At 58.8% G+C, this 57,063-nt stretch carries 51 protein-coding genes (2 of these 51 cut by a window edge); 22 read left to right on the top strand and 29 right to left on the bottom strand.

Translation table 11 applies throughout. The annotated features are described in order from the left end of the window. The 5 genes from AB5Y82_RS13345 to cra form a co-directional block, all read right to left on the bottom strand. On the bottom strand, nt 1-530 hold the 5' portion of the coding sequence (locus tag AB5Y82_RS13345) for a hypothetical protein (RefSeq protein ID WP_111900919.1). It extends 121 nt beyond the left edge of the window; the window shows 530 of its 651 coding nt (coding positions 1-530); the start codon lies at nt 528-530; its stop codon lies off the left edge, out of view. 116 nt (nt 531-646) lie between these two features. Next, a complete protein-coding gene (locus tag AB5Y82_RS13340; protein ID WP_111900918.1) occupies nt 647-1,033 on the bottom strand; it encodes an MAPEG family protein in 387 nt (128 codons plus the stop codon). 223 nt (nt 1,034-1,256) lie between these two features. After that, nucleotides 1,257-1,814 (bottom strand): hypothetical protein, encoded by a 558-nt coding sequence (locus AB5Y82_RS13335; protein ID WP_111900917.1) that lies wholly within the window; start codon nt 1,812-1,814, stop codon nt 1,257-1,259. Nucleotides 1,815-2,065: 251 nt separating this feature from the next. Beyond that, on the bottom strand, nt 2,066-3,259 hold the full coding sequence (locus AB5Y82_RS13330) for an aromatic amino acid transport family protein (protein WP_368174078.1): 1,194 nt from the start codon (nt 3,257-3,259) through the stop codon (nt 2,066-2,068). Nucleotides 3,260-3,897: 638 nt separating this feature from the next. Next, nucleotides 3,898-4,884: a catabolite repressor/activator gene (cra, locus tag AB5Y82_RS13325; RefSeq protein ID WP_162632583.1), complete on the bottom strand. Its 987-nt coding sequence runs from the start codon at nt 4,882-4,884 to the stop codon at nt 3,898-3,900. 307 nt (nt 4,885-5,191) lie between these two features. Here cra and fruB point away from each other — a divergent pair, with 307 nt between their 5' ends. The 3 genes from fruB to fruA are packed head-to-tail and all read left to right on the top strand — an operon-like array spanning nt 5,192 to nt 9,029. Next, the gene (gene fruB / locus AB5Y82_RS13320; RefSeq protein ID WP_368174077.1) at nt 5,192-6,307 is read left to right on the top strand and encodes a fused PTS fructose transporter subunit IIA/HPr protein; all 1,116 of its coding nucleotides are present in this window, start codon (nt 5,192-5,194) and stop codon (nt 6,305-6,307) included. Further along, nucleotides 6,307-7,296 carry a 1-phosphofructokinase gene (pfkB, locus tag AB5Y82_RS13315; RefSeq protein ID WP_111900914.1) on the top strand — a complete coding sequence of 330 codons (990 nt, stop codon included), beginning with the start codon at nt 6,307-6,309 and terminating at the stop codon, nt 7,294-7,296. The genes fruB and pfkB overlap by 1 nt, the downstream gene beginning before the upstream one ends. Next, nucleotides 7,293-9,029, top strand: coding sequence for a PTS fructose transporter subunit IIBC (fruA, locus tag AB5Y82_RS13310; RefSeq protein WP_368174076.1), 1,737 nt, complete (start codon nt 7,293-7,295; stop codon nt 9,027-9,029). The genes pfkB and fruA overlap by 4 nt, the downstream gene beginning before the upstream one ends. 108 nt (nt 9,030-9,137) lie before the next feature. Here fruA and AB5Y82_RS13305 read toward each other — a convergent pair whose 3' ends face one another. Further along, a complete protein-coding gene (locus AB5Y82_RS13305; protein WP_042053709.1) occupies nt 9,138-9,389 on the bottom strand; it encodes a DUF1289 domain-containing protein in 252 nt (83 codons plus the stop codon). A gap of 150 nt (nt 9,390-9,539) precedes the next feature. On the opposite strand from AB5Y82_RS13305, the gene mltA reads away from it, so the two are divergent. After that, nucleotides 9,540-10,691, top strand: a complete 1,152-nt coding sequence (gene mltA / locus AB5Y82_RS13300; RefSeq protein ID WP_019445143.1) for a murein transglycosylase A — start codon at nt 9,540-9,542, stop codon at nt 10,689-10,691. A gap of 128 nt (nt 10,692-10,819) precedes the next feature. Here the strand turns inward: mltA and yfaE are convergent, their stop codons facing one another. From yfaE to ubiG, 5 genes are all read right to left on the bottom strand, one after another. Then, the gene (yfaE, locus tag AB5Y82_RS13295) at nt 10,820-11,143 is read right to left on the bottom strand and encodes a class I ribonucleotide reductase maintenance protein YfaE (RefSeq protein ID WP_368174075.1); all 324 of its coding nucleotides are present in this window, start codon (nt 11,141-11,143) and stop codon (nt 10,820-10,822) included. Then, nucleotides 11,140-12,273: a class Ia ribonucleoside-diphosphate reductase subunit beta gene (gene nrdB, locus AB5Y82_RS13290; protein WP_005336708.1), complete on the bottom strand. Its 1,134-nt coding sequence runs from the start codon at nt 12,271-12,273 to the stop codon at nt 11,140-11,142. Before nrdB ends, yfaE begins: the two co-directional genes overlap by 4 nt. Before the next feature lie 80 nt (nt 12,274-12,353). Further along, nucleotides 12,354-14,621: a class 1a ribonucleoside-diphosphate reductase subunit alpha gene (nrdA, locus tag AB5Y82_RS13285; protein WP_019838757.1), complete on the bottom strand. Its 2,268-nt coding sequence runs from the start codon at nt 14,619-14,621 to the stop codon at nt 12,354-12,356. A 623-nt stretch (nt 14,622-15,244) separates the two neighbouring features. Beyond that, entirely contained in the window at nt 15,245-15,940 is a 696-nt protein-coding gene (locus tag AB5Y82_RS13280; protein WP_368174074.1) for an HAD family hydrolase, read from the bottom strand. Next, nucleotides 15,940-16,656 (bottom strand): bifunctional 2-polyprenyl-6-hydroxyphenol methylase/3-demethylubiquinol 3-O-methyltransferase UbiG, encoded by a 717-nt coding sequence (gene ubiG / locus AB5Y82_RS13275; protein WP_128816429.1) that lies wholly within the window; start codon nt 16,654-16,656, stop codon nt 15,940-15,942. Before ubiG ends, AB5Y82_RS13280 begins: the two co-directional genes overlap by 1 nt. Before the next feature lie 198 nt (nt 16,657-16,854). Between ubiG and gyrA the strand changes: the two genes are divergently transcribed. Then, the gene (gene gyrA, locus AB5Y82_RS13270; RefSeq protein WP_368174073.1) at nt 16,855-19,602 is read left to right on the top strand and encodes a DNA topoisomerase (ATP-hydrolyzing) subunit A; all 2,748 of its coding nucleotides are present in this window, start codon (nt 16,855-16,857) and stop codon (nt 19,600-19,602) included. Between the two features lie 118 nt (nt 19,603-19,720). Here the strand turns inward: gyrA and AB5Y82_RS13265 are convergent, their stop codons facing one another. Next, the gene (locus AB5Y82_RS13265) at nt 19,721-21,118 is read right to left on the bottom strand and encodes an alpha-amylase family protein (protein ID WP_368174072.1); all 1,398 of its coding nucleotides are present in this window, start codon (nt 21,116-21,118) and stop codon (nt 19,721-19,723) included. 262 nt (nt 21,119-21,380) lie between these two features. On the opposite strand from AB5Y82_RS13265, the gene AB5Y82_RS13260 reads away from it, so the two are divergent. After that, complete coding sequence (locus AB5Y82_RS13260; RefSeq protein WP_019445149.1) at nt 21,381-21,536, top strand: hypothetical protein; 156 nt, start codon at nt 21,381-21,383, stop codon at nt 21,534-21,536. Between the two features lie 158 nt (nt 21,537-21,694). Here AB5Y82_RS13260 and AB5Y82_RS13255 read toward each other — a convergent pair whose 3' ends face one another. After that, nucleotides 21,695-22,750, bottom strand: coding sequence for a PA0069 family radical SAM protein (locus tag AB5Y82_RS13255; RefSeq protein ID WP_236353157.1), 1,056 nt, complete (start codon nt 22,748-22,750; stop codon nt 21,695-21,697). A 173-nt stretch (nt 22,751-22,923) separates the two neighbouring features. Here AB5Y82_RS13255 and AB5Y82_RS13250 point away from each other — a divergent pair, with 173 nt between their 5' ends. The 14 genes from AB5Y82_RS13250 (at nt 22,924) to AB5Y82_RS13185 (ending at nt 39,875) form a co-directional block, all read left to right on the top strand. After that, nucleotides 22,924-23,511: a tetratricopeptide repeat protein gene (locus AB5Y82_RS13250; protein WP_368174071.1), complete on the top strand. Its 588-nt coding sequence runs from the start codon at nt 22,924-22,926 to the stop codon at nt 23,509-23,511. Between the two features lie 232 nt (nt 23,512-23,743). Continuing rightward, the gene (gene thrS / locus AB5Y82_RS13245) at nt 23,744-25,672 is read left to right on the top strand and encodes a threonine--tRNA ligase (protein ID WP_064336042.1); all 1,929 of its coding nucleotides are present in this window, start codon (nt 23,744-23,746) and stop codon (nt 25,670-25,672) included. A gap of 21 nt (nt 25,673-25,693) precedes the next feature. Further along, the gene (infC, locus tag AB5Y82_RS13240) at nt 25,694-26,224 is read left to right on the top strand and encodes a translation initiation factor IF-3 (RefSeq protein ID WP_196783562.1); all 531 of its coding nucleotides are present in this window, start codon (nt 25,694-25,696) and stop codon (nt 26,222-26,224) included. Between the two features lie 86 nt (nt 26,225-26,310). After that, nucleotides 26,311-26,508, top strand: coding sequence for a 50S ribosomal protein L35 (gene rpmI, locus AB5Y82_RS13235; protein WP_005336688.1), 198 nt, complete (start codon nt 26,311-26,313; stop codon nt 26,506-26,508). Nucleotides 26,509-26,523: 15 nt separating this feature from the next. Continuing rightward, the gene (gene rplT, locus AB5Y82_RS13230; RefSeq protein ID WP_005336687.1) at nt 26,524-26,880 is read left to right on the top strand and encodes a 50S ribosomal protein L20; all 357 of its coding nucleotides are present in this window, start codon (nt 26,524-26,526) and stop codon (nt 26,878-26,880) included. 379 nt (nt 26,881-27,259) lie between these two features. After that, nucleotides 27,260-28,243, top strand: a complete 984-nt coding sequence (gene pheS / locus AB5Y82_RS13225; protein WP_005336686.1) for a phenylalanine--tRNA ligase subunit alpha — start codon at nt 27,260-27,262, stop codon at nt 28,241-28,243. 12 nt (nt 28,244-28,255) lie between these two features. After that, entirely contained in the window at nt 28,256-30,643 is a 2,388-nt protein-coding gene (gene pheT / locus AB5Y82_RS13220) for a phenylalanine--tRNA ligase subunit beta (protein WP_274161701.1), read from the top strand. Nucleotides 30,644-30,646: 3 nt separating this feature from the next. Next, a complete protein-coding gene (ihfA, locus tag AB5Y82_RS13215) occupies nt 30,647-30,943 on the top strand; it encodes an integration host factor subunit alpha (protein WP_005300715.1) in 297 nt (98 codons plus the stop codon). Between the two features lie 15 nt (nt 30,944-30,958). Further along, the gene (locus AB5Y82_RS13210) at nt 30,959-34,948 is read left to right on the top strand and encodes a transporter substrate-binding domain-containing protein (protein ID WP_368174070.1); all 3,990 of its coding nucleotides are present in this window, start codon (nt 30,959-30,961) and stop codon (nt 34,946-34,948) included. Further along, entirely contained in the window at nt 34,935-36,179 is a 1,245-nt protein-coding gene (locus AB5Y82_RS13205) for a response regulator (protein WP_111900905.1), read from the top strand. The genes AB5Y82_RS13210 and AB5Y82_RS13205 overlap by 14 nt, the downstream gene beginning before the upstream one ends. A gap of 3 nt (nt 36,180-36,182) precedes the next feature. Next, the gene (locus AB5Y82_RS13200; RefSeq protein WP_064336045.1) at nt 36,183-36,824 is read left to right on the top strand and encodes a GNAT family N-acetyltransferase; all 642 of its coding nucleotides are present in this window, start codon (nt 36,183-36,185) and stop codon (nt 36,822-36,824) included. Nucleotides 36,825-36,884: 60 nt separating this feature from the next. Next, nucleotides 36,885-37,658: a Sir2 family NAD+-dependent deacetylase gene (gene cobB / locus AB5Y82_RS13195; RefSeq protein ID WP_005351956.1), complete on the top strand. Its 774-nt coding sequence runs from the start codon at nt 36,885-36,887 to the stop codon at nt 37,656-37,658. A gap of 91 nt (nt 37,659-37,749) precedes the next feature. Then, nucleotides 37,750-38,226, top strand: coding sequence for a hypothetical protein (locus AB5Y82_RS13190; protein WP_111900945.1), 477 nt, complete (start codon nt 37,750-37,752; stop codon nt 38,224-38,226). Beyond that, on the top strand, nt 38,226-39,875 hold the full coding sequence (locus AB5Y82_RS13185; RefSeq protein WP_162632576.1) for a diguanylate cyclase: 1,650 nt from the start codon (nt 38,226-38,228) through the stop codon (nt 39,873-39,875). The genes AB5Y82_RS13190 and AB5Y82_RS13185 overlap by 1 nt, the downstream gene beginning before the upstream one ends. Before the next feature lie 86 nt (nt 39,876-39,961). Here AB5Y82_RS13185 and AB5Y82_RS13180 read toward each other — a convergent pair whose 3' ends face one another. The 13 genes from AB5Y82_RS13180 to potA all read right to left on the bottom strand — a co-directional run bounded on the left by AB5Y82_RS13180 (nt 39,962) and on the right by potA (nt 52,675). Then, complete coding sequence (locus AB5Y82_RS13180; protein ID WP_111900903.1) at nt 39,962-40,966, bottom strand: substrate-binding domain-containing protein; 1,005 nt, start codon at nt 40,964-40,966, stop codon at nt 39,962-39,964. Then, complete coding sequence (rbsK, locus tag AB5Y82_RS13175) at nt 40,966-41,898, bottom strand: ribokinase (RefSeq protein ID WP_368174069.1); 933 nt, start codon at nt 41,896-41,898, stop codon at nt 40,966-40,968. Before rbsK ends, AB5Y82_RS13180 begins: the two co-directional genes overlap by 1 nt. Before the next feature lie 108 nt (nt 41,899-42,006). Continuing rightward, complete coding sequence (gene rbsB / locus AB5Y82_RS13170) at nt 42,007-42,882, bottom strand: ribose ABC transporter substrate-binding protein RbsB (RefSeq protein WP_005360585.1); 876 nt, start codon at nt 42,880-42,882, stop codon at nt 42,007-42,009. Nucleotides 42,883-42,917: 35 nt separating this feature from the next. Next, nucleotides 42,918-43,886 (bottom strand): ribose ABC transporter permease, encoded by a 969-nt coding sequence (gene rbsC / locus AB5Y82_RS13165; protein ID WP_338454740.1) that lies wholly within the window; start codon nt 43,884-43,886, stop codon nt 42,918-42,920. Next, nucleotides 43,883-45,412, bottom strand: coding sequence for a ribose ABC transporter ATP-binding protein RbsA (gene rbsA / locus AB5Y82_RS13160; RefSeq protein ID WP_075114653.1), 1,530 nt, complete (start codon nt 45,410-45,412; stop codon nt 43,883-43,885). Before rbsA ends, rbsC begins: the two co-directional genes overlap by 4 nt. Before the next feature lie 36 nt (nt 45,413-45,448). Next, nucleotides 45,449-45,868 (bottom strand): D-ribose pyranase, encoded by a 420-nt coding sequence (gene rbsD / locus AB5Y82_RS13155; protein WP_368174068.1) that lies wholly within the window; start codon nt 45,866-45,868, stop codon nt 45,449-45,451. A 233-nt stretch (nt 45,869-46,101) separates the two neighbouring features. Further along, nucleotides 46,102-46,719 carry a glutathione S-transferase family protein gene (locus tag AB5Y82_RS13150; protein ID WP_368174067.1) on the bottom strand — a complete coding sequence of 206 codons (618 nt, stop codon included), beginning with the start codon at nt 46,717-46,719 and terminating at the stop codon, nt 46,102-46,104. A gap of 257 nt (nt 46,720-46,976) precedes the next feature. Next, nucleotides 46,977-47,636, bottom strand: coding sequence for a DUF4145 domain-containing protein (locus AB5Y82_RS13145; protein ID WP_201912883.1), 660 nt, complete (start codon nt 47,634-47,636; stop codon nt 46,977-46,979). Between the two features lie 66 nt (nt 47,637-47,702). Next, nucleotides 47,703-48,065 (bottom strand): hypothetical protein, encoded by a 363-nt coding sequence (locus AB5Y82_RS13140; RefSeq protein WP_236341550.1) that lies wholly within the window; start codon nt 48,063-48,065, stop codon nt 47,703-47,705. Between the two features lie 716 nt (nt 48,066-48,781). Next, complete coding sequence (locus AB5Y82_RS13135) at nt 48,782-49,849, bottom strand: extracellular solute-binding protein (RefSeq protein ID WP_368174066.1); 1,068 nt, start codon at nt 49,847-49,849, stop codon at nt 48,782-48,784. 81 nt (nt 49,850-49,930) lie between these two features. Then, on the bottom strand, nt 49,931-50,701 hold the full coding sequence (potC, locus tag AB5Y82_RS13130) for a spermidine/putrescine ABC transporter permease PotC (protein ID WP_204477058.1): 771 nt from the start codon (nt 50,699-50,701) through the stop codon (nt 49,931-49,933). Further along, the gene (potB, locus tag AB5Y82_RS13125) at nt 50,698-51,585 is read right to left on the bottom strand and encodes a spermidine/putrescine ABC transporter permease PotB (protein ID WP_019446371.1); all 888 of its coding nucleotides are present in this window, start codon (nt 51,583-51,585) and stop codon (nt 50,698-50,700) included. The genes potC and potB overlap by 4 nt, the downstream gene beginning before the upstream one ends. Then, the gene (gene potA / locus AB5Y82_RS13120; protein WP_005351940.1) at nt 51,572-52,675 is read right to left on the bottom strand and encodes a spermidine/putrescine ABC transporter ATP-binding protein PotA; all 1,104 of its coding nucleotides are present in this window, start codon (nt 52,673-52,675) and stop codon (nt 51,572-51,574) included. The genes potB and potA overlap by 14 nt, the downstream gene beginning before the upstream one ends. A gap of 201 nt (nt 52,676-52,876) precedes the next feature. On the opposite strand from potA, the gene AB5Y82_RS13115 reads away from it, so the two are divergent. Beyond that, the gene (locus tag AB5Y82_RS13115; protein WP_005351939.1) at nt 52,877-53,614 is read left to right on the top strand and encodes a hypothetical protein; all 738 of its coding nucleotides are present in this window, start codon (nt 52,877-52,879) and stop codon (nt 53,612-53,614) included. A gap of 16 nt (nt 53,615-53,630) precedes the next feature. Then, a complete protein-coding gene (locus tag AB5Y82_RS13110) occupies nt 53,631-54,317 on the top strand; it encodes a DUF2987 domain-containing protein (protein ID WP_368174065.1) in 687 nt (228 codons plus the stop codon). A gap of 103 nt (nt 54,318-54,420) precedes the next feature. Here the strand turns inward: AB5Y82_RS13110 and ttcA are convergent, their stop codons facing one another. The 3 genes from ttcA to AB5Y82_RS13095 form a co-directional block, all read right to left on the bottom strand. Next, nucleotides 54,421-55,329, bottom strand: coding sequence for a tRNA 2-thiocytidine(32) synthetase TtcA (gene ttcA, locus AB5Y82_RS13105; protein ID WP_005336634.1), 909 nt, complete (start codon nt 55,327-55,329; stop codon nt 54,421-54,423). A 74-nt stretch (nt 55,330-55,403) separates the two neighbouring features. Beyond that, nucleotides 55,404-56,351 carry a universal stress protein UspE gene (uspE, locus tag AB5Y82_RS13100; RefSeq protein ID WP_005345417.1) on the bottom strand — a complete coding sequence of 316 codons (948 nt, stop codon included), beginning with the start codon at nt 56,349-56,351 and terminating at the stop codon, nt 55,404-55,406. A gap of 151 nt (nt 56,352-56,502) precedes the next feature. Continuing rightward, on the bottom strand, nt 56,503-57,063 hold the 3' portion of the coding sequence (locus AB5Y82_RS13095) for an FNR family transcription factor (protein WP_005351934.1). It continues 195 nt past the right edge of the window; 561 of the gene's 756 nt are visible here — the last part of the coding sequence; the start codon falls outside the window, past its right edge; it ends in the stop codon at nt 56,503-56,505.

Here is a 57,063-nt window from a genome sequence, read left to right as displayed (position 1 = left end):
ACCTGCTCTTTGGTGATCTTCTGCCAGGGGGACGCCAGTGAAGGTTGAGAGGCGGGGCGCATCTTGATGAGCCAGTCCACTTTGCCTCGATGCAGTTGGGCAAGCCCCTGCTTCTCATCGTTCAACCAGATGACCTGATAGTTGCCGAGGAAGCGCTCGCACCACTGGATGCCACGCAGGCAGCCAATCACGGTACCCTCGGCAGGGGGCCAGCTCGGGTTATCCCGTGCCTGACCATAAATCGCCGCCTCCGAGATGGGGGCACCGATCTGCAGCAAGTGGGGATAGGTCTGATCAAAGCCCTTGATCCGGGCCATATCGCCATCGACGGCATGGTCTGCCTCAATCAACTTTTCGCAGCGGGCATAGGTGCAGGGGATCAACTGAAAGTCGATGCCGGCCCGGCCAAACCAGTCATGAATAAAAGGGCGCAATATCGCAGTGTGTTCGACCGCTGCCGCCAGCTTTAGCGGGGTTGCGTGGGCAACGGGAGTCAGCCCGACAAGCAGTAACCAGCCAATCCACTTCATATCGCACTCCTGAATCGGGCTTGTTTAAGCAGAACTGTTGCGACTATCTGTGCAGTGAAGAATAGCCGATTGGGATGGCTGCCAGACCGCTTCGCCAGCTATTCGTGACGGCCGGGTCAGGGGGGCAGCGCCGTGATCAGGATATGGGCAGCGCTCACCAGGATCACTGTGAAGGTCAGCCCCATTCCCGCCACCCGATAACGGAAGTTCTCCGGCGTGCGGCTCATGCCAAAGGCGTGGCAGAGGCGACCAAGCAGCAAGGCACTCCCCAGCAAATGAACCAGCCAGGGGGCATGGCTGCCGGTTTCAACGAAATAGACCAGCAGCAGGGCGAGGGGGACATACTCGGCAAAGTTGGCGTGTACCCGCATGGCCCGCAGCATGGCGGGATCATCGCCATGGCCGAGTGCCACCTTGCGGCTATGGCGGGTGCGAATGGTACGAATGCTCAGCAACACAAAAAGCAGCGCAAGCAGGGCCGCGTAAACAGGCAGTATGGTCATGGTATCTGGCTCCTTGTGTGATGATATCGAGTGGCTGGTGTTGAGAGACGCGATATTCTCGGCATCTCAATGGCTTGCCTTGAGGGTAGCAGCAAACTGCCTTAGCACGACCGTCATCCACTCACTCGCCATCTGCCAAGCGCAGGCGCAAAAAAACAGCCCTGCCGAGGTGGCAGGGCTGTTTTTTGATCATATTGATGGTGGGCAGAGCAGGGCCCCGTCATTACCCCTCATAAGGGAGGGAGGAGTGGTGCAGCACGATGCGCACCTTGCCATCATCCCCCTTCTTGAAACCCCAGGTCTTGTCGACCGTGGTCTCCTTGTTATCGCGATCCACCAGATGAACCTTGCCCATGGTCAGCGCCATGTCGCCGTTGATATAGACGGCGGCGTTGTCATAGCGATAGCTCTGCCAGTTTTTCAGGGCGAACCCTTTGTCGGTGGGGTAGGCGCTGTTGTTGCCGACAAAGTAGGCCAGCGCCCCCTCGCGGTTGGTGCGAAAGGTCTGCTCGCCACCGGCAAGGGTCGGCTTGAACAGCACCGGCCCCTGCTGGTAGCCATAAGCGCTGTCGAGCACCGACTCGGCAGTCGCCTTGGCGCGCTCAATCCCACCGACGCGATAGTCATCGCTGATCTTGATGAGCGCCGCGCCCCAACCATCCTGCGCGGCCTTGATCTCCGCCTCGGTAATATTGTTGTTGGCGATTTCGGCGGCGCTAAGTGCGCCGCTGGCGGCAAGCAGGACGAGGGCAAGGGTGCTCTTCTTGAGGTGCAACATCATTGTTTTCAAACTCCTGATAGCGATAAACGAGCAGGCAGTGTAGCGAAGGGGCATGAACGGTTTTTGAACTGATTATTCAGGGTTGGGTAGTAAAAAGGTCGGTATATAGCCGAAGGTTTGGGTGTTTGTTTGGTAAGGGTCGCACTCTTAATTAATGGCGGATGCCTGTATCCAACTTGATTTCTTTTCCAACAAAAAGCCCCGTCAAGTTAATTGGCGGGGCTTGGCTATTGGGGCATTCAGTATCTGGATTACAGCGCAGGCAGCAGCCCCATACTGACGCTGATCTGTACGCCGACAATCAGTATGCCCATGGCGGCGGCCACTCCCAGCGCCACTACGCCACCCGGGGCGCGGTAGTGGTGGGCTGGCGCCTGTTTGCGGCTCTGCCATACCAGCGCCACCGGCAGCAGTACCGCGAGGATGGCCAGAGCAATGGCGGCGTAACCGAGCGCCATGATAAAGCCCTGCGGGAAGTAGAGGGCAAACAGCAATGGCGGCACGAAGGTGATGAGGCCAGTCTGAGTGCGGCCCTGCCAGTTGTCCTTGCGGCGGGTTGCCTTGGCCATAAAGTCGAACAGCCCCAGCGTTACCCCGAGGAAGGAGGTGGCGAGTGCCAGATCGGCAAACAGGTGCATCGCCTGATTAAACGCAGGCCAGCTCACCAGCTTGCCGACGTTGGCCAGCAGGCTGTCCAGCGCGCCGCCGGTTTGCAGCAGGGCTTGCTGGCCGAGCAGACCGAGGATCGCCACCTGCCACAGCACGTAGAGGATCAGCGGCAGGGCTGAGCCCCAGACAAAGACCCGACGCAACTGCTTGGGGCAGTCACCGAGGTAGAGCATCACGCTCGGAATGGAGCCGTGAAAGCCGAACGAGGTGAAGATGACCGGCAGGCCCGCCAGCAACAGGCCCTGACCCAGCGGCATCGAGAGCAGATGCTGCCCTTCGGTGCGTGGTAGCAGCAACGCCAGCACCACCACCATGATCACCAGTTTGACGGTGAACATCAGCCGGTTGAGGTAATCCACCGATCGGGTACCGACACAGACCATGCCGCCAAACAGCAGGGTAAAGGCCCAGGCGGCCTGCTCCTGGCTCAGAGTGATGCCGGCATCGGCCAGCGCCTGTGCCAGCAGGCTGCTGCCACCGCTGATGTAGGCGGAGGCGAGGGCGTAGAACAGCATCAGGATGCAGAAGGAGGCGATGCGCTTGCCCCAGGGGCCGAGCAGGTGATCCGCCAGCTGGTGCAGGTACCACTTGCCGGTATTGAGGCTGGCCTCCACCTGCAGCATGGCGGTAAAGGCCATCAGGGCCCACAGGCCAATCATCAGCAGCAGGGTGGCGGGGCCACCGAGGGACGAGGAAGCCAGCGGCAGGGCCAGCATACCGGCGCCTATGGTGGTGCCGGCAATCAACAGGGTACAACCCAGAGTCTTGGTGTTCATGTTATCCATCCGAAAGTGAGCGGAGATGTTGCAAACAAGAGAGAGCCAGTTGGCTGTGTCGGGAGGCGCCTCCGGGGGAAAAGCCGGAGGCTAGCAATATCGGCGTGGAAACATCTGTACCTGAAACCTGTCGGTTGTAAAAGATGGTTGCCACGTTAACGGATTGAAATAGCGGAGACAACCCCTAAAAAGCGGATCTTGTGCTGTTGAAGGCATTTAAGTGGAAATAAAAAATGACACTCAGCGCTATGCGCCGAAAAAATGTGCGCCTTGAGGGGGCGATGCCAATCCGCTTGAACCGGCCCTCGGGATCGGAGGGGGTTGCTACAGGCGTCTGGAAGGGGCGACAGAGGGCAAAAGGGGGCGCTAGCGGCCCGGATGGCTCGGCATAAGTAAAAATAGGGTCATATGGTCAAAAGCCATAAATTTAATTTATAGCGAGCCGATGGGCCGATAAACGGGCCCTGAGCTGGGATAGCAAGCCCTGTCGGCCGGTTGGCCGATCTTCCGCTGGCCAAACAGACGCGTGCAAAGGTGGGCGTTGAGAAAAGAAGCTGCACAGGCTGTCAGTTCTGGCTGCTCATGCAGGCAGTTTGTGCCGGCAGCCTGTGCGGTTGTGAGCGATTGCCGCAGGCGGCTTAGCGACGCCGCTTGAGGGTGCGGCTTACATAGTGCAGCCCGCTCTGGTAGTCGCCATTGACCGCCTTGAGTGCCAGCTCCAGCGCTTGGCTCGCCAGCGCGTCGTGCTGCTGGGGCAGGGAGTTGATGCCAAAGGGGAGGAAGTCGAGCAGCCGATCGTCGCCGAAGGTGGCCATGGCGAGCTGGCTCATATCGGTCTCTTGTTCCAGCAGGTAGTCCAGTACCCCCTCCATCAGGATGTAGGAGGTGGTGATCAGCGCCTCGGGCAACTGGCCCAGCTGCTGGTGCAGATGTTTGATCAGGCGATACCCCTCGGTGCGCGAGAAGTGGGCCCCTTCACAGAGGTGGCAGGTCGCACTGTGGCTGGCGATGGCCTGCTCGAAGCCCGCTTTTCGCTCCTGACTGATCGTGAGTGCAGGCAGTGCGGTGATCAAGGCGATATGGCGAATGGCCGGGGTGAGCAGGGAGGCGGTGAGGTCATGGCTCGCCTTCTCATTTTCACTGGCGACGGTGACGAAACGATCGGCCGCCATGCTCCGGTCGATAGCGAGGATCTGCACCCCTTGTGCTTGCTGGTTGCCATAGAAGGGATCATCCGGCGGCAGGCAGCTGGCCACCAGCAGGGCATCCACATGGCGGCTCACCAGCATCTGGGCCAGCTCTTTTTCGGTGGCAGGATCATCTTCCGAGCAGACGATGAGCAGCTGATAGCCCTGCGACCGCGCCCCCTGTTCCAGCCGTTTGGCCAGCTTGGCGTAACTGGCGTTCTCAAGGTCGGGCAGGATAAAGCCGAGGGTTTTGGTCTGGCCGCCGCGCAGGGAGGCGGCGCGGCTGTCCGGCTGGTAGTTGTGGGCGGTGACGACGGCCATCACCTTGTCGCGGGTGGCCTGACTGATGCGGTATTGGTCGGCCTTGCCGTTGATCACATAGCTGGCCGTGGTGCGCGAGACACCGGCGAGGGCGGCGATTTCATCCAGTTTCATCATATTGGCTCTGTTTGAGTTGCTAGGCCCACGGGCACTGCCTGGTAAGGGCACCGAAAAGTGTGCGCGGGATCATATCATTGAAAACCGCTCTTTGTGGGTACTTGATCAATTCGCTGAAACGATTCAGTCTGAGTGTAAGTGAAACGATTCAGCTTGTCAGCAGCACCGCTTCGCAGAGATGCAGAGCAGGATGGTAAAACCCGGTCAGGATCACATTTCGAGGTATCCCGACTATCGTCAGCTGGCAGGCAAACCGAATGTTCAATTGTGTTGACCCGGCGATGCCGGGATCTGATGGAGAGTGGCTATGTTGAAGTTGGTGCGAGAGCAGATCTTGCTGGGACAGTCGGTGGCGACCAAGGCCGAGGCGATTGCCCTGTTGGCAGGCAAACTGACCGAGGCCGGTCTGGTGGAGGCGGGCTATGTCGATGGCATGCTGGCCCGTGAAGCGCAGCATGCCACCTACCTTGGCAGCGGCATCGCCATTCCCCACGGCACCACTGACACCCGTCATCTGGTGAAGATCACCGGCGTCATGGTGGCCCAGTTCCCCAATGGCATCGAGTGGGACGAGGGGCAGATTGCCTATGTCGCCATCGGTATCGCCGCCAAGTCGGACGAGCATCTGGGCATCTTGCGCCAGCTCACCCATGTGCTGGGTGACGAGCAGGCGGCAGCCCAGCTTAAAGAGGCCACCGACGCCGACACCATCATCAATATCCTGACCGGCGCCACTGCCGCCAAAGAGGTGCAATACCTGACCCTGGCCGACTTCCCGGCCGATGATCGCGACCAGCTGCTGCTGGGCGCCGCTGCCCGCGCCAAATCCGCCGGTTGGGGCGATGCCGCCATGGTAAGCGCACTGCTGGCAAGCGACCCTGCCTATCTGGGCGAGGGCGTCTGGCTGGCCCGCGCCAATGTTCAGCAAACAGCATCGGCCCAGACTGGCTGGGTGCTGGCCACCCCGAGCAGCGAACTTCGCGCAGGGGAGCTGCCGGTCAACGCCATGCTGCTGCTGTGCGCCGCAGATAGCGGCCATCTGCCGCAACTGGAGAATCTGGCCAAACTGGCGGCCGCCGGTCAGCTGGCGACGCTGGCGGGCAGCGAGGGGCTGGCCATGTTGCAGGCGGGCCCCGCGAGCGGTCTTTCCGAAACCTTCACCATCATCAACCCCCACGGCCTGCATGCCCGTCCGGGCGCCATGCTGGTCAAGGTGGCCAAAGAGTTTGCATCCGACATCCGGGTTGCCAATCTGGATGGCAGCGGCGAGGCGGTCTCCGCCAAGAGCCTGATGAAGGTGATCGGCCTTGGCGTCAAGTGCGGTCACCGTCTGGCATTTCGCGCCGAAGGGGCAGATGCCGAAGCGGCTCTCAAGGGGATCGGTGAGGCGATCGCCGCTGGTCTGGGCGAGGGGGCGCATTGATGAAGATTTTCACCATTACCCTCAACCCCGCCCTTGATCTCACCACCCGTCTCGAGGCGATGAGCCTTGGCGAGGTCAATCTGGTGAGCGAGGCCAACCTGCGTGCGGCGGGCAAGGGGATCAACGTCGCCATGGTGCTCAAAGATTTGGGCCGCGAGGTAGGCGTCACCGGCTGGCTGGGCGCTGACAATGCGCAGAGCTTTGTCTCCCTGTTTGCAGAGCGGGCGCTGGATGATCACTTTGTCCGTGTCGCGGGCAGTACCCGCATCAACGTCAAGATCTCCGAGCAGTCCGGTCGGGTCACCGATCTCAACCTGCCGGGGCTCACCATCCAGCAAGGGGAGGTGAGCGCGCTGGAGCAGGCCATCGACCAATTGGCCCCTCACGCCGCCTGGTTTGTGCTGGCGGGCAGCTTGCCCAAAGGGGTAGCCCCCGATTACTGCGCCCATCTGATCCGCCTGCTCAAGGCCAAGGGCAAGCAGGTGATCTTCGATTGCAGCGGTGCGGCCTTAAGCGAAGGGATCAAGGCGGCGCCGACCCTGGTCAAACCCAATCTGGAGGAGCTCGGCCAGTGGGCGGGCCGCCCCATCAAGACGCTGAGCGAGCAGGCCGAGTGTGCCCGCGCGCTGCAGGCCAGCGGGATCCCCAACGTGGTGATCTCCAACGGCGCCGATGGCCTCATCTGGTTTGCCCCGGATGCCGTCTGGCAGGCGATTCCGCCGCGGATGCAGGTGGTCAGCACCGTGGGTGCCGGCGATTCGCTGGTCGCCGGTCTCGCCCATGGTCTGAGCCTTGGCTGGGCGCCGGAGCAGACCCTGCGGCTGGCCACCGCCGTCTCGGCCTTGGCGGTCAGTCAGGTGGCGGTCGGCTTTGACGATATCAATGTGCTCAACCCCTTACTTGAACAGGTGCGCGTAGAGCGTCTGGATGCGCTGGCACCGGTTCAGTGCAATACCCCCTCAATGGAAAACTCAGGAGATGCCCAATGAAAGCAATCTTGGTTACGGCTTGCCCGGCGGGCATTGCTACCAGCTTTCTCGCTGCAAAACGGATAGAACAGCAGGCCAAACAGGCTGGCTGGGAACTCACCCTCGACGTCGGCTCCAGTGTGCAACCGCGCCAGATCCCCTCAAAAGAGCAGATTGCCGCGGCCGAGCTGGTGCTGGTCGTCACCAGCGCTCCGGTGGATCTCGCCGCCTATGATGGCAAACGGGTCTATCAGGGCAGCATGGATCTCGCCCTGCAGGATCCGGCCGCCTTGCTGGAGGCAGCCAGCAGCGGCGCCAGTGTCTATCGTCATCAAGCCGCCTCCGCCGTTGCCAATGCTGCCGCCAAACCGGCCGCCGCTGGCAAGCGTATTGTGGCGGTGACCGCCTGTCCGACCGGTGTGGCCCACACCTTTATGTCGGCAGAAGCGCTGGAGACCATGGCCAAACAGCTGGGTTATCAGATCCGCGTTGAGACCCAAGGCTCGGTCGGTGCCCAGAATGCCCTGACCGTCGAGGAGATTGCCGCCGCCGATCTGGTGTTCCTCGCCACCGATATCGAGGTGGACATGGCCCGTTTCGACGGCAAGCCGGTCTACCGTACCAGTACCGGTGCGGCGCTAAAGAAAACCCGCGCCGAGCTGGACAAGGCGTGGACCGAGGCGAAAACCTATCGCCACAGCGGCGCCAGCCAGCCCAAGAAAGAGGAAAAAGCTGGCCCCTACAAGCACCTGCTGACCGGGGTCTCCTTTATGCTGCCGATGGTGGTGGCGGGCGGTCTTATCATCGCGCTCTCGTTCGTGTTCGGTATCGAAGCGTTCAAGGTGGAAGGCACTCTGGCCGCCGCCCTGATGAAGATCGGTGGTGGCTCCGCTTTCGCCCTGATGATCCCGGTGCTGGCCGGTTACATTGCCTACTCCATCGCTGACCGCCCGGGTCTCGCTCCCGGCATGATCGGCGGTATGCTGGCAAGCTCGCTGGGAGCCGGTTTCCTTGGCGGCATCGTGGCCGGTTTCCTGGCCGGTTACAGCGCCAAATACCTGAGTGACAAGGTGCGCCTGCCGACTACCCTGGAAGCGCTCAAGCCGATCCTGATCATTCCGCTGTTTGCCAGCCTCTTTACCGGCCTGGTGATGATCTACGTGGTGGGTGGCCCGGTGGCCGGCATCATGAATGCCATGACCGAGTTCCTCAACAACATGGGCTCTGCCAACGCCGTGCTGCTGGGTGTCATCATCGGTGCCATGATGTGCTTTGACATGGGCGGCCCGGTCAACAAGGCGGCTTACGCCTTCGGTGTCGGCCTGCTGGCCTCCAAAACCTACGCCCCGATGGCTGCCGTGATGGCCGCTGGTATGGTGCCGGCACTGGGGATGGGGATCGCGACCTTCTTGGCCCGCACCAAGTTCATCAAGGCGGAGCAGGAAGCGGGCAAAGCATCCTTCGTACTGGGTCTGTGCTTTATCTCCGAGGGGGCCATTCCGTTTGCCGCCAAGGATCCGATGCGCGTCATCCCGGCCTGTATGGTTGGTGGCGCCCTGACCGGTGCGCTCTCCATGCTGTTCGGCTGCGAGCTGATGGCACCCCACGGCGGTCTGTTCGTGCTCTTTATCCCGCATGCCATCAGCAACGTCATGATGTATATCGTGGCGATTGCGGCAGGCTCGCTGCTGACCGGTGTCTCCTACGCCATGCTCAAGCGCGGTGAAGAGCAGGCCAAATTGGCCACGGCATAAGCTTTGCCACCCGACAACACGTCATAACCCAAAGCGGCCTGCGTGCCGCTTTTTGTTTTGCCGGTGATATAGGTGAGTTGTGAGGTGGGGATTGCAGGTAGGCTGAGTTTAAAAATCCCAGCCGGGCTGTGCTTGCAGTTCACTGGGAGCGCCTTCCTGTGCCTTGCGGCGGGCGGCGTCGACCCGCGCCTTGCGGTTGCGGCACAGGCGCATCACCTCTTGTTGCTGGGCAGGGGTCATGGTGAGCCAGTTGAAACGCTCTTCGCGATTGCGCAGGCACCCCTTGCAGTAGCCTTTGTTGTTCACTTCGCAGACCCCGATGCAGGGGCTCTGTAGCGGGAATATTTCGAGCTGTTCCATCCATCACCTCGCACATCCTGTCACCTTGTTATAACCCAGCGGATCCCCTTTGGAGAAATCCTGCTTCAAGTGATTGATGTCGTTTGCTTTCCCCCTGCAAATTTGGCATCTTCCCCGCCGAGCATGGCTCTTGGTGTTATATGAGGACATATGAACAAACACGCGTACTGGCTGACCGCCGCAGTGCTGGGACTGGCCGGTTGTGCGGGCAACTCTGACAAAGCAGAAGTGCCCAAAAAACAGACCGACAACAGATGCTTTCTTAACTGCGAGGTGCCGGAAAATCTGGGCAAGCAGTATCTGGACGGAACCTTGCCTGAGGATCTGGTGAGGGTGGAGCGGGTCAATAGCCGTGCGCGTGCCGACTACAGCAAATTTGGCCCGCAAAGCAGACTGGTATTGGAGCGCTCCGGCAAGATGACCCGCCGTTATGGCGAGCTCTATCACCAGCTCTCCCGCTGGGTCGCGGGCGGTGGCAACCCTGCCGACATCACCCGTTACGGTATCAGCCTCGCTCAGCTGGGCGGCGCCGATCGCATGGGTAACGTGCTCTTTACCGGTTACTACTCGCCGGTGCTGGAAGTGCGCCACCGCCCGGATGCCAAGTACAAATATCCCATCTATGCCATGCCCAAATGTGGCGGTCGCTGTCCGACCCGGGCCGAGATCCATCAGGGGGCCTTGGCCAACCGCGGGCTGGAGCTGGGTTACAGCAAATCCCTTATCGACAACTTCCTGATGGATGTGCAGGGCTCGGGCTTTGTCCACTACGGGGATGACGATCGGCTGCAATATCTAGGCTACAGCGGCAAGAACGGCCACGGTTACGTCAGTATCGGCCGGGTCTTGATCGACCGCGGCGAAGTGCCTAAAGAGCAGATGTCGATGAAGGCCATCAAGGAGTGGGCCAACCGACAGCCGGAGGAGAGCGTCAAGGAGCTGGTGGAGCAGAACCCCTCCTATGTCTTCTTCGAGCGTCGACCCACCAATGATGTGATCGGCGCCGCCGGTATCCCGCTGCTGCCGCTGGCGGCCGTTGCCGCCGACAAGACCTTGCTGCCGATGGGTACCCCGATCCTCGCTGAAGTTCCCTTGCTCGACAAAGAGGGCAACTGGACCGGCAAGCACCAGCTGCGGCTGTTGATTGCGCTGGATGTGGGCGGGGCGGTGAAGAAGGGGCACCTCGATCTCTACCACGGTATGGGTGAGAAGGCCGGTGTCGCTGCCGGTCACTACAAGCACTTCGGCCGGGTCTGGAAGCTTGGCCTGCACCACGGACCGACTGCCGCCCCCTGGTTGTAATCCTCTGAGGCTTTGGGCGTCTGTAATCGGGCGCCCGAGCAAACCCGAGCAAAGATGAAGAGACAAAAAAAGCCGCCGGATTGCTCCGGCGGCTTTCTATTTTGTGAGAGTGGCAGCTGGTGGCTGCGTCAGCTCTTCTGGATATCCAGCCGGATAGCGCCGACCGGTTTGCAGCAGCAGGGGAGGCACTCCCCCTGGGCGACGAATGCCAGCGGCACATTGGGGTAGTGCACCTTGCCAGCCATCAGCGGAGTGCGGCAGGCGCCGCAATAGCCGCTGCGACACTGGAACTCCACATGATGACCATGGCGCTCCAGGGTTTCCAACACGCTTTCGCCGGGATGGGCGTGCAGCACGGCACCATCCCGGGTATGTACCCGTGGTGCCACGACCGCATGCTGTTCGGCAGGCGGGTGCGGGGCATGGGTCAGCGTGTTGTTGGCGTCACTCACAGCTCGAAATCACCCAGGTCGTCGGCATTGACTTCGCTGTCTATCTGACCGACCAGATAGGAGCTGACCTCTACCTCTTGCGGGGCGACCTGTACGTTGTCGGATGACAGCCAGGTGTTGATCCAGGGGATCGGGTTCTGCTTGGTGCCGGCAAAGGCAGGCTGCAGGCCGACTGCGCTCATGCGCAGGTTGGTGATGTACTCCACATACTGGCAGAGGATGTCCTTGTTCAAGCCGATCATGGAGCCGTCCTGGAACAGGTACTCGGCCCACTCTTTCTCCTGAATGGCCGCTTCCTTGAAGATCTCGAAGCAGGCCTGTTCGCACTCGGCGGCGATCTCGGCCATCTCCGGGTCATCCTGGCCGGTGCGCATCAGGTTCAGCATGTGTTGGGTGCCGGTGAGATGCAGCGCTTCGTCGCGGGCGATCATCTTGATGATCTTGGCGTTGCCTTCCATCAGTTCACGCTCGGCGAAGGCAAAGGAGCAGGCGAAGCTGACGTAGAAGCGGATTGCTTCCAGCGCGTTGACACTCATCAGGCACAGATAGAGCTTCTTCTTGAGTTCGCGCAATGTGATGGTCACTTCGCGGCCAGCGACGGTGTGGGTCCCTTCACCATGCAGGTTGTAGAGGGCGGTCGCTTCGATCAGGTCGTCGTAGAAGTGGCTGATGGAGCCGGCGCGCTTCAAGATCTGCTCATTGGTCACGATGTCGTCGAACACCTGGGCGGGGGTGTTGACGATATTGCGGATGATATGGGTGTAGGAGCGAGAGTGGATGGTCTCGGAGAAGGCCCAAGTCTCAATCCAGGTTTCCAGCTCCGGAATGGAGACCAGCGGCAGCAGGGCCACGTTGGGGCTGCGACCCTGAATGGAGTCCAGCAGGGTCTGGTACTTCAGGTTGGAGATGAAAATGTGCTGCTCGTGGGGCGGCAGGGCCTGATAGTCGATGCGATCACGGGAGACATCCACCTCTTCCGGGCGCCAGAAGAAGGAGAGCTGCTTCTCGATCAGCCGCTCGAACACTTCGTGCTTTTGTTGATCATAACGGGCTACGTTGACCGATTGGCCAAAAAACATCGGCTCTTTGAGCTGGTCGTTTTGGGTTTGGCAGAAAGTTGAATAGGCCATGGTTACCAGAATATGTGAATAGAGAAAACAGGAGAGCGGGAGCTTGTCGCTCCCGCCCGGTTATCAGTTCTTGCCGTGACTTAGATTTTGCAAGCCCCGCCAGCACAACCGTCATCTTGCAGGTCGGTCTGGGCATCGTCTGCACCATCACGGGTGTTGTGATAGTACAGAGTCTTGAGGCCGTATTTGTAGGCGGTCAGCAAGTCCTTGAGCAGCTGTTTCATCGGCACCTTGTTGCCTTCGAAACGGGCAGGGTCGTAGTTGGTGTTGGCGGAGATCGCCTGATCCACAAACTTCTGCATGATACCGACCAGCTGCAGGTAGCCGTCAACGCTCGGTTGCTTCCAGAGCAATTCGTATTGATCTTTCAGGCGATCATACTCGGGCACCACCTGTTTGAGAATGCCGTCTTTGGACGCCTTGACCGACACCAGGCCGCGCGGCGGCTCGATGCCGTTGGTGGCATTGGAGATCTGGCTGGAGGTCTCGCTCGGCATCAGGGCGGTCAGGGTGGAGTTACGCAAGCCCACGGACTTGATCTCTTCACGCAGGCTTTCCCAATCCAGATGCAGCGGCTCGTTGCACAGCGCATCCAGATCCTTCTTATAGGTGTCGATGGGCAGGATGCCCTGGGCATAGGTGGTCTCGCCAAACAGCGGGCAGGGGCCGAACTCGCGGGCAAGCTGCACGGAGGCTTTCAGCAGATAGTACTGAATGGCCTCGAAGGTACGGTGAGTCAGGGCCAGACCGGAGCCGTCGGAGTAACGGGCACCATTTTTGGCCAGGTAGTAGGCGTAGTTGATAACGCCGATCCCCAGGGTGCGACGACCCATGCTGCCCTTCTTGGCGGCGGCAATCGGGTAGTCCTGATAGTCGAGCAGGGCGTCGAGGGCACGCACGGCCAGATCGGCCATCTCTTCCAGATCTTCCAGCTTCTCGATGGCACCGAGGTTGAAGGCGGAGAGGGTGCACAGGGCGATTTCGCCACTCTCGTCGTCGATATTGTTGAGCGGCTTGGTCGGCAGCGCAATTTCGAGGCAGAGGTTGGACTGGCGTACCGGCGCCACGCTCGGGTCGAACGGGCTGTGGGTGTTGCAGTGATCGACGTTCTGGATGTAGATGCGACCTGTACCGGCACGCTCCTGCATCATCAGGGAGAAGAGGTCTACCGCTTTCAGAGTCTTCTTGCGAATGGCCGGATCCTGCTCGTACTTGACGTAGAGCTCTTCGAACTTGTCCTGATCGGCGAAGAAGGCATCGTACAGACCCGGCGCATCGGACGGGGAGAACAGAGTGATGTCACCGCCCTTGATCAGGCGCTGGTACATCAGCTTGTTGATCTGCACGCCGTAGTCCATGTGACGAACACGGTTCTCTTCGACGCCGCGGTTGTTCTTCAGCACCAGCAGGCTTTCCACTTCGGTGTGCCACAGCGGGTAAAACAGGGTAGCCGCACCGCCGCGCACGCCGCCTTGGGAGCAGCACTTCACGGCAGTCTGGAAGTATTTGTAGAAAGGAATGCAACCGGTGTGGAACGCTTCGCCGCCACGGATGGGGCTGCCCAGACCGCGGATGCGCCCAGCGTTGATGCCGATACCGGCGCGCTGAGAAACGTAACGCACGATGGAGCTGGCGGTGGCGTTGATGGAATCCAGGCTGTCATCGCACTCGATCAGTACGCAGGAGCTGAACTGACGGGTCGGGGTGCGCACGCCGCTCATGATTGGGGTCGGCAGGGAGATCTTGAAGGTCGAGACCGCATCATAGAAGCGCTTGATGTAGTCCAGACGGGTATCTTTCGGATACTTGGAGAAGAGGCAGGCCGCAACCAGCATATAGAGGAATTGCGGGCTCTCGTAGATCTCGCCGGTAACGCGGTTCTGGACCAGATATTTGCCTTCCAGCTGTTTGACTGCCGCGTAGGAGAAATCCATGTCGCGCCAGTGATCCAGATGGGTGTTCAGCTCTTCGAATTCGGCCTGGGTGTAGTCTTCCAGCAGGTGCTTGTCGTACTTGCCCATGTCCACCAGACGAGCCACGTGCTGGTAGAGGTGGGGCGGTTCGAACTGGCCGTAGGCCTTCTTGCGCAGGTGGAAGATGGCCAGACGGGCTGCCATGTACTGGTAGTCCGGGGTCTGCTCGGAGATGAGGTCAGCCGTCGCCTTGATGATGGTTTCGTGAATGTCGGCGGTACGGATACCGTCATAGAACTGGATGTGGGATTTGAGCTCTACCTGGGAGACCGACACGTTGTCGAGCCCTTCGGCGGCCCAGTCCAGCACGCGGTGAATTTTATCCAGATCGATGGGTTCTTTGTGTCCGTTACGCTTCGTCACAAACAAGTTCATTGGCTGATGACCTTCAGTTGATTCCCGAAAAACCATCGCACAATGGCGCTACCCTAGCTCCGGCGATATGCGGGAGTTGGGTAGAGATTGTGCGATGAATCACAAGATGTAGTGTTATTTTAAGTTCGAGCTACAAGATAGTGAGGTCAGCCCGCCATTGCAATGTGTGGATAAGTGACGAGCTGTGGATAAATTGTGAGTCTTGCCCCATCAGTTAGTGACCGCTCACAGTGAGCGGGTTTTCATTCGTCCGCTCCGCTAAATGCAAGTCTCCCGATCGAAGATGGAAAATTTAAATAACTTTTTTTGCTTGCGAAACGGGGGGCTTTTTACTAGCAAACGGCGGCTGATTATCCCTTATGCAACAAGGGTCAAAAGCTGTCCAGTTGTCGCAGCCGCGGGCTCAGCGTGGCAAGGGCTTTGCATCAGATGACGGTGGTTTGTGGCCGCTTTGTGACGGCTGCGAGCTTGTCAAATGGGTATCCAACAGGCAGAAAGCTGCCTTTATTATCCATGAATAGAGGCGTGATGGTGGCGCAGGACGCGGGAGCGTAAAGTAAGAGATGCAAGGGGCGAAGAGTCTCTTCGCCCCGTTATCGCATGTCAGCCGGTAAGGCTGTGCGTTACACCTTGGCCGTCAACTCGTAGCGCAGCCAGTGGTGCAGGGCCTGCACGGTGTCGAATTGCAGATCGGCGCCCCACTGGGCGGGATCTTCCTCATCATTGAGATAGCCCCAGCCAGCGACCGCGGTGCGCATGCCGGCGTTGCGGCCCGCTTCGATATCCCGCACATGATCCCCCACATAGAGGCAGTGAGCTGCTTCGACCCCTAGCTTCTCACAAGCAAAGAACATGGGGGCGGGGTCGGGCTTGCGTACCGGCAGGGTGTCGGCACTGACCGTCACGCCGCAGCTGGCGAGCTCTGGCAGGGCCGCCAGCAGCGGCTCGGTGAGAAAGCCCGGCTTGTTGGTGACTATGCCCCAGGGGAGCTGTTTCTCGTCGAGCCACTCGATAAGATCCACCATTCCCTCATAGGGACGGGTCCCGACACAGAGGTTGGCCGCGTAGTAGTCGAGCAGGGCATTGCGCAGGCGTGTGGCCCCCAGCTCTTCAAGCAGTTCGTCGCCGAGGCCCGCTTTCAGCAGCCCGAGCGCTCCGTGGGAGGTGGTCTGACGAATGATGTCGTCAGAGAGCGGCGCAAAGCCTTCGCTCACCAGCACATGGTTGACGGCGGCCCCCAGATCCGGGGCTGTGTCGAGCAGGGTGCCATCCAGATCGAACAGCACGCAACGAAGAGGCAGCAGGTGAGAGGAGCTCATCAACCGTGCTCCGGGCGGACAAACTCCACCATATAGTTGACGTCGACATTTTTGCCGAGCTTGAAACTGTTGGAGAGCGGTGCATAGTGCACCCCGCTCATATCCCGCACCAGCAGGCCAGCTGCTTCACCCATGCGACACAGTTCGGCCGGGGTGATGAATTTTTTGTGATCGTGGGTACCCTTGGGCACCATCTTCATCAGGTATTCGGCCCCGATGATCATCATCAGATAGGATTTGGGGTTGCGGTTGATGGTGGAGACAAACACCCGGCCGCCCGGGCGCACCAAGGTGGCGATGGCGCGCAACACGGAGGCGGGGTCCGGTACATGCTCCAGCATCTCCATGCAGGTGACCACGTCATATTGGCCTGGCACTTCAGCGGCATGGGCTTCGGCAGTGATCTGGCGGTACTCGAGCTCAACACCCTGCTCAAGGGCGTGCAGGCGGGCGACGCCGAGGGGTTCCTTACCCATGTCGATGCCGGTGACCCTGGCACCACGGCGGGCCATGCTCTCGGAGAGGATGCCGCCACCACATCCGATATCGAGAATGCGCTTGCCAAACAGACCGCCACTTTTGTCGGTGATCCAGTCAAGGCGTACCGGATTGATTTGATGCAGGGGTTTGAATTCACCTTCCATGTCCCACCAGCGGGAGGCGATGGCTTCAAACTTGGCGATTTCTGTCAGATCGACATTGGCATCACTGTTCATTTTTCGAAGATCCTGTGGCAGGGCGCCCGCTTCTGAGTCATGGGCGCAATCTATTGTCCTGGCGGGCATTATAACGGACGGACTTTGTCACACCAGCCCGATCTGATACCCGATTTGTGGCTTAAGGTATTTGGCTCAGTGTGTTACCATGTCGCGCTGTTTAAGCCAAAGAACAACTAATTAGGGATAAGGCTTTCTATGAGCGATCTGGCCAGAGAGATCACGCCGGTCAACATCGAAGAAGAGCTCAAGAGTTCCTATCTTGATTACGCCATGAGCGTGATCGTAGGACGAGCTCTGCCGGATGTGCGTGATGGCTTGAAACCGGTTCACCGCCGCGTTCTGTTTGCTATGAACGAGTTGGGGAACGACTGGAACAAGCCCTATAAAAAATCGGCCCGTGTGGTCGGTGACGTAATCGGTAAATATCACCCGCACGGCGATAGCGCTGTGTATGACACCATTGTCCGGATGGCGCAGGATTTCTCCATGCGTTACATGCTGGTCGATGGTCAGGGCAACTTCGGTTCAGTCGACGGCGACAGCGCCGCGGCGATGCGTTATACCGAAGTGCGGATGGCCCGCATCTCCCACGAGCTGCTGGCTGATCTGGACAAAGAGACCGTGGACTGGGTGCCGAACTATGACGGCACCGAGATGATCCCGGCGGTCATGCCTACCAAGGTTCCCAACCTGCTGGTCAACGGCTCCTCCGGTATCGCGGTGGGTATGGCGACCAACATTCCGCCTCACAACCTCACCGAGATTGTCAATGGCTGCCTGGCGCTGATCGAAAACGGCGACCTCACCATTGACGAGCTGATGACCTACATCACCGGCCCGGATTTTCCCACCGGCGGCATCATCAACGGTCGTTCCGGCATCGTGCAGGCGTACCGTACCGGTCGTGGCTCCATCTATGTGCGGGCCAAAGCTGAAGTGGAAGTGGACGAGAAGACCAGTCGCGAGACCATCATCGTTCACGAGATCCCCTATCAGGTGAACAAGGCTCGACTGATCGAGAAGATCGCCGAGCTGGTCAAAGAGAAGAAGATAGAGGGCATCAGTGCCCTGCGCGATGAGTCTGACAAAGACGGCATGCGCATCGTTATCGAGATCAAGCGCGGCGAGTCCGGCGAGATTGTGCTGAACAATCTCTACAAGCACACCCAGATGCAGACCACGTTCGGCATCAACATGGTGGCGCTCGATAACAACCAGCCCAAGGTGATGAACCTTAAAGAGATCCTGGATGCGTTCCTGCTGCACCGCCGTGAAGTGGTGACTCGCCGGACCGTGTTCGAACTACGCAAGGCGCGGGATCGGGCGCACATTTTGGAAGGTCTGGCGGTTGCGCTGGCCAACATTGATCCCATCATCGAGCTGATCCGCCACAGCGCGACCCCGGCCGACGCGAAAGCGGGCCTGGTTGCCAAGGGCTGGGAACTCGGCAACGTGGCCGCCATGCTGGAAAAAGCGGGCGACGATGCGGCACGGCCAGAGTGGCTGGAGCCGGAGTTTGGTATCCGTGAAGGCCAATACTTCCTGACCGAACAGCAAGCCCAGGCCATCCTTGACCTGCGTCTGCACAAGCTGACCGGCCTCGAGCACGAGAAGATCCTGGAAGAGTACCAATCTCTGCTGGATTTGATCGCCGAGTTGCTGCACATCCTGGCGAGCCCGGCTCGTCTGATGGAAGTGATCCGCGATGAACTGCTGGCCGTGCGCGAGCAGTATGGCGACGAGCGTCGCACCGAGATCAGCATGTCCAGTGCCGAGATCAACATCGAAGATCTGATCACTCCGGAAGATGTGGTGGTTACCCTGTCTCACCAGGGCTATGTGAAGTATCAGCCGCTCTCCGACTACGAGGCCCAGCGCCGCGGTGGACGTGGCAAGTCGGCCACCCGGATCAAGGAAGAGGACTTTGTGGAGCGTCTGCTGGTGGCCAACACCCACGACACCATTTTGTGCTTCTCCACCCGTGGCAAGGTCTACTGGCTCAAGGTTTACCAGCTGCCGGAAGCGTCCCGTGGCGCCCGTGGTCGTCCGATCATCAACCTGCTGCCGCTGGAAGAGGGTGAGCGTATCACCGCTATCCTGCCGGTGAAGGAATATGACGCCGAGAAGTATGTGTTCTTCGCGACCGCCAACGGTACCGTGAAGAAGACCAGCCTCTCCGACTTCAGCCGTCCGCTCTCCTCCGGTATCCGCGCCATCAACCTCAAAGAGGGCGATGAGCTGATCGGGGTGGATATCACCGATGGCAGCAACGAGATCATGCTCTTCTCCGATGCGGGTAAAGTTGTTCGCTTCGCCGAAGGCAGCGGTCGCGCTGATGCCGATGTCAGCGATGACGTTGAAACCGACGACGATGCCGGCAATGACGATGATGGCAGCGACAACGGTGAAGGCACCGAAAGCAAGGGTACCTTCAAGGGCGTGCGTCCGATGGGTCGTACCGCCGCTGGTGTACGCGGCATCAAGCTGGGCGCCGGCGACAAGGTGGTTTCCCTCATCGTTCCACGCGGCGAAGGTGCCATCCTCACCGCCACCGCGAACGGTTACGGCAAACGTACCGCACTCGACGAGTACCCGACCAAGAGCCGTGGTACCCAGGGCGTTATCTCCATCAAGGTGGATGAGCGCAACGGCAAGGTGATCGATGCGATCCAGGTCGAAGATACCGACCAGATCATGCTGATCACCAACGGCGGCACCCTGGTGCGTACCCGTGTTGCCGAGGTGAGCGTCATTGGCCGTAACACCGGCGGTGTCCGTCTGATCCGTACCGGTGAAGACGAGACCGTGGTTGGCCTGCAGCGTATCGTCGAGAGCGACGAAGACGAGAACGACGCTTTGGCCGTTGACGGTGAGGTATCTGAAGGTACCGATACCGCGACCGGCACTGATGCAGTCGATGCAGGGGAAGCGGGCGACGAGTAATCGTCACCTGTTACCCGAGCAACGTCTCTGAACAAAAAGAGCGACCCTGATGGTCGCTCTTTTTATTTATCTGCTTATTATGACAGGCAGATGAAAGTAGGGCTGGGTGCTGGCCTGATCACTCCTGCAGCCACATTCTGGCGCTGCGCGCAGGAATGGCGACCCGTACCCACTGGCTCTGCACGTTGACTACGGCCCCTTGGTCGAGCACGTCCCGATAGTTGCGATACCAGTTCATCTCGAACCTGGCGGTATCGAGCCAGTACTCCTGCTCATAGTCGCACTTGTTGATGCCGACCAGCCCCTGTTTGCCCCGTTTGAACAGCACGAAGCAGTCGCCACTGCCGACCAGCTGCATGGGTTGGCCCTGCACCGCATTGTGGAAGCGGATCATCCCCTTGAGATCGGCGCGTTGGTAGTAATCCTGCCAGCGCAGTCCATCCTTGGCCTGGGTCTCGCCGTGATCCGAATAGACCAGTGGCGAGCCACCATCGCGGCCGAGCAGATAGGCATAGGCCAGCTTCTCGTCAGTCTGGCTTAAGATCTGATAGCGGAAGCCGTCGTTGGTGGGGATGTCGTGGGTCACGGCAAAGGTGACGGCACGACTGCCCGGCAGCGCCTGACCATAGGCGCCCGGATCCGCCAGCAGGTTCATGCTGCCACCGTAACTGAACGCGCCGCGCAGGGAGGCAAACAACGGAAAGTCATAGGCACCCTGGCCGCTGCTGTCGAGGTAGGGTTTGAGGAAGCGCTCGTAATCGGTACTGCCAGCACCCCCTGTGGTGATCACCTCGCCAAACACGTGCATCCCCTGCTTGATCTCGGGGGTGAACACGGCATTGATCTGGTAATCGCTCATGTGCTTGACCGCATCGACCCGAAAACCCTTGATCCCCATCCCCTTGAGTGCCTTGAGATAGGCCTGTTGCTGGCTTACCACCCAGTTATTGGGATCCAGATCCGGCAGCCCCTTGTCACCGGCACCGCCACAGAGTCGCCAATACTGGACATGGCCCGGATCGCTCCAGTCACTGATGCACCCTTCGGGATGAAAATCCTGACCGGAGAGGAAGTTTTGCCCGAGATCGCCAAACAGTTTCTGGCGCTCGAAATAGGCCGGGTTGCTGGCGTAGCTTTGCAGCAGCTCGTTGCCGGGATAGTTGAGGTCCTGGCGTTTCCAGCTCTCGTTGGCCATGTGGTTGAGCACCACATCGGCATAGACGGCGATGCCCCGCGCCTTCATGGCGGCGATCAGCTGCTCGAGATCCTGTTTGTTGCCAAGGGGTGAGTCGACAAGGCGCAGATCCTGCGGCTGGTAACGGGCCCACCACTCGTTGCCGGATGACTTGAGAGGCGGCGAGATGAGTACCTGTTTGTAACCGGCCGACTTGATAAGGTCGGCTTTGGCGGTCACTTCACTGTACTTCCAGTTGAAGGCGTGCAGTATGACGTCGGCTTGTGCCAAGGGGACGATCAGCATGCCTGCGATCGCCCATATTCCCGCTGTGTGTTTCATTATTGTGTCCCTGTTTTTATAGATGCCTGAATGGGCAACCCAGCTTTGGCGGGAACAGAGTGAGCTACAATCCACAACCTGCAGATTTGTGACCGCTTTCAGGATGATTTCGCCGAATATGTGAACTGTTTCGGCTTTTCCTCGCCACCGCCAGTTGCCTTTTTACAAGTGATTTTTTTGTCATTTCCCTGTCATTCCCAGTCGCTATCCTGCCGGGCGAGTGGTGGGTTGTTGCCATCACCTTCACCGTCAGGAGCTGCATATGACCAGTTGGATCACGTGGGAAATTTGGTGGAGCCGGGTATGGGGCGAGTCAGAGGTGGCGCAGTATGAAGAGGATGAGCACGAAGTGGCTCATGAACCCTCGCGACTACCGGTTGAAATGGTGCAGCAGGGGCGGGATCAGCGCGCAGGCTAAGGCGTTAGCCCTCTCTTTACCGAATAGCGCTTTCTTGTCGCGACATGGCTACTTCGTTGGAAAATTCTGAAACGCGGGGTTTCCACAGGATGTGTCGCGGCAGGTCTTCCTCTCAACCTCTTGGCACGCCTGATGTGTGAAGGGCGTGAGCAGGGGGATTAGAAGAGCGACAGCTGCTCCCCGGGGCGGATAAACCCATCCAGCCTGAGCTGAATATGACGTTTGCCCAGATCGAGGCGCTTGCTGATGAGGCGAAAGCGCTGGGCCAGCAGATCGGCAAAGTGCCCCTCACCGCGCATGCGGGTACCGAAGGCGGTACTGTTGAGCCCGCCACCGCGGCTGGCTCGCAACTGATTCAAAATAGCCTCCTTCTGGCCCGGATAGTGGGTATCGAGCCAGTCCCCAAATAGCGGAGCCAACTCGTGGGGTAACCGCAGCAGGATGTAATCGGCGCAACTGGCGCCAGCCTCGGCGGCCGATTTGATGATCTGCTCCAGCTCCGGTTCATTGAGCCGCGGGATCATGGGGGCGGCCAGAACCCCCACCTGCACGCCAGCGTTGGCCAGCTTCTCGATCACTTTCAAGCGGCCGGTGCCCGTGCTGGCGCGGGGCTCCAGCTGTCGTCGCAGGGTTTCGTTCAAGGTCGTCACCGATACCATCACCTGACACAGTCCCTCTCTGGCCAGCTCGGTCAACAGATCAAGGTCGCGCAAGATCATGGCGCTCTTGGTAATGAGCCCGACCGGGTGGCGGTGGGCCAGCATCACTTCCAGCAACTGCCGGGTGAGGCGATAGCGCTGCTCGATGGGTTGATAGGGGTCGGTATTGGCGCCAATGAAGATGGTCTGTGGCAGATAGACAGGTTTGGCAAACTCCCGGCGCAGCAGGTCGGCTGCATTGCGTTTGGCAAACAGCTTGCTCTCGAAATCAAGGCCAGGGGAGAGCTCCAGATAGGCGTGGCTGGGTCTGGCATAGCAGTAGATGCAGCCGTGCTCGCACCCCTGATAGGGGTTGATGGAGCGACCAAAAGGCACATCTGGCGAGCTGTTGTAGCTGATGATGCTGCGAGCATCGATCTCCCGCACCTCGGTGCCAGGCACAGAGGGGGTGAATGCGGCATCCCAATCGGATGATTGCCAGCCGTCATCGACCGCTTCAACAAGGGGGCCGCTAAAACGGTGATCGATATTGTGGGGGCTGCCTCGTCCTGCCATGGTGTGCACCGATACTGTTTATACATACAGTTATTTTGCAGGTGCCCCGGATAAATGACAACTACTGCTGAGCGACCGGGTGCAAAAAGGGTTGTTGCAGGGATCTCTTGCTTGATTGCGGCGCTACATTTCGTTTACATAGACGAAATGAGAACTGGATCACGGAAATCATCATGAGCCCCACCACTTCCCGTTGGCTATTTATCGGTCTGATTGCGCTGGTTATCTGGCGTTTGCTTCCGCTCTCCACCGAGCAGGAGATGGCTGCTGCCAACCGAGCCTGGCGTATCGGTCACTTCGATGAGGCGACCCGGATCTGGTCGCCACTGGCCGATCAAGGCCAACCTCGGGCACAGGCACTCATGGGTTGGAGCCATGAGGTGGGGCAGGGGAGCGAGCAGGATATGAACCAGGCCATCATGCTCTATCGTCAGTCGGCGCAAGCGGGCGATCCCTTTGGCCAATACCGGCTGGGGGAGGCCTATCTGCGCGGTGTCGGGGTCAAGCGTGATCTGCGCCAAGCCTTTCACTGGATGGATCAGGCTGCCCGTAATGGTGATGTCCCGGCCATGCTGAAAGTCGGCGTCCTTCATCTGATGGGGGTCAGCGGCAGGGTCGATCTGCCTCAGGCGAAACAGTGGCTCTATCAGGCGGCACAAAAGGGCAACAAGCTGGCGCTTCAGGTGCTGCAAGAGCTGGCGCTGGCCGAGGAGGGGAGCAGTGACTTTGACTTCAACTGGCAATCTCTGCTTGGTGAATAGTCGGCAGGCGACTCATTTGACTGTAGAAAATATCTGCAAATCCGATACAGCACGCCCGACTTCTGGTAGCATGGGGCCGTTTTGGCTTGGTTTGTCACGTTAGACATGTGGTTTACGTGTCAGGCCGTCTTCGCAAAGTGCTGTGGAGAACCAAAACATCACCTTTTTGAATCTCTTTTCCATCCCGCATGTGACCTTTGGTAGGGGTCACCACTGTATAAGGAAACACATAATGCCAATCATTACTCTGCCTGACGGCAGCCAACGTCAATTTGCCCACTCTGTTTCCGTCATGGATGTGGCTGCGGACATCGGTCCCGGTCTCGCCAAGGCGTGCATTGCCGGTCGGGTAAACGGTGAACTGGTGGATGCGTGCGAGCTGATCGAAGCCGATGCCTCGCTGGCCATCATCACCGCCAAAGACGAAGAAGGTCTGGACATCCTGCGCCACTCCTGCGCCCACTTGCTGGGTCATGCTATCAAGCAACTCTGGCCCCAGACCAAGATGGCCATCGGTCCTGTCATCGACAACGGCTTCTACTATGACGTTGATCTTGACCGTACCCTGACCGATGAAGATCTGGCTGCCCTGGAAGAGCGCATGCTGGCGCTGGTAGCCAAGGATTACGACGTCATCAAGAAGAAAGTCTCTTGGCAAGAAGCGCGCGATGTATTCGAGGCGCGCGGCGAGTCTTACAAAGTCGAAATCCTGGATCAGAACATTGCCCGTGATGACCAGCCTGGTCTCTATCATCACGAAGAGTACATCGACATGTGTCGCGGCCCGCACGTGCCCAACATGCGTCACTGCCACCACTTCAAGTTGCTGAAGATGTCCGGCGCCTACTGGCGTGGCGACTCCAACAACAAGATGCTGCAGCGTATCTACGGTACCGCCTGGGCTGACAAGAAGCAGCTCAAGGCCTATCTGCAGCGTCTGGAAGAGGCCGCCAAGCGCGACCACCGCAAGATCGGCAAGCAGCTCGACCTGTATCACATGCAGGAAGAAGCACCCGGTATGGTGTTCTGGCACAACGATGGCTGGACCATCTTCCGTGAGCTGGAAACCTTTATCCGCGGCAAGCTCAAAGAGTACGACTATCAGGAAGTGAAAGGTCCGTTCATGATGGATCGCGTCCTGTGGGAGCGTTCAGGTCACTGGGAGAAGTATGCCCAGGCCATGTTCACTACCCAGTCCGAAAACCGCGAGTACGCCATCAAGCCGATGAACTGCCCGGGTCACGTGCAGATCTTCAACCAGGGTCTGAAGTCCTACCGTGATCTGCCGCTGCGTATGGCCGAGTTTGGTTCCTGCCACCGCAACGAGCCGTCCGGTTCCCTGCACGGTCTGATGCGGGTGCGCGGTTTCACTCAGGATGACGCTCACATCTTCTGTACCGAAGAGCAGATCATGGAAGAGGTCTCCGGCTGTATTCGTATGGTCTATGACGTCTACGGTACCTTTGGCTTCGAGAACATCGTAGTCAAGCTCTCCACTCGTCCCGAGCAGCGTATCGGCTCCGACGAGATGTGGGATCGCGCCGAGAAAGCGCTGGCCGAAGCGCTGGAGCTCAACGGTCTGAAGTACGATCTGCAGCCGGGTGAAGGGGCATTCTACGGTCCCAAAATTGAATTTACCCTGCACGATTGCCTTGATCGTGCGTGGCAATGTGGTACCGTGCAGCTCGACTTTGCCCTGCCTGGTCGTCTGGGTGCCACTTATGTGGGCGAAAACAACGATCGCCATGTACCTGTGATGATCCACCGGGCCATCTTGGGGTCTATCGAGCGCTTCATCGGTATTCTGACTGAAGAGTACGCCGGTCTGTTCCCGACCTGGTTGGCACCGACTCAGGCTGTGGTCATGAATATCACGGATAATCAGGCCGATTATGCGGTGAAAGTAGCCAAAGCATTGAATGATGCGGGCCTTCGCGCAAAAGCGGACTTGAGAAATGAGAAGATTGGCTTTAAAATCCGCGAGCATACTTTGAAGCGAGTACCTTTCATGCTGGTCTGTGGCGATAAAGAAGTTGAAGCCGGTAAGATTGCAGTACGGACTCGTAAAGGGGCTGACCTGGGCACTTATCCTGTTGAAGAGTTCATCGCTCTGTTGACCCAGGAAGTTCAGACCCGCGGACAAAAGAAAGTGGAGGAATAAGCTATAAAAGGCGGAAAAAAACTGGGCAAGCAACCGCAAGCCCGCGCTCACCGGATCAATGAAGAGATCCGTCTGAAAGAAGTTCGTCTGACTGGTCTGGATGGTGAAGCCATTGGCATCACCTCCATTCAGGATGCTCTGAACTTGGCCGCAGAGGCCGGAGTTGATCTGGTAGAGATCAGTCCAAATGCTGAGCCGCCCGTTTGCCGGATCATGGATTACGGCAAATTCCTCTACGAAAAGAGCAAAACAACCAAAGAACAGAAGAAAAAGCAGAAAGTCGTCCAGGTTAAGGAAATCAAATTCCGTCCTGGCACTGACGAAGGCGACTATCAGGTAAAACTACGCAACCTGGTTCGCTTTCTGGAAGACGGGGACAAGGCTAAGGTCACCCTGCGCTTCCGTGGTCGTGAAATGGCCCACCAGGATCTTGGTATCAAGGTTCTGGAGCGCGTCAAGAACGATCTGGAAGAGTTGGCCGTAGTCGAGTCGTTCCCGAAAGTCGAAGGCCGTCAAGCTGTGATGGTCCTCGCACCTAAGAAGAAATCTTAAGGCCCACAAGAAATTGACTCATGGGGCTTGCCCCATGAGTTGGTTCGCCTTGCGATTTTGTTGTCACTCACAATGCGGAGTATGAAATGCCGAAGATGAAAACCAACCGGGGTGCTGCAAAGCGCTTCAAGAAGACTGGCTCGGGTCGCTTCAAGTGCAAGCACAACCACCTGCGTCACATCCTGACCAAGAAGAGCAGCAAGCGTAAGCGTCAGCTGGGACCGAAATTCATGGTTTCTGCTGCCGACCACAAACGTGTTGTCGCTTGTCTGCCGTACGCATAAGGGGGGATGTGAAAAATGCCAAGAGTTAAACGTGGTGTGACCGCTCGAGCTCGTCACAAGAAAGTAATGAAAGCCGCCAAAGGTTACTACGGCGCCCGTTCCCGTGTTTACCGCGTAGCGGTACAAGCGGTAACCAAAGCTGGTCAGTATGCCTACCGTGACCGTCGCCAGAAAAAGCGTCAGTTCCGTCAGCTGTGGATTGCGCGTATCAACGCTGCAGCCCGTCAGAACGGTCTGTCCTACAGCCGTCTGATCAACGGTCTGAAGAAGGCTTCTATCGAGATCGATCGCAAGATCCTGTCCGATATCGCCGTTCACGACAAAATGGCTTTCACCGCCCTGGTTGAAAAAGCTAAAGCAGCTCTGGTTTAATCCAGTTCTGTTATAAACGCTAAAAGGAGGCTCAGGCCTCCTTTTTTGTATCTATAACTCTCTGTTTTACATTACTTTTTCCTTTCTCCCGCCCATATTCTGTCCACTGTTTTACACGAGCTGCATATTTCTCCACACAAGGTGATATGTGCGAGATGACCTGTTCTACAAATAGTTTATATGCCAACAAACTAAATGTTTATTCTACTATTTCAGGAGTGGCGGTGAGTCGATGAGACTCGCTTGATATAACAAAATGATTTGTAGGGAGAAAAGCCCACCTTAACTATGGTCAGCGAAGGGGCTTTTTTTGTATTATTCCCCTCTTGACCTTATTTAGCCTAAAGGCTCCTGTACCGGGAGTGGTGACGAGGAAGACATGCAACAGCTTGAAGAAGTAGTCGGCCAAGCCAGAGCCGAAATTGAGGGCGTGAGCGATATCGCTACCCTCGACGAAATCCGGGTCAAATATCTGGGTAAAAAGGGCTTTTTTACCGAGCAGATGAAGGGCCTAGGTGCCTTGTCTGCCGAAGAGCGTCCCGCCGCGGGCGCCGTGATCAACCAGGCCAAACAGCAGGTTCAGGATGCGCTGAACGAGCGTCGTGAAGCGCTCGAAGTCGCCGTGCTGAACCAGAAGCTGGCTGCCGAGACCATCGATGTCAGCCTGCCGGGCCGCCGCATCGAGAATGGCGGTCTGCATCCGGTAACCCGCACCATAGAGCGCATCGAGCGCCTGTTTGGCGAGATGGGCTTCAAGGTTGCCCGTGGTCCCGAGATTGAAGATGGCTTTCACAACTTCGATGCGCTGAATATTCCGGCTCATCACCCGGCGCGTACCGATCACGATACCTTCTACTTCAATCCTGATCTGATGCTGCGTACCCACACCTCCGGTGTGCAGATCCGCACCATGGAGCATCAGCAGCCGCCGATCCGCATCATTGCACCGGGCCGCGTCTATCGTAACGACTACGACATGACCCACACCCCGATGTTCCATCAGGTTGAAGGCCTGCTGGTTGACGAGCATGCCAGCTTTACCGAGCTGAAGGGCATTCTGCACGACTTCCTGCGCAACTACTTCGAGGAAGACCTGACCATTCGCTTCCGTCCTTCCTATTTCCCGTTTACCGAGCCGAGCGCTGAAGTGGACGTGATGGGCAAGAACGGCAAGTGGCTGGAAGTGCTGGGCTGCGGCATGGTGCACCCGAACGTACTGCGTTCGGTCGGCATCGATCCGGAAAAATACTCGGGCTTTGCCTTCGGCATGGGCGTTGAGCGCCTGACCATGCTGCGTTACGGGGTCAACGACCTGCGTGCCTTCTTCGAAAACGACCTGCGCTTCCTCAAGCAGTTCAAGTAAGGGCGAGAGAACATGAAATTCAGTAAATCCTGGGTGATGGAGTGGGTCCGCACCGAGTTAAGTGACAATGCGCTGGCCGAACAGATCACCATGGCCGGTCTGGAAGTGGACGCCGTGGAAGCGGTGGCTGGCCAGTTCAACAATGTGGTGGTGGGTGAAGTGGTCGAGTGCGCCCAACATCCTGACGCCGACAAGCTGCGGGTGACCAAGGTCAACGTGGGTGAAGCCGAGCTGCTGGACATCGTCTGTGGCGCGCCAAACTGCCGTCAGGGCTTGAAAGTGTGTGTGGCCAAAGTAGGGGCGACCCTGCCGGGTGATTTCACCATCAAGAAAGCCAAACTGCGTGGTCAGCCGTCCCACGGCATGCTCTGCTCTTTCAGTGAGCTGGGTATCGACGTTGAAGCCGATGGCATCATCGAGCTGCCGGCCGATGCCCCCATTGGTACCGATATTCGTGACTACCTCAATCTGAACGACGTCTCCATCGACGTGGATCTGACTCCGAACCGTGCCGATTGCCTCGGTATCGCGGGTCTGGCTCGTGAAATTGGCGTGCTCAACAGCGTGGACGTGGTCGAGCCGACCTGGGCACCTGCTGTTGCCACCATTGAGGCAACTTTCCCGATCCGGGTTGAAGCAACCGCCGATTGCCCCCGTTATCTGGGGCGCGTCATCAAGGGGCTGAACCTGCAGGCCCAGAGCCCGCTCTGGATGCAAGAGAAGCTGCGTCGGGGCGGCATTCGCTCCATCGACGCCATCGTCGACATCACCAACTACCTGCTGCTGGAATACGGTCAGCCGATGCACGCCTTCGATCTGGCTACCCTGGAAGGGGAACTGGTGGTGCGTCGCGCCCACGCCGATGAGCCGATGACCCTGCTCGACGGCAACGAAGTGAAGCTCAAAGAGACCACCCTGGTGATTGCCGATGCCAAAGGCCCTGCCTGCATGGCCGGTATCTTCGGTGGCAACCGCACCGGTGTTTCCGAGACCACCACCGACATCCTGCTGGAGTGCGCCTTCTTCGCGCCGCTCTCCATCACTGGCCGTGCTCGTGCTTACGGTCTGCACACCGACTCCTCCCACCGCTTCGAGCGCGGGGTTGATCCCGAGCTGCAAGCCAAGGTGATGGACCGTGCAACTCGCCTGCTGCTGGACATCTGCGGCGGCGAAGCGGGTCCGGTCATCGAGGTCAAATCCGATGCCCATCTGCCGAAAGCGACACCCATCAAGCTGCGTCGCACCAAGCTCGACAAGGTGATCGGTATCAGCGTGGCTGACGCTCAAGTGGTCGAGATCCTGACTCGCCTTGGCATGCAGGTTACTGTGGATGCTGACGGTTGGACTGCGCTGGCACCCTCCTGGCGTTTCGATATCGCCATTGAGGAAGACCTCATCGAGGAAGTGGCCCGCATCTACGGCTACAACAACATCCCGAACCTGAAACCCGCCGCCTCTCTGGCGATGGTGGAGCAGGCAGAAGGGCAGGTGACCCTGAAGCGCGTGCGCGACCTGCTGGTTGACCGCGGTTTCCAGGAGGCGATCACCTACAGCTTCGTTGATCCCAAGACCCAGCAAACCCTGTTCCCGCAGAGCGATGCCATCGTGCTGCCGAACCCGATCTCGGTCGAGATGTCCGCCATGCGTGTCTCTCTGTTCCCGGGTCTGGTGCAGGCCGTCGTTTACAACCAGAACCGTCAGCAGCCGCGTGTGCGTCTGTTTGAACAGGGTCTGCGTTTCATCAAGGATGAAAGCGCCGAGAATGGCATCCGTCAGGAGCCGATGCTGGCCGGTATCATCACTGGCAACCAGAGCGACGAGCACTGGGACATCAAAACCCGCGCAGCCGACTTCTTTGATTTGAAAGGGGATCTGGAAGCGGTGCTGGATTTGACCGCCGAAGGGGCCACCTTTACCTTCGAGCGCACCGAGCACAGCGCCCTGCACCCGGGCCAGAGCGCAGCCATCCTGCGCAATGGCGAGATCATCGGCCACATCGGCGTGATCCACCCGAGCCTCGAGAAGAAGCTGGGCCTCAAGAGCCGCGCGGTGATGTTTGAGCTGGAGCTGGATAAGCTGACCCCGGCCAAGGTGCCTGTGGCTGCCGAAGTTTCCAAGTTCCCGGCGAACCGTCGCGACATTGCCGTCGTGGTCGATCGTCAGGTTCTGGCAGGTGATGTGCTTGCGGTAATTAAAAAAGTTGGCGGAAATCAGGTAGTTGGAATAAACTTGTTTGACGTATACCAGGGTGCTGGTATGGCAGAGGACAAGAAGAGCCTGGCCATCAGTCTTGTATTGCAAGACACCCAGCGCACCCTGGAGGAGAAAGAGATTGCCGAGACCGTAGACAATGTCGTGCGGGCCCTTGGTGAAGAGTTGAATGCATCCTTGAGGGATTGATCTATGGCGCTTACCAAAGCCGACATTGCAGAGCACCTGTTCACCCAGCTCGGGATGAGCAAGCGTGAAGCCAAAGATATGGTGGAAGCCTTCTTTGAGGAAATCCGACAGGCGCTTGAGCGTGGTGAACAAGTCAAGATTTCAGGCTTCGGTAACTTTGACCTTCGTGAGAAGAATCAGCGTCCCGGACGCAACCCCAAGACGGGCGAGGATATTCCTATCAGCGCCCGCCGCGTGGTGACCTTCCGGCCTGGCCAGAAGCTCAAGGCCAGGGTAGAAAATGTTGAACCCAACGAGTGATAAAAAGCCAGGCAGATGCCTGGCTTTTGTTTTCAGATGACCAAATTCCCCATTTTTCTTCTGGGTGCCGTGCTGGCACTGCCATTGCACGCCAAGCCTTTGCAGACCACAGTGCTGCCGTTGGCGCCGGCGGCCCAAGCTTATGTAAATTCACTGAGTCAGCTTTCGCTCTGCTATCCTGCGACGCTTCCTCCACCATACCTGATGGCCGAGGGGGGACTGCTCAAGGATCGTCTCGCCCGGTTGCAGGAGCTGTTCCCGGTTCCCCTCGTGCTCAAAGAGTTGCCCGATTGGCAGACATTGCGCAACGGGCTCGCAGAGGGTGACTGTGACATCATTCCCTATGTCGGAACCCGCAAGAAGGCCGTGGAGGGCATGCGGTTAAGTCGTCCGATGATGGAGACCGATGCCGCCATCCTCTACAAGGGTGAAAATCTCAAACAGGCCCGCTTTCTGGTCTACTCGGTGGCAGACTCTGCCCGCCTGCTGCACGAGCTTTATCCCCAGGCACGCATTATTTCCCTAAAAAGCGGAGAGAAGGTCTACGACGCGCTGCAAAGTGGCAAAGGTGATGCCTATCTGGGGGACTATCTGCAACTGCGCTATCTGATGCGCGAGTTTCCGGCTGATGGGTTGCGTCTGCGGCGCCTGTTTGGTGAGGATCGGATCATCAGCTATCGCCTGATGATGCGTGATCAGCCTGAGTTGGCCAATCTGGTGGACACCCTGATCCGTCATATGCCCGCCGGTACTATCTATACCGATCTGGCTCGCTATCTCGATCAGGGATCGCTCTACGTCAACCAGCCCCACTTCAGCGATACCGAGCAGGCCTGGTTATCCGGCCGCGGTCGCACCATTCGCCTGGTGGTCAATCCCGAGTTGATGCCCTATAGCGGCGTCAATGATCTGGGGGAGGCGAAAGGGTGGAGCGCGGATGTGCTGCGCTGGGTCACCCAGGAGACCGGCCTGAAATACAAGCTGGTGCCTGCCGCCAGCAAGGCGGAGGCCGTAGAAAAGCTGCGCCGTGGTGAGGCGGATATGATGGCCGGCTTGCCGGAATCCCCGGCATTGACGGATCAGTTCATTTTCAGCCGGACGATCTCCACCAACCGGTTTGCCTTGATCAGCAAGCGCAAGCTGGCTGCCGATCGCATTACCCAACTCAAGCGGCAGCGTATTCTGGTGCCGGAATCCCTCTACGATCCCTCCTTGCTCGCCCTGCTCGGTGATCAGGAGTGGGTTCGCACCGACGGCCTCGAGCAGGGGCTTGCCGCGATCAAACAGGGCAAGGCTGACGCCATGTTGAGCGAGCTTTATCAGCTGCAATATCCCCAGCGTACCAACTTGCTGGAAGGGCTCGATATCGAGGAGCTGGAAGATCGCTTCAGTCTTGGCTTTGCCATCAACAAGAGTCAGACCGAACTGGCCGGGGTGATGGATCGCAACCTGATGGCGCTGACCAGCACCCAGATTGACGAACTTAACCAGCGCTGGCGCCGCTTGCTCGTCGTGCAGCAGCCCGGCGTGAGCTACGCGGCCTGGTTTGGCTCCATTGCCATGGCACTGCTGATCAGCGGTATCGTCATCGGCGGGATCTGGCGCTCCCGCCAGCAACTGGCACGGGAAGTCGCCCAGCGTCACGCCGCCGAGAAGGCGCTGGCCATCGAGAGCGAGCTGCGGGAAACCATGTTTCAGGCGTTGCCGGTGCCCGTCTATCTGCGCAATAGCCAGGGCAAGGTGATCAAATCCAATAAACAGGGGCGACGTCTGGCCCTGCGCTATTCGCAGCAGTTGATGCTGCCGCCGGTACAGCCGCAAAAGAGCGAAGGGGAGCTGGTGCTGGGGGATCAGGTCTTCGCCTATGCCCAACATCCGCTGCGGCTGGACAAGCAAGCACCTGCCACCGATCTCATCGCCCTGTCGGATATCAGTGTGCTGCGTGAGCAGGCCCGTTTTCTGCGTCAGGCAGAGCGCCGCCTGCGCGCCCTGACCAATACCGTTCCCGGCGTGGTGCTGCAGTTTATGTTCGAGCGGGGACGGGTGGGGGGTATCGAGTTTATCAGCCGGGGCTGTTACGAGCTGCTGGGGCTGGCGAGCCAGCAGATCCGTCGTGAGCCCAAACGGGTACTCATTATGCTGGAGCGCGAGGATCGCCGTCGGGTAAGCCGTGAGATGTTCGCCATGTTGCAGGCTGGCAAACCCTTCGCGTTCACCATGCGCTATCACCATCCGACCAAGGGTGTGCGCTGGTTGCAGCTCTATGGCCGTGGCCGCAGTCAGCCGCAGGGGTGGCGGATCTATGCGGTGATGCAGGATGCCACTGCTAGGGTCGAGCAGGATCAGGCACTGCAGCACTCCCATGAGCAGGCGCAACAGGCAGTTCTGGCCAAGGGGCGCTTTCTGGCCGCCATCAGCCACGAGATCCGCACGCCTATGAACGCCATGCTCGGCTTGCTGGAGTGGCTGGCCAGTACTCCTTTGTCGAGAGAGCAAGACTCTGCGCTGGCACGGGTGCGTCAGGCGGGGGATGAGCTGCTCGGCCTGCTCAACGATGTGCTCGACTTTAGCCGCAACGAAAACAGCAAACTCTCCCTCTCGCCGCAACCCACCGATTTTGCCGAGTTGTGTGAGCACGTGGCGGCAGTGCACTGGACCAAGGCGCGGGCCAAGGGATTGCAACTGCGCCTTAAGTTGGACCCGGCTCTGCCAGCCCAGCAGACCCTCGACCCTCACCGGGTACGGCAAGTGCTCCACAACCTGCTCTCCAATGCCATCAAGTTCAGCCTGCGTGGGGAAGTGGTGCTGTGGGCCGAGGTGGTCGCATCGACCTTGCGCTTTGGTGTGGATGATCAGGGACCGGGGATCACCGCCAAGATGCGTACCACGCTCTTTATGCCGTTCGAGCAGTTTGCCGTTGAAGGGCAGTTGCGGGCGCCGGGCACCGGTCTTGGTCTGGCGATCTGCAAGCAGCTGATCGAGCAGATGGGTGGGCTTATCGATGTCGAGGGGCGCGCCGGTGGTGGTAGCCGCTTCTATTGCGAGTTGCCCCTCAAGCGGGTGCAGCAGGAGCCGGACTGGCAGCCCAATGTGCGGCAGCTGGCGCTCTCTTTACCGCACGGTGAGGCGCAAGCGCTGTCGCCCTGGCTCAGTCGATTGGGGATCGCCACCGTCAGCAACGCCGTTGATACGCTGCAAGCGGAGGTGGACGAGAAGGGGCTCTACTATTGGGCCTGGCAAGGGGAGTCCTGGGTGCCCGGGACCATCATCACCCTGCTGCAGCCACGGTTGACCCCGGATCAACCGGTCGCAGGCACCCAGCCAGGGCTTGGCATGCGGGTACTGCTGGTTGAAGATCACGATGTCAATCGCGAGCTGATCAGCCTGCAACTAGGCCAACTTGGTGCCAGCGTTATCACTGCCGCCAACGGGCAGCTGGCGCTGGAGATGCTGGCGCAGCAGAAGGTGGATTTTGTGCTGACCGATCTGCAGATGCCGGTGATGAACGGGGCCGAGCTGTGCAGGCAATTGCGCCAATCCGCCCGTTGGGCCCGTCTGCCGGTCTATGTGATCACCGCAGATCTCAGTGATCAGGCGGCAAGGGAGCTGCAATCCTGCGGTTGCGATGGCCATCTGGACAAGCCGGTCGCCCTCAAGGAGCTGGCGACCTTGCTGCGCCATATTGCCAAAGAGGGGAGCAATGCTGTCGCCCCGACACCGGTTGCCTCGCTGCTGACCGATGAACTGGCCGCCCTTTATCTGAAGGCTACCCGTGATGATTTGGCCGAACTTGAGCGCTGCAGCACAGAAGAAGATGATGTTGGCGTGAATGCTGCTTTACACAAGTTGAAGGGGGCCGCCAGAATGGTAGGGGCGACTGCGTTGGTGGCGGTCATTGAAGAGTGGCAACAGGCGCCCCATCCGATGCTGCAAGCCAGATTGAACCGGGCACTGGATGAGTTCAGCCAGCAGTTTTCAAAGAGGGCTCAAGATGATCATCACTGATGAAGAATTACTGGCGTTGCTCGATTCGGAAGAGCATGAGGCGGCAGGATTTTGCCCCATTGTGCTCTATGCCCTCGACAGCACCGCCCATGAGTTGGCCAGCACCATGATATTGCCCTCCTATGTCACGCTGCACCGTACCCGACCGGATGCCTGCTGGCAGTGGGAAGGGTTGTTTGCGGCAGGTGCCATTGCCCTTTACGACCCCGCCGCTCATCAGCAGGCGGACTATTTCCCCCAGTTGCAACAGCATGAGGGAATTTACGCTATCGGCGAGGATTGGCTGGGGGGGCTTGCCGCCAGTTACCGTAACTGGTGCAACTGGCTGGCCGCTAACAAGGTGCTGCTGCTCGAGGATCACCCGTTTCAGGGGATGCAACTGCAACAGACCATCGCCGGACTGGGGCTCTCCTGTCAGTGGGTACAGGATGAATCGGCCTGTCTTGCGGCATTGTCGGCGGGCGACATCAGCCTGCTGGTGTGCGATCTCAGTCTGGTGGAGCAAGATGCCATCAGTCTGCTGATGAACCAGCCCCAGTTGCAGGAGGCCGGGCTGCCCATCGTGCTGCTTTCGGCCCATGAGCAGACGCTGATCGACGGTGCCCGCCGCCTGCTGCACGATGCCGGTTTCAATATTCTGGCGGCGCTGGCCAAGCCGCTTGATTGTGACGAGCTGCTCAGGTTGCTGCGTCGACTCTATCTGGGCCCGCTGCGTCAGCAGCGCTTGAGCGGCCAGCGCCGCTCCATCCGCCGTTGGCAGGGGGAGGTGCAGGGTCAGCTTGGGCTGCTCTCCAGTCCCGCGACCCCTCATCCGGTCTGGCTGGCGGTGACGGGTTTGCCCAGCCGCTGGGAGGCGCTCAAGGAGTGGCTGTCTGAGCAGTCGCGCACCCCAGCCGAACTGACCCTGCTGATCCACCGTCGTGACCATCTGCTCGGCAATGCCGATCGCTTCGCGCTGGTGTTGCAAGCCAGTCTGGCGGGGAGCAAGCTTGCGCTGCTGCTCGATAACAGCCAGCATCTGCCATTCGATCTGCTGGAACGTTTGCCGCTGCAAGCCTTGCTGCTGGGGCAGGGGATCTTGCCGGAGATGGAGTCCTTGACCGGTGACTCCCTGCTGGGACGCTTTATGGCCCGGGTTCGAGAGCTGGGGATCGCCGTCTATCTGGATGATCCTTACAACCTGCTCGATGTCGAGGTGTGGCGAGAGCGCGGTATGACGGGGCGCTGGTAAGCCATGCCGCGCTACCTCTGCTGGCCCATGCACCGGGAGCGCCTTGGCAAAGGGCTGGATGGCTGGCCCCATCCGGTCTCCCGGGCCGCGCTGCCACTGGCGATGGAGGTATCCGGGGTGCCTTGCCTGCTGCGCGAGCTGCATGGTGTGGCGCCTGCCCGCATGCTGGCCGCTTACGATGCATTGAGTGAAGAGAGCATCTATCTGCGCTTTATGCGTCCGAAACGGACACCGCCACCGGAACAGGTGGCCCAATTTCTCAATTACCATCCCGAACAACAGATCTCGCTGTTGCTGACCGATCTGGCCGGTGAGCCGCTGGCTCAGGCGCAATCAATCCGTCGCCGCCTTCATCCCGATCGGGCGGAGTTCTCCTGCATCGTAGCGGACCACTTTCAGCACAAGGGGGCGGGGCGGCGCATTCTGCTGGCGCTGGCACTGCTGGCCAGGGCGGACGGGATCCGGGAGTGGACGGCGGAAGTGCTGGCCCAGAACCGGCCCATGCTGACCCTGCTCAAGCGTCTTGGCTTGCCGCTGACCCTGGTAACCGGGCGGGAGATGGTCTTTGTCAGGCTGGATCTGTCGGTACTGGATGCCTGGTTGCCCGCACCGCCAGCGGCGCCGCTTAAGACCAAGGGCGAATAGTGACACTTTTTTCCCTGTGCTAAGGTCACATTTATTGTGCGGGGATAGACGGAGCAGCTTATGGCGCAGTCATATAAACATATCGTGATCCTGACCGGCGCGGGGATCTCTGCCGAATCCGGCATCAAGACTTTTCGTGCCTGCGACGGTTTGTGGGAAGAGCACAAGGTCGAGGATGTGGCGACCCCCGAGGGGTATGCCCGGGATCCCGAACTGGTGCTGCGCTTTTACAACTCCCGCCGCAAACAGCTGCAACAGCCCCAGGTTCACCCCAATCCGGCCCACTATGCGCTGGCCCGCCTCGAGCGGCTGCTGCCCGGCACGGTCACCCTGGTCACCCAGAACATCGACAATCTGCATGAGAGCGCGGGCAGCAAGAACCTTATCCATATGCACGGCGAGCTGCTCAAGGCCCGCTGCCCCGAGTCCGGTCAGGTGATCGAGTGGCGCGGCGATCTCCATCAGGACGAGCTCTGCTCCTGCTGCCAGTTCCCCCAGCCGATGCGCCCCCATGTGGTCTGGTTTGGCGAAATGCCGCTCGGGCTGGATCGCATCTACAGCGCGCTTGCCCAGTGTGATCTCTTTATCTCCATCGGCACCTCTGGCGCTGTCTATCCGGCCGCCGGGTTTGTGCATGAAGCGGGCCTCAACGGGGCGCACACCATCGAGCTCAATCTCGAGCCGAGCGAGGTGGGTAGCCAGTTTGACGAGAAACGTTATGGCCCAGCCTCCCTGCTGGTACCCGCCTATGTCGATGAGTTGCTGGAGGCGTGCGGCATTCATCAACCGAGGCAAGTCGAGGGGCACAACTGGATGGAGATGCGCGGTCCCTGAGCTACTGTGCGACGGGACAGTTGCAATGGTTCGGTGAAATCGCCACACTGGCAACCATTTAAAAAATGGGACGCAGTTGGCGCAATTTACCATGACCGCAGTAAAGCAATGGATCGCTTTTTTTCTCCTGATGCTGGCCAGTGCCAGTGCATCGGCCTCCATCCCCCTGATGACCCTGGTACTGCCAGATGGCCAGCAGGTGACCCTCGATGAGGCGGCTCTCTCCGCCTTGCCACAGACCGAATTCACCACCACTACCCCCTGGACTCAGGGCGCCCACCACTATCGCGGGCCGACCCTGTCAGCCGTGCTGGCGGCGCAAGGGATCCCGGATGCTCGCAAGATCGCCGTCTCGGCCCTCAACGGCTATCAGCAGGTGGTGGATCTGGCCCTGTTCGACGGTGTGCCGCTAACTCTTGTGCGTCAGGAGGACGGCAAACTGCTGACCCGGCGTAACAAGGGGCCGCTCTGGCTGCTCATCCCGTTCACCACCTATCCCAAGCTGGACGTCCCTGCCATTCACAACTGCATGGTGTGGCAGGTGACCCGTATCGAGATCGTCGATTGATGGGGCTATCCCGCCAAAATCTGCTGTTGGTTGCTGTATCGCTGCTGTTTCTGCTCTCGTCCGGCAGCAGTCTCTATCTGCAGTATCGGCAGGAGCAGCTCGTCGATACTTTCTACCGCAATGTCCACTGGAACATCAGTCAGGTAATGCTCGAATCCCAGCGTTTCCTCTACGACCTGCAGCTCTATCGGGCTGGCAGACTGTCGATGGAGACCCTGAGCCTCGATTACGATCTGCTGTGGAACCGGCTCGATATCTTCCTCATCAGCAGTGAAACCGCCGAGATGCGCCAGCGGCACGGGCTCGGCAAAGTGCTGGCCACCCTGTTCGAGCAGATCAAGCAGCTCGAACCCCAGATGGAGGTCGGTGCGCTGCGCGAGGGGGCTGAGCTTGCCCGCTTGCAGGAGGCGATCGCCAGCCAGACCCGTCTCATCGAACAGATAGGGGATCAGATCCTCTCCGGCCAGGAGCGGGAGCATTCGGTCAGCCAAATCCGCAACAGCCTGTTCTGGCTGCAGATCTGGCAACTGATCCTGTTACTGACCGGTGGCGCTCTGGTCGCTGCCCTCATTCGCGCCAATCTGGCGAACCGTCGGCTTGCCCTGCTCGATCCCCTGACCCAGCTGGGCAACCGCCGTGCCCTGCAGGAGCAGCTCTCTCGCGCTCTGCATGCTGGCGAGGTGAGCGCTTTGGTGGTGCTCGATCTCAAGCGCTTCAAGCAGGTCAATGATCTGCTGGGTTATCAGGTCGGTGATCGGCTGTTGCAGATGGTGGCCAACAAGCTGCTGCAGGTCCATGGCAGCCACGCTTACCGGCTCGGCGGAGATGAATTTGCCGTGGTGCTGACCAAGGCGGATGATGCGCTGGAAACCGCCATTCATGAGCTGGTGGATCTGCTCCATTTCGAGTTCGTGACCCGGGAGTGCAGCTTCGATCTGGCCTGTCGGCTCGGGGTTGCCAAGGCGCAGCAACAGGATGCCGCCCGGTTGCTGGATCAGGCCATCCTGGCCCTTAACCAGGCCAAGCGTAGCCAGGAGGGGGCGATCAGCTGGTTTGAGCCTGCCATGTTGCAGCAGTTGCAGTTGAGTCAGCAGCAGCTTCATCAGCTGCGAGAGTGGTTGGCGGGGCGCGAGCCAGCACCGCTGCGAGTGGCATTGCAGCCGCTGACGGACGGGCAGGGCAACGAGATGTGGCAATTGGCGCTTGAGTGGCGTGAGCAGGGAGTCCCATGCCATATGCGCTGGCTGCAGGAGTGCGGCGTACTGGGGCCCGTGTTGGCCCGTGTGCTGCAAACGCACGAGGCGCAGTATGCCGATGGTCGGACACTGCTGGTCCCGCTCGACAATCAGGCCCAGCTGACCCATCTACTGGCCTATTTGCCGGAGGCTTCCTGCACGCCGCTAGTGTTGCTGGTACCGACGCTACAGCCGGATGGTGCCCTGCTAGCGGGATTGCGGCAGCAGGGTTGCACTCTGGCGCTCAGAGAGATTGGCAGCACCACCGCGGCGCAGTTGGCCGCCGGCTGGCCTGTCCGCTACTGGTTGCCGCAGGGTGATGAAGATGGCGAGTTGTTGCAACCTCTGGCCAGACGATTGGGGCTGGAGCCACTGCAAGTGCTGGCAGTCAGGGAGACCCGGTCGCTGGCCTGAGGGCAAAAAGCGGTATTGCACCGACAAGAGACAGAATGAAACAAGGCGACCTCGGGGTCGCCTTGTTCTTTTGTTGCCCCTGAAAATCAGGGGCGAGGGGCGCAAGATTGTCTGATCACCAGGTCCGGGTCGACGGTGATCAGGTGGTTCTCCACCGCTTCGCCGTTGATCCGCGCCAACAGGCGGGTGACGGCGAGGCGCCCCAGCTCCTCTTTGGGCTGGTTGACGGTGGTGAGCGGCGGCGACATAAATTCTGCCAGTGCCACATTGTCATAGCCAACGATGGAGATATCCCGCGGGATCACCAGCCCCGCCTGATGGGCGGCACTGATGGCACCCATCGCCATCATATCGTTGCAGACAAAGAGGGCGGTGGGGCGCTCGGGCAATGCCAACAGACGGGTCATCGCCTGATGGCCGCTGGCGCAGTCAAAATCACCCTCCTGGATCCACTCTTGATTGATCGTGAGACCCGCCTCCTGCAACGCCTGCTCGAAGCCAGCTTGGCGCTGGTTGGCGGGGGCTCGGCTGTGGGGGCCTGTGATGCAACCGATGGCGGTGTGGCCCAGCTCAATCAGATGGCGGGTCGCCAGATAACCGCCATGGAAGGAGTTGTCGGCGATAAGATCCACATCCTCGCTGACCAGCCCCCAATCCATCACCACCACCGGCAGGCTCTTGAGCCAGTCGAGCTGGTTGAACACCTCTTGTTGGCCTGCGCTACACATGATCAGCAGGCCATCGACCCGCTTGCGCAGCATCATCTTGAGGTAGGAGAGGGCGGTTTCTGCCTGCCCTTCGGTGTTGCCCAGCATCAGGTTATAGCCCTGCTCGAAGCAGTAACGTTCCACCCCGCGCACCACTTCGGCAAAGAAGGGGTTGCTGGAGGTGGTGACCAGCATGCCGATACTGTTGGTCTCCTTCACCTTAAGGCTGCGGGCCACCAGACTCGGGGCATAGTTGAGATCACGCATGGCCGCAAAGACCCGTTCGCGGGTCTCCTCGGCCACGAAACGGGTCTCGTTGATGACATGGGAGACGGTGGTGGTGGAGACCCCCGCCAGCGCCGCCACCTCCTTGATATTGGCCATCAGTTCCCCTGCGCAGTCTGCTCAAGCAGGAAGGCGTCGACCTCCTGCTTGCTCGGGATGGAGCTCTGGGCACCGAATCGGGTGACGGAGAGTGCCGCCGCCCCGTGGGCAAAGCGCACCGCGCTGTGGAAATCGGCACCCGCCAGTTCCGCCGCCAGCAGGGCGCCGTTGAAGGTATCGCCTGCGGCTGTGGTATCCACCGCCTTGACCCGAAAGCCCGGTATCAGCTGTTGCTGCTGGGCGTTGCTGCAATAGACCCCCTGCGACCCCAGGGTGATCATCACGTCCGCAATACCCATCTGGTGGAAGCGGGCGGCCGCCTCGCGGGCACTCGCTTCATCGGTGACTTTGACGCCGGTCAACAGCTCGGCCTCGGTCTGGTTGGGGGTGATAAGGTCGACCAGAGCCAGCAGTTCGCTTGAGAGCGGACGGGCAGGGGCGGGGTTAAGCACCACCCGGGTGCCATGGGCGCGAGCCAGGCGTGCAGCCTCATGGACGCTCTCCAGCGGCACTTCCAGTTGCAACAGCAGGGTGTGGGCGTCGGCGATCATCGCTTCGTGGTTTTTCACCACGGCAGGGGTGATGGCCCCGTTGGCTTCGGCGGAGATACCGATGCTGTTCTCCCCCTCATCGCTCACATAGATGATGGCGATACCGGTCGGGAGCTTGGGATCGAGTTCGACGGCGCTGACGTCGATGCCATCTTTGGCAAAGCCGCTCTTCATCTGGTGACCGATGGCGTCATCACCGATGCGGGCGATAAAGGAGACGGGGGCACCGAGACGGGCGGCCGCAACCGCCTGATTGGCCCCCTTGCCACCGGGCACCACCTGATAGCTGTGACCGGTCAGGGTTTCACCCGGGCGAGGAAAGTGGGGTACGCGCAGCACATGGTCTGCATTGACACTGCCCAGAACGACGAGACGATTCATGTTGACTACTCCTGATGCATCTTGGCTTGAACACTGTGATGGAGTGAGCTCAAGCCGGGAGGCACCTGAACGAAAGGGAAAAGGGGAGGCGAGCCTCCCCCTTGTGATTTATTTGCTGACCACTTGCAGCGGTACCGGAATGGATTTCTCTACCGGTTGACCTTTCAGCACCTTGTCGGCAGTCTCGACGCCGATGGCACCGATCAGGGCAGGCTGCTGGGCCACGGTGGCGGCCAGTTTACCCTTGGCTACGGCGGCTTTGCCATCGTCAGTGCCGTCGAAACCGACGATCATTACCTCTTTGCCGGCAGCTTGTACCGCGCGGATGGCACCCAGCGCCATCTCGTCGTTCTGGGCGAACACAGCCTGTACGGTCGGATGGGCGGCCAGCAGGTTTTCCATGACGTTCAGACCCTTGGTACGGTCAAAGTCGGCAGGCTGGGAAGCCAGCACCTGCAGCTTGTTGGCCGCCACGGCTAGGGCAAAACCTTCGCCACGGTCGCGGGCGGCGGAGGTACCGGCAATCCCTTCCAGCTGAATGACCTTGGCGCCGGTACCCAGTTTTTCGGTGATGAAGTCACCGGCCAGCTTGCCGCCCGCCACGTTGTCGGAGGCAATGTGGGCCTTGACCTCCCCCTGCGCGGCGCCGCGGTCCAGGGTCAGTACCGGGATGCTGGCGCGGTTGGCCAGACGAATGGCGTTGCCAACCGCTTCGGAGTCGGTGGGGTTGATCAGGATGGCGCCGACCTTGCGTACGGTGAGATCTTCCATGTTGGAGAGCTCTTTGGCCGGGTCATTCTGGGAGTCCAGTACCACCAGCTCGTAACCAAGCTCTTTGGCTTTGGCTTCAGCACCCTCTTTCATAGTGACAAAGAAGGGGTTGTTGAGGGTGGAGACCACCATGGCCAGGGTTTGATCGGCGGCCTGGGCGGTGCCCAGCACGGACATGATGGCGGCAGCGAGCAGGGTATTGAGCTTTTTCATCATTTCATTCCTTGTGTGTGGCATGTCGTACGTTATTAACGATTGCTTTTGTTATCGATCATCACGGCAAGCAAGATCACGCTGGCCTTGGCGATCATCTGGTAATAGGACGATACATCGAGCAGGTTGAGGGCGTTGTTCAGGAAGCCGATGATCAGGGCACCGATCAGGGTCCCCATGATGCGGCCCTTGCCGCCCATCAGGCTGGTACCACCCAGCACCACCGCAGCGATGGCATCCAGCTCATAACCCATGCCCGCAGTGGGCTGGGCAGAGGAGAGGCGAGAGGTAACAATAAGCCCTGCCAGTGCCGAGAGTGCGCCGCACAGACCATACACCGCCAGCTTCACCCGAGCCACATTGATACCTGAGAGGCGGGTCGCAGATTCGTTACCGCCCAGGGCGTAGATGTAGCGACCGAGACGGGTGTGGTTGAGCATGAACCAGGCGAGCAGGAAGACGATGGCCATCAGCCAGATGGGCACTGGCAGACCGAACAGGTAACCGGTACCGAGCCAGGCAAAGTGATCGGCGCCGTCACTGAAACCGGTGGAGATGGGGCGGCCCTCGGTATAGACCATGGTGATACCGCGCAGGGCGGTCATGGTGACCAGGGTGGCGATAAATGCCTGCACCTTGCCCTTGGCAATGATGAGGCCGCTGACACCACCCAGCAGGGCACCGGCACCCAGAGTGAGGGGCACCACCAGCCAGATCGGCAGCTCCATGGCGACCATGGTGGCAGCCAGCGCACCGCACAGGGCCAGTACCGAGCCGACCGACAGATCGATACCGGCGGTAAGGATAACCAGCGTCATGCCGACCGCCATGATGGCGTTGACCGAGGTCTGGCGTAGGATGTTGAGCAGGTTGTCGGCGGTGAAGAAGTTGGGGCTCAGAAAGGAGACCACACCAATCAGGACCAGCAGCGCGACCAGGGATTTGTTCTCGATCCACCACGCCTTGCTCATGACGCCACGGCGGGAAAGGGTTTGGGTTGTCATTGGGATGCCTCTTGCTCTGCTTGCCACTGTTTACCGACTGCCGCCGCCATCAGCTTCTCCTGATTGGCATCGCGGGTGTTGAACTCTGCGCTGATGCGCCCTTCGTGCATCACCATGATGCGATCACTCATGCCGAGCACTTCCGGCATCTCGGAGGAGACCAGAATGATGCTCATCCCCTCCTTCTTGAACTGGTTGATCAGCTGATAAATTTCCTTCTTCGCCCCCACGTCGACGCCGCGGGTCGGCTCGTCGAGGATCAGCACCTTGGGCCGGGTCAACAGCCCCTTGGCGATGGCCACCTTCTGCTGGTTGCCGCCGGAGAGCAGCTTTATCAGCTGATCCTGACTCGGGGTCTTGATGTTGAACAGGCGCACATAGTCGCTCACCGCCTGCCGTTCGGCCTTGCCGTCGATCTTGCCGTTGCTGATGAACTCGTCGAGAGCGCACAGACTCATGTTTTCGCGCACCGACAGCTCCAGCACCAGCCCATCCCCCTTGCGATCTTCAGAGATATAGGCGATGCCTGCGGCCAACCCGTCGGCCGGGCTTTTGGGCACCAGAGCATGGCCGTCAACTTGCACTTCACCGGCGCTGATGGGGCTGGCGCCGTAGATCAGCTTCATCAGCTCGGTACGGCCGGAGCCCATCAGGCCGCTAAAGCCCAGAATTTCCCCCTGACGCAGGGAGAAGCTCACCCCGCGCACGCCGGGACCAGCCAGATCCTTCACCTGCAGGCTGACGGGGCCAAGCTCGCGCTCAAGGCGCGGATACTGCTCTTCCAGACGGCGACCCACCATCATCTCGATGATCTTGTCTTCATCCAGATCGCTCACCGCCTTCTCACCAATCCACTTGCCATCGCGCAGCACAGTGACCCGATCGCAGATCTCGAAGATCTCTTTGAGGCGGTGGGAGATATAGACGATGCCGCAACCCTGCTCACGCAGCTCGCGGATCACCTTGAACAGCTGCTCGGTCTCGGTATCGGTCAGCGCATCGGTGGGTTCGTCCATGATGATGACGCTGGCATCGAACGACAGTGCCTTGGCAATCTCCACCATCTGCTGTTCGCCGATGGAGAGATCCCCGAGTCGGGTATCCGGCCCATGTTTGACGCCAAGTCGTGCCAGCAGGCCGCTTGCCCGCTCGCGCAGCTGTTTGTGGTCGATGCTGCCAAAACGGGTGCGCGGTTCGCGCCCGAGGAAGATGTTGGCGGCAATCGACAACTCCGGCAGCAGGTTCAGCTCCTGGTGGATGATGCTGATCCCCTGATCCTGAGAATCGCGCGGCCCCTTGAAGTGGACCGACTGACCGCGGTAGCTGACACTGCCCGCATCGGCCTGATAGATGCCGGTCAGCACCTTCATCAGGGTGGATTTGCCGGCGCCATTTTCACCGAGCAGGGCCATCACCTGGCCCGGATAGACCCGCAGACCCGCTTCGTCGAGGGCGCGCACACCGGGGAAGGTCTTGACGATCCCGGTCAGCTCCAGAATGGGTGAGAGGGGGGAGGTTGTGCTCATTTGCAGCTTCCTTGAAGAGGCCTTCTTTGAAGAATGTCAGAACGCCACACCGGCGCAGAGGATCAGGTTGGCGTAGGGAGTCACCTCGCCGCTGCGCACGATCGCCTTGCTCTGGCGGGAACGGGTTTTGAACTCCTCATGCAGGCAGTATTCGATGGCGATGGGCTTGCCCTGGGCGGCTGCGTGGGCTTCAAGCTGATCGACCAGCGCCTGATGGGCGGCGGGACTGATCTGCTTGATCTCGCTTGCCATGATCACCTTCTCCACCACCAGATCGGTGAGCAGGGCGGTCAGTACGGTTTCAAGGCTGGGGGTGCTCGCCATCAGCGCCAGATCGATCCGCTCCGGACCTGCCGGAATGGGCAAGCCTGCATCGCAGACGGTGATCTCGTCGGTGTGGCCCATCTGTGCCACCAGAGCACTCAGGGGAGCATTGAGCAGTACGCCTCGTTTCATACAGCACCTCATCAGGCCTTGGCCCGTCAATCTGTGAACCGCTAGGCAACCGGTTACGCAACCGGTTGCGTCATGGCGCAAAGATAGGCTTTTTACTAAGGAAGGGCCACGGCAAAACCACGGAAATGTGAAAACGATCTCAAAGGCGGGAGAAGAAGTGCAGGGGAGGAGGCAGGAAGGGTGTCAGCAGAGCCCTGGCACCCTTGTTATGTATCGAGCTATTGATTTTATGGTTAGTCGGCCAGTGCCTTGGCGACCGCCGGACGGCTCAGCATTCGGCGATAATGATCGGCAACCTTGGGGAATTCACTGATCTCGACCCCATCGCTTTTCAGCCAGCCCGCGACCACGAACAGATAGATATCCGCCACGCTGAACTGCTCGCCCAGCACCCAGGGGCCTGCCAGATAGTGCTGCTCAATCTGGGCAAAACCATCGCGCATATTGCTGGCGACTTTCTGCTGCATGGCGGCAATGGCCTGCTCGTCATCGGCCCAGCGGCTGCCACGGCGACCGTGGGCGTGGGAGACATGCACGGTGGAGGCGAGGAAGCTGTTGACCTCCTGCATGCGGGCCAGCAGGAACGGGTTGTCCAGCGGCGCCAGCTTGGCATCGGGGAAGCGCTGTGCCACATAGAGCAGCAGGGCCGGGGTCTCGGTCAGGGTGCCCTGCTCGGTGACAAGGGCAGGCACCCGCCCTTTGGGGTTGATGGCGAGGTATTCGGGCGAACGCTGCTCACCGGCAGCCAGATTGAGCTGGCGGGCAGTAAACGGGGCGCCGGTTTCCAGCAGTGCGATTTGGACCGCCACGGCGCAGGAGCCGGGGGCGAAGAAGAGGGTCAGATCGGACATGAATACTCCTGATTGGCTCAGGCCACCCGCGATATCGGCGAAAGATTGCTTCGCACAGCACCACGGGCAGTCATGAAAAAAGAGAGGGGCAACGCTTGCCCCCATAACCAATCTACACCCCTAAGGGGTGATGAAAAAGTGCAGAATTAATCGACTTTGGCCGCCTTATCGTTTGCCGATACTATTTTCTCGCTATTGCACGATGGGGCCGTAACATATCACCAGTGATAACTGGTCATGACAATGCACCGCTAAAGTTAGCTATTGTTTTCTCTAGATGGCGTTTTTGCTTTCAAATTTTTAGCTGCTTCTTTAAGAACGTAATTTTGAAGAAGGTTTTCAACAATATCTATCACTTGATTGACCTCTGCCACTTTTGCCTTATGCGCCCTATGAGCCGCCGCATGACCTGCATTTAGTGCGGCTTCTAAATACTCTTTATTTGGTTTGCTGATCAACCCACGTTCTTCAAGCGTACTTAACTTTTTTGCGAATCCACCAATATCACCTAACTGTTCATTCATATATATGTCAACTAAGGCTCTGGCCCCCATTAGCGCAAGTCTACGGCTATCTGCATGTAAAGCTGAATAGACTTCTTGGAGAAGCTCATCCATTTCACCTGGGAGTTCTTCGTACCATCTTGGTAACTGTCTAGACACTTGTGGTGGATAATATTCAACCTCAGTACTATCCCATTCCGAGAAATTAAACTCCCTTTTCAGGGATACGTTTTCACACCCGCAACACTCTAGCATTGTGTATGTTGTACACCAACTGACCTCATACTGATCGTAAGGATCATGTGGGTCAGCTTGTGCACTTCCACTATTTTTCCTTTCAGCCACAACAAAATGCTTTGTTTCGTGCAGGCACTTGTTGCAATGCGCTTTCGCGATTTTCATTGATTCATTCATCAAAAATATACCTTTATGGGACTACCACCGAGCTTACAGGAAAATGAGGAGCGTATTCCTGTGCAGTTACATGTTACGTTTTTTTCGCAATCTAGCTGAGTGCTTGGCTTTAGCAATTTTAATTTCTTTGTTCCACTTTTCAGCTTGTACAGTAGCATTTTCATATAATTTATGATTAGAGCCTATACGCTCAAAAAAAGTGAGAAGGCCTAGAGATGGTGACATTTCTGCTTTTTCAATAAAATAAACTATTCTGCCAACCTCAACTAATACAAAGATCGATACTGATAAAAACGAGATCTGAAGCCATATAGACTGCCATATTTCAAACTCGCCTTTTATTATGTCAGATAATGAATAGAGCATAGTTATGATAAAACCAAAAATACATAAAACCATTAAAAATATGAACTTGGTGTTAATTGGCATGCCTGCGATCTTGTATCTGGATACTTTGATTAACTTTAACATCCCTAAAATAATGAAAGATGCTCCAAATGTACCGATATCGATGGAGGTGTCAGAGTAATTAATTCCAGATAGGTAGAAAAGAGAAATTGTAAATGCCGCTAAAAGAACGCCATTAATTAGATCTAACGAAATAGATTTGTAGTAGGCGGCGACTTGCTTCGAGTTCTTCCCAGCTATTGTGAACCATAGGTCATACGAAAGTATGAAAGGGTAAACCCAGAATGGTACTAAATAGAAAATTTTATACGTTAGTAACCAGATATTATCCTGTTGAGTAAAAATACCCCAAAGAAATCCGATCGTAAGAATTGTGTATAGTGTAAATCGTTCCATATATCCCTTAAAACACAACAGAGATTGGATGGATAGCGGTTATAGCCTACCATATAACTCTGTTTTATACCCGTGGCTGACTATTAAATCACTTTAAAATCATGTTATTACTAACAGGGCTTGATTGTCTAGACGTATTCGAGTGACCTATTTGTTGCCGTGACAAACGTCACAGCAACACAGCGGCAATCCATAAATCTTGCTATTCACTGAGGTACCCCATGTCGCTCTGTGTAAAATATTATTGCGCTGAGAAACGGGGCTAGTGGTTAAAAAGAGAAGGGGGCAAATATTGCCCCCTTTATCCATTAAGCCCGTCAGAGGGCCGATTAACCGCCGACTTAACCGGCTTTGGCCACCATGGCTTTAAGCTGCAGGAAGTACTGCTCGTAGAGGCGGGAGGCATCACCCACATCAGACTGGAACTCGCCCTTGCGCTTGATCTCGTCGCTCGGGAAGACCATGGGGTTGTTGCGAAACGCCGGGGTGAGCAGGGGAATGGCATCCTTGACTGGGGTGGGGTAGCCAATCGCCTCGGCCACCTTGGCGGCCACATCGGGGCGCATCAGGAAGTTGATCAGGGCATGGGCCTCTTTCACATGCTTGGCCCTGGCCGGGATGGCGAGGTTGTCCATCCAGAGCACGGCGCCTTCTTCGGGGTAGGTCATCTGGATGGAGGGGTATTCGCGCTGGGCGCCGTAGGCCGAGCCGTTCCACAGCATGCCGATATTGACCTCACCGGCGATAAAGGGGTCGGCCGGGTTGTCGGAGTTGAACGCCTTGACGTTGGGCATCAGCTTTTTCAGGTATTCGAATGCTTCGGCAATTTGCGCCTTGTCTCGGGTGTTGGGGCTGTAGCCCAGCTGCACCAGCGCGATATGGAACACCTCGCGGGCATCGTCCATCAGCAGCAGGCTCTCTTTCCACTCCGGTGCCCAGAGCTGCTTCCAGCTGGTGACCGGCTGTTCGATGATATCGGTGTTGGTGCCGATCCCGGTTGCGCCCCAGATATAGGGGATGGAGTAGCGGTTGTCCGGGTCGTACTCGTGGTTGAGCAGGGTAGGGTCGAGATGCTTGAAGTTGGGCAGCTGGGCGCGATCCAGCGGCTGCAGCATCCCCTCTTTGGCCATTTTCGAGATGAAGTAGGTGCTGGGCACCACCACGTCATAGCCGTCGCCATGGGTTTTCAGCTTGGCGTAGAGGGTCTCGTTGGATTCGTAGGTGGAGTAGATCACCTTGATACCGGTCTCTTGCTGGAACTGCTCCAGCAGGCCATCCGGCACATATTCCGACCAGTTGTAGAAGTAGACCACCTTGTCGTCGGCCGCGTGAGCGCTCTGGCTCAGCAGCGGGGTGGTGAGGGTGAGGGCGGCTGCCAGCAGGGCGCTGGCCTTGTGTTGGATTGTCATCAACAACTCCTTGGGGTTATGGGGCCTTGCGGCCTACCGTGACAGAGTTCGCCAAAGATGGCGGGGACGAAACGGGCAGGGTCAACCCTGCCGTTTACGCAGTAACAGTTGCGCCAGCAGCACCATCCCGAGGGAGGCGACCAGCATCAGGGTGGCCAGGGCGTTGACCTCGGGGGAGACCCCCACCTTGACCATGGAGTAGATCTTGAGCGGCAGGATCTCGTAGGCCGGGCCGGTCACAAAGGAGCTCACCACCACGTCATCCAGCGACAGGGTAAAGGAGAGCAGCCAGCCCGCCATCACTGCCGGCAGTGCCAGTGGCAGTATGATGCGGCGCAGGATGATCCACTCGCCAGCCCCTAGATCCCGTGCAGCCTCCAGCATCCGCACATCAAAACCGCACAGCCGCGAGTAGACGGTGATCACCACGAACGGCAGGCAGAAGGTGATGTGGGCGATCAGCAGCGACCAGAAGCCCAGCGTAATGCCGGTCACCACAAACAGGGTCAGCAGGGAGATGGCCATCACGATATCGGGGGACATCATCACCACGAACAGCATGCCGCTCACGTACTGTTTGCCGCGAAAGCGGTAGCGAAACAGCGCCACGGCGGTGAGGGTGCCGATCAGGGTGGCCGCGGTGGCGGTGAGGGCGGCGATGGTCAGGGAGTGCTGGGCCGCCTGCATCAGGCTGGCGCTGGCAAACAGCTTCTCATACCAGCCCAGGGTAAAGCCGCGCCAGTCGATGCCATATTTCGACAGGTTGAAGGAGTTGGCGATCAGCACCCCGATGGGTACATAGAGATAGCCAAACACCAGCAGCAAGAACAGAGCCTTCAGTGCGCGCATCATGCCAGCTCCCCCTTCTTGCTGAGCAGCTTGCCCGCCCGCCAGTAGCAGTAGACCAACAGCGCCATCAGCACCGTCAACATCACGCTGATGGCGGCGCCAAAGGGCCAGTCACGGCTGTTGAGGAACTGGGTCTTGATCAGGTTGCCGATCAGCAGGTGCTTGGCACCCCCCAGCAGATCTGAGACATAGAACATCCCCATGGCGGGCAGGAACACCAGCAGACAACCGGCGATGATGCCGGGCAGAGTGAGGGGCAAGATGATCCGCACCAGCCGCTGCCAGCCGTTGGCGCCAAGATCTCGCGCCGCCTCCAGCAAACGGCCATCCAGCTTCTCGATGCTGGAGTAGAGCGGCAGCACCATAAAGGGGAGCAGTACGTAGACCAGCCCGATGATGACGGCTACCTCGGTATACATCATCTGCAGCGGTCGCTCGATAAGCCCCAGATCCAGCAGCCAGCCATTGATCAGCCCCCGGGTGCCGAGCAGCACTTTAAGCGCATAGGTGCGAATAAGGGAGTTGGTCCAGAACGGCACCACCACCAGAAACAGCAGCAGCGGGCGGATACGCGCTGGCAGATGAGCCAGCAGCCAGGCAAAGGGGTAGCCCACCAGCAGGCAGATGGCGGTGGCGAGCAGCGCCAGCCAGAGGGAGTGGAGCAGCACCTCGAAATAGAGGGGGTCCAGCAGGCGGCCATAGTTGCTCAGGGTAAAGAGCGGTGCGATAAGCTCGGACTCGTCACGGGTGAGGAAGCTGACACCGATGATCATCAGGTTGGGCAGGAAGACAAACAGCGTCAGCCAGCCGAGGATCAGCGCGATGGCCCCGTTGCGAAAGCCGTTGTGGGCAAAGCTGTGCGCTACCCGCAGATTAGTGAGGCTCATAGGGCAGCACCACCTCCCAGCTGTCGACCCAGTGGATCGCCACCTCCTGACCCAGACGGTAGTCAAAGTCGGGGTCATCCTCGTCGAAGAACTCTGAGATAAGCAGCTGTTTGCCGCTTTCGAGTTCGATCACCGAATCCAGCGTCGCCCCCTTGTAGTTGCGCTCGCGGATGTTGCCCCGCAGCGCGCCACTTTGATCGTCATCCTGATCGAGAATGCGCAGATCTTCCGGGCGCAGCAGTACCAGCACCTTGTCGTCAGGCTGGAACGGCAAGGTGGTATGAAGCAGACATTCGCGCCCCTCTACCTCCGCCTGCCAGATACCGGGCTCGCGCTGGCTGATCAGCTTGCCATCCATCACGTTGATCTCGCCGATAAAGCGGGCCACGAACAGATTGGCTGGCGATTCGTAGATATCGCGCGGGGTGCCGCGCTGGATGATCTTGCCGCCTTCCATCACCAGGATGCGATCAGACATGGTGAGTGCCTCTTCCTGATCATGGGTAACGAAGACAAAGGTGATACCAAGGCGACGCTGCAGCGCCTTGAGCTCGCTCTGCATCTGCTTGCGCAGCTTGTAGTCGAGCGCCGAGAGGGATTCGTCGAGCAGCAGCAGGCGGGGCTTGTTGACCACGGCGCGGGCAATGGCGACCCGTTGCTGCTGCCCGCCGGAGAGCTGATCCGGGCGGCGATTGGCCAGCTCGGTGAGCTGTACCATGGCGAGGGTCTCCTCGACCCGCTGGCGGATCTCGCTGGCAGGCACTTTCTGCATCTCGAGGCCAAAGGCGACGTTTTCAAACACCGTCATATGGGGGAAGAGCGCATAGCTCTGAAACACGGTGTTGATGTGCCTGTGTTCGGCGGGGATATGGGTGATCTCGTCACCGGCCAGATGAATGGTGCCACCGTCGACCGATTCGAGCCCGGCCAGCAGGCGCAGCAGGGTGGTCTTGCCACAGCCGGAAGGGCCCAGCAGGGTAAGAAATTCACCGTCATAGATTTCAAGGTCAAGGTCACTCAGGATCACCTTGCCATCGTATTTTTTGCTGATCTTGTTCAGCGCGACAATTACCTGTGGATTGTTCATCATCCGCCAGTCTCACCCCAGCCAGTGGCCATCGTGTTGAAAGAGGGCCGCATTCTATGCAGCCGACACATGAAATTAAAGGCTTTTTGGCCCGAATTAGCCGCAAGTGCGCAGGAAAAACGGCTACGAATAGCAGACCAAATCGCTATAATGTGCCACCTGATTTGGTCGTTTTCGATATTGGATAGTCAATTGAGTAATAAAATGCGTATTGGCGGCTCCCTTGAGCAGTCTCTGAACCAGGGCTACCGCCTTGATCTGAAAGGGGTCATCCAGGAGGGATGGCAACAGACCCGCCGTACCGGATTTGGCCTGCTGCTGGCGATTGTCGGGGTGACGGCGATCTGGATCCTGCTTAGCAATGTGCTGCTGTTGCCCTATCTGGGGGATGACAGCCAGATGAATGTGGCCATGGTACTGAGCCTGCTGATGACGGTGGTGATGGCCCCCATGACCAGCTCCCTCGATATGCTGGGGTTGCAGCAGTCGGTCGGGGTGCGTGCCCGCGCCAACCAGGTGTTCGACTTCTTCCGCCACTTTGTACGCCTCGGCATGTTGAGCCTGCTTGGCAGTCTGCTCACCAGCCTGTTTGGCCCGCTATTCGATCTGCTGGGATTGCCCGCCGTACTCTCTTTCATTCCCTCGGCCCTGATCGGTATGGGGCTGCTCTTTACCGTCCCGCTGGTGCTGGAGCGCGGCCTGACTCCGCCCCAGGCCATTCTGGTCTCTCTCAAGCTCTTTGCGCGCGGCTGGCCCAGCATTGTGCTGTTCCACGGCGTGATGACCGCGCTCTTCTTCCTGGCTCTGATCCCCATGGGGTTGGGGCTTATCTGGGTGGCACCGCTCTATTTCAACTGCAAGGGGATCCTCTATCGGGATCTCTGCGGGGTGGGGGTAGAGGTTAACGAGGTGACAGAAGGCCCCAACCATTTCAATGCATGATGCAAAAGGACGTTGAATGACCCGTCGATATGGAGTGACCAAGGCTGTGCGCCAGAGCCTGCTGGCCACGCTCTTGCTGCCAGGGCTGGCGCTGGCTGAGCCGGTGCTGGATCTGCAATACAGCACCTTCTACAGCCAGATGAAGACCTTTGCCAAAGGGGAGTTTGGTCACGCCAGACTGGGGTTTTATCTGACCGATCCGCAAAATGGTCAGCGCTGTGGCCTCACCTTTGCCCGGGTTGCAACCGACAGCAAGGAGGTTGCGGGCGAGGTAACAATCGATAGCGAACTGCGCCTGCCTTTTGATGAGGATCTCAACCTCGACAAGGGGATCGTGACCGTCGGCCTGAAAGAAGAGCACGCTACATGCGATATGACGGTACAGGTGATGGCTGACGCACCGAACGGGCCCGAGCTGCCGCTGGCCGAGCTGGCGGCCCGTCAGCAGCAGATGCAGTCGCTGCTCGACAAGATGGCGGGCATGGTCGGCAAGCACTTCCTGCCGAAGATGGAAGGGGTACGCATTACCCTGGTGCAGCAGAGCGGCACTGCTTATCTGATTGATGGCGCCCGTCAGGAAGCGCTGCCCTGGCAGGAAGGCCACCTGCTGCTAAGCAATGAGCAACTGGCCGCGTTCGCTGCCGGGCAACTGCGCCTGCAGGGTGACGTGCTGCGACTGACCCCCTGGCTGCACAAGGACTGATGCCGATGGTGTTGTCACGTTGGTAACAGGCAGGTCAAGAAAGCAAAAAAGGAGCGATGTTCGCTCCTTTTTTATTGTGTGGCGTTTGCCCTGTGAGCGCGGCTTAGCGCACTTCAATCACATCCAGCATGTCCATCTCGTCGATATCCAGCAGCGGCGCCTTTGGCATCTCGGGCGGATCAAAGGCCTTGTCGCCGCCATCGATGATGCCGGAGTCGCGGTTGATGCTCTTGAAGTCAAACAGCTTGTGGTCGAGCAGGTGGCTCGGGATCACGTCCTGAATGGCGGTGAACATGGTTTCGATACGACCGGGGAAGCGGCGATCCCAATCCTGCATCATCTGTTTGATGGCCTGACGCTGCAGGTTCTCCTGCGAGCCGCACAGGTTGCATGGAATGATGGGGAAGGCTTTGACGTCGGCGTAGCGGATCAGATCCTTCTCTTTGCAGTAGGCCAGCGGGCGGATCACCACGTTCTTGCCATCGTCGCTCACCAGCTTGGGCGGCATGGACTTGAGCTTGCCACCGTAGAACATGTTGAGGAACAGGGTCTCGAGGATGTCGTCGCGGTGGTGGCCAAGGGCAATCTTGGTGCAACCCAGCTCTTGGGCGGTGCGGTAGAGAATACCGCGGCGCAGCCGTGAGCAAAGAGAGCAGGTAGTTTTGCCTTCCGGTACCTTCTCCTTGACGATGGAGTAGGTATCCTCTTCAACAATCTTGTACTCGATGCCGAGGGAATCCAGATACTCGGGCAGCACATGCTCGGGGAAACCGGGCTGCTTCTGATCCAGGTTGACGGCAACCAGATCGAAATGGATGGGGGCACTGGCTTTGAGGCTCATCAGTATGTCGAGCATACCGAAGCTGTCCTTGCCGCCGGAGAGGCAGACCATGACCTTGTCGCCCTCTTCAATCATGTTGAAGTCGGCAATGGCCTGACCCACGTTGCGCCGCAGGCGCTTCTGCAGTTTGTTAAAACTGTATTTTTCTTTGGCGTTCAGCTCTTCTAGCATGCTCGTAAAACCCGGGACACAAATAAGCGCGTTATTATAGCCATGTCCCGGGGGAGGGCAAGGTGCCAGGCACCTTATGATTGATTGCGACGACTGTCGACCGGACAGCTGTAGTCCGCCGGTTTGAGGATCAGGATGTCGCAGGAGAGGCGGTCAATCACATGTTCGGCGGTATTGCCGAGCAGAGCAGCAGAAAGCCCGGTACGGCCGACACAGCCCATGATCATCAGGGTCGCCTTGAGCTCTTCGGCCATATCCGGCAACACCTCTTCCGGTAGTCCTTCAGCTACCCGGGTCCAGAGATGACCGATCCCGAACTTGTCGGCATGGCTTAGCAGCAGGCTTTCGTGGTGTTTGCGGATCGCCTCGTTGTAGGCGTTGGGATCAAACTCCGGCAGCTCGATGGCCACGTTGACCGGGGTGCCCGGGTAGGTGTTGACCAGATAAAGGTTGGAGCCCAGCAGCTCGGCGATGTCGCTCCCCTCCTGGGTGATCCGTTCGTTGAGCAGTTTCTGATCCGGATCGTCGCTTGAGCAGTTGATGGCGGCGATGATGTTGCCGCCCCGTTGCCAGTGACCCTCTTTGACTAGCAGCACCGGACAGGGGCATTTGCGCAGCAGGTGCCAGTCGGTGGGGGTAAAGATGAAGGTTTGCAGGAAGCTGTGATGGTGAGTGGCTTTGACCACCAGATCGTGTCGCTGCTCCAGCACCTCCTGGATCACGCACTCGAAGGGACGATTGTGCCAGACCACTTTCACTTCGCACTCTATCCCCTGTGCCCGATAGGGGGTCAGGATCTCGTCCAGCCACTCACGTCGCTGTGAAATGACGCCATCACGCATCTCTTGCCGCTCGTCCACCGAGAGCATGGCAGTCATTTCATACGAGAAGTCATAGATGGTGAGCAGCAGGGTCAGATGGGCGTTTTCGTCCAGCTCGGCGACTTTGACTGCCCGTTCGAGGGCGATTTGACGCTCCTCTTCTGGATTGATAACCACCAGAATATTCTGATATTTGACCATCTTCTCCTCCTTGGAAAAGTCCAATGACAGCAGAATCTTAGCCATTACAGCTTAGCGCAGGAGGAGGGTATGGGGAACGTACCGGATCACATTCCAGAGGAAAGGATCCGGCAGGGAAAGCAGGAGAAAAGCGAGAGGGTAAGCGAAAAAATCAGCCGCAGGGCGGGCGAGTAGCTCCGGCCATCATGCCAAGGGCGACCTGATCCAGCACGGTAATGTATTTGCCTTTAACGCTGATGAGACCGGACTTCTGGAAACGGCCGAGCAGACGACTGATGGTCTCGACGGTCAGACCCAGATAGTTGCCAATGTCACCACGGGTCATGGAGAGACGGAACTCCTTGGCGGAGAAACCGCGCTCGGAGAAGCGTACCGACAGATTGTGCAGGAAGGCGGCGAGGCGCTCTTCAGCATTTTTCTTGGAGAGCAGCAGGATCATCTCCTGATCGCCCATGATTTCGCTGCTCATCAGACGCATGATCTGCTGGCGCAGTTTGGGCATCTTGCCGGAGAGATCGTCCAGCACTTCAAAGGGGATCTCGCACACCATGGCCGTTTCCAGCGCCTGGGCGAAGGAGGGGTGGGCCTGCTTGTTGATGGCATCAAAACCGACCAGATCGCCAGCGAGGTGGAACGCAGTGATCTGCTCATCCCCTTGCTCGGTGATGGTGTAAGACTTGATGGTCCCGGAACGGATGGCATAGAGCGATTT

The organism is Aeromonas sp. s13 (genome assembly GCF_040907905.1).
Classification (GTDB): Bacteria; Pseudomonadota; Gammaproteobacteria; order Enterobacterales; family Aeromonadaceae; genus Aeromonas; species Aeromonas veronii.
Note: the sequence above shows the minus strand (reverse complement) of the source record. Positions and strands in the feature narration are given on the sequence as shown.

Bases quoted from the DNA above. Each gene is read 5' to 3' on its own strand.
- AB5Y82_RS13340 (WP_111900918.1), bottom strand. From the start codon at position 1,033: ATGACCATACTGCCTGTTTACGCGGCCCTGCTTGCGCTGCTTTTTGTG.
- AB5Y82_RS13335 (WP_111900917.1), bottom strand. From the start codon at position 1,814: ATGATGTTGCACCTCAAGAAGAGCACCCTTGCCCTCGTCCTGCTTGCC.
- AB5Y82_RS13330 (WP_368174078.1), bottom strand. From the start codon at position 3,259: ATGAACACCAAGACTCTGGGTTGTACCCTGTTGATTGCCGGCACCACC.
- cra (WP_162632583.1), bottom strand. From the start codon at position 4,884: ATGATGAAACTGGATGAAATCGCCGCCCTCGCCGGTGTCTCGCGCACC.
- fruB (WP_368174077.1), top strand. From the start codon at position 5,192: ATGTTGAAGTTGGTGCGAGAGCAGATCTTGCTGGGACAGTCGGTGGCG.
- pfkB (WP_111900914.1), top strand. From the start codon at position 6,307: ATGAAGATTTTCACCATTACCCTCAACCCCGCCCTTGATCTCACCACC.
- fruA (WP_368174076.1), top strand. From the start codon at position 7,293: ATGAAAGCAATCTTGGTTACGGCTTGCCCGGCGGGCATTGCTACCAGC.
- AB5Y82_RS13305 (WP_042053709.1), bottom strand. From the start codon at position 9,389: ATGGAACAGCTCGAAATATTCCCGCTACAGAGCCCCTGCATCGGGGTC.
- mltA (WP_019445143.1), top strand. From the start codon at position 9,540: ATGAACAAACACGCGTACTGGCTGACCGCCGCAGTGCTGGGACTGGCC.
- nrdB (WP_005336708.1), bottom strand. From the start codon at position 12,273: ATGGCCTATTCAACTTTCTGCCAAACCCAAAACGACCAGCTCAAAGAG.
- nrdA (WP_019838757.1), bottom strand. From the start codon at position 14,621: ATGAACTTGTTTGTGACGAAGCGTAACGGACACAAAGAACCCATCGAT.
- AB5Y82_RS13280 (WP_368174074.1), bottom strand. From the start codon at position 15,940: ATGAGCTCCTCTCACCTGCTGCCTCTTCGTTGCGTGCTGTTCGATCTG.
- ubiG (WP_128816429.1), bottom strand. From the start codon at position 16,656: ATGAACAGTGATGCCAATGTCGATCTGACAGAAATCGCCAAGTTTGAA.
- gyrA (WP_368174073.1), top strand. From the start codon at position 16,855: ATGAGCGATCTGGCCAGAGAGATCACGCCGGTCAACATCGAAGAAGAG.
- AB5Y82_RS13265 (WP_368174072.1), bottom strand. From the start codon at position 21,118: ATGAAACACACAGCGGGAATATGGGCGATCGCAGGCATGCTGATCGTC.
- AB5Y82_RS13260 (WP_019445149.1), top strand. From the start codon at position 21,381: ATGACCAGTTGGATCACGTGGGAAATTTGGTGGAGCCGGGTATGGGGC.
- AB5Y82_RS13255 (WP_236353157.1), bottom strand. From the start codon at position 22,750: ATGGCAGGACGAGGCAGCCCCCACAATATCGATCACCGTTTTAGCGGC.
- AB5Y82_RS13250 (WP_368174071.1), top strand. From the start codon at position 22,924: ATGAGCCCCACCACTTCCCGTTGGCTATTTATCGGTCTGATTGCGCTG.
- thrS (WP_064336042.1), top strand. From the start codon at position 23,744: ATGCCAATCATTACTCTGCCTGACGGCAGCCAACGTCAATTTGCCCAC.
- rpmI (WP_005336688.1), top strand. From the start codon at position 26,311: ATGCCGAAGATGAAAACCAACCGGGGTGCTGCAAAGCGCTTCAAGAAG.
- rplT (WP_005336687.1), top strand. From the start codon at position 26,524: ATGCCAAGAGTTAAACGTGGTGTGACCGCTCGAGCTCGTCACAAGAAA.
- pheS (WP_005336686.1), top strand. From the start codon at position 27,260: ATGCAACAGCTTGAAGAAGTAGTCGGCCAAGCCAGAGCCGAAATTGAG.
- pheT (WP_274161701.1), top strand. From the start codon at position 28,256: ATGAAATTCAGTAAATCCTGGGTGATGGAGTGGGTCCGCACCGAGTTA.
- ihfA (WP_005300715.1), top strand. From the start codon at position 30,647: ATGGCGCTTACCAAAGCCGACATTGCAGAGCACCTGTTCACCCAGCTC.
- AB5Y82_RS13210 (WP_368174070.1), top strand. From the start codon at position 30,959: ATGCCTGGCTTTTGTTTTCAGATGACCAAATTCCCCATTTTTCTTCTG.
- AB5Y82_RS13205 (WP_111900905.1), top strand. From the start codon at position 34,935: ATGATCATCACTGATGAAGAATTACTGGCGTTGCTCGATTCGGAAGAG.
- AB5Y82_RS13200 (WP_064336045.1), top strand. From the start codon at position 36,183: ATGCCGCGCTACCTCTGCTGGCCCATGCACCGGGAGCGCCTTGGCAAA.
- cobB (WP_005351956.1), top strand. From the start codon at position 36,885: ATGGCGCAGTCATATAAACATATCGTGATCCTGACCGGCGCGGGGATC.
- AB5Y82_RS13190 (WP_111900945.1), top strand. From the start codon at position 37,750: ATGACCGCAGTAAAGCAATGGATCGCTTTTTTTCTCCTGATGCTGGCC.
- AB5Y82_RS13185 (WP_162632576.1), top strand. From the start codon at position 38,226: ATGGGGCTATCCCGCCAAAATCTGCTGTTGGTTGCTGTATCGCTGCTG.
- AB5Y82_RS13180 (WP_111900903.1), bottom strand. From the start codon at position 40,966: ATGGCCAATATCAAGGAGGTGGCGGCGCTGGCGGGGGTCTCCACCACC.
- rbsK (WP_368174069.1), bottom strand. From the start codon at position 41,898: ATGAATCGTCTCGTCGTTCTGGGCAGTGTCAATGCAGACCATGTGCTG.
- rbsB (WP_005360585.1), bottom strand. From the start codon at position 42,882: ATGAAAAAGCTCAATACCCTGCTCGCTGCCGCCATCATGTCCGTGCTG.
- rbsC (WP_338454740.1), bottom strand. From the start codon at position 43,886: ATGACAACCCAAACCCTTTCCCGCCGTGGCGTCATGAGCAAGGCGTGG.
- rbsA (WP_075114653.1), bottom strand. From the start codon at position 45,412: ATGAGCACAACCTCCCCCCTCTCACCCATTCTGGAGCTGACCGGGATC.
- rbsD (WP_368174068.1), bottom strand. From the start codon at position 45,868: ATGAAACGAGGCGTACTGCTCAATGCTCCCCTGAGTGCTCTGGTGGCA.
- AB5Y82_RS13150 (WP_368174067.1), bottom strand. From the start codon at position 46,719: ATGTCCGATCTGACCCTCTTCTTCGCCCCCGGCTCCTGCGCCGTGGCG.
- AB5Y82_RS13145 (WP_201912883.1), bottom strand. From the start codon at position 47,636: ATGAATGAATCAATGAAAATCGCGAAAGCGCATTGCAACAAGTGCCTG.
- AB5Y82_RS13140 (WP_236341550.1), bottom strand. From the start codon at position 48,065: ATGCCAATTAACACCAAGTTCATATTTTTAATGGTTTTATGTATTTTT.
- AB5Y82_RS13135 (WP_368174066.1), bottom strand. From the start codon at position 49,849: ATGACAATCCAACACAAGGCCAGCGCCCTGCTGGCAGCCGCCCTCACC.
- potC (WP_204477058.1), bottom strand. From the start codon at position 50,701: ATGATGCGCGCACTGAAGGCTCTGTTCTTGCTGCTGGTGTTTGGCTAT.
- potB (WP_019446371.1), bottom strand. From the start codon at position 51,585: ATGAGCCTCACTAATCTGCGGGTAGCGCACAGCTTTGCCCACAACGGC.
- potA (WP_005351940.1), bottom strand. From the start codon at position 52,675: ATGATGAACAATCCACAGGTAATTGTCGCGCTGAACAAGATCAGCAAA.
- AB5Y82_RS13115 (WP_005351939.1), top strand. From the start codon at position 52,877: ATGCGTATTGGCGGCTCCCTTGAGCAGTCTCTGAACCAGGGCTACCGC.
- AB5Y82_RS13110 (WP_368174065.1), top strand. From the start codon at position 53,631: ATGACCCGTCGATATGGAGTGACCAAGGCTGTGCGCCAGAGCCTGCTG.
- ttcA (WP_005336634.1), bottom strand. From the start codon at position 55,329: ATGCTAGAAGAGCTGAACGCCAAAGAAAAATACAGTTTTAACAAACTG.
- uspE (WP_005345417.1), bottom strand. From the start codon at position 56,351: ATGGTCAAATATCAGAATATTCTGGTGGTTATCAATCCAGAAGAGGAG.